This is a genomic window from Myxococcales bacterium, from assembly GCA_016720545.1.
In the GTDB taxonomy this organism is placed as follows: Bacteria; Myxococcota_A; Polyangia; order Polyangiales; family Polyangiaceae; genus JAAFHV01.
Map to the genome: position 1 here is coordinate 57,672 of JADKKK010000006.1, position 52,329 is coordinate 110,000.

The 52,329-nt window shown below is 71.1% G+C and carries 41 protein-coding genes (2 of these 41 running past the window's edge); 20 read left to right on the top strand and 21 right to left on the bottom strand.

Features of this window, described 5'->3' with window-relative positions; all coding sequences use genetic code 11:
• The 4 genes from IPQ09_14035 to IPQ09_14050 form a co-directional block, all read left to right on the top strand.
• Positions 1-194, top strand: the 3' portion of a protein-coding gene (locus IPQ09_14035; GenBank protein ID MBL0195323.1) for a hypothetical protein. It extends 1,879 nt beyond the left edge of the window; the window shows 194 of its 2,073 coding nt (coding positions 1,880-2,073); the start codon falls outside the window, past its left edge; it ends in the stop codon at positions 192-194.
• 28 nt (positions 195-222) lie between these two features.
• Positions 223-1,110: a hydrolase gene (locus IPQ09_14040; protein MBL0195324.1), complete on the top strand. Its 888-nt coding sequence runs from the start codon at positions 223-225 to the stop codon at positions 1,108-1,110.
• 60 nt (positions 1,111-1,170) lie between these two features.
• Entirely contained in the window at positions 1,171-2,052 is an 882-nt protein-coding gene (locus IPQ09_14045) for a phytanoyl-CoA dioxygenase family protein (GenBank protein MBL0195325.1), read from the top strand.
• A 65-nt stretch (positions 2,053-2,117) separates the two neighbouring features.
• On the top strand, positions 2,118-2,564 hold the full coding sequence (locus IPQ09_14050; GenBank protein ID MBL0195326.1) for an SRPBCC family protein: 447 nt from the start codon (positions 2,118-2,120) through the stop codon (positions 2,562-2,564).
• A gap of 965 nt (positions 2,565-3,529) precedes the next feature.
• Here the strand turns inward: IPQ09_14050 and IPQ09_14055 are convergent.
• From IPQ09_14055 to IPQ09_14075, 5 genes are all read right to left on the bottom strand, one after another.
• Entirely contained in the window at positions 3,530-4,495 is a 966-nt protein-coding gene (locus IPQ09_14055) for a hypothetical protein (GenBank protein ID MBL0195327.1), read from the bottom strand.
• Between the two features lie 152 nt (positions 4,496-4,647).
• On the bottom strand, positions 4,648-10,239 hold the full coding sequence (locus IPQ09_14060; GenBank protein ID MBL0195328.1) for a DNA repair ATPase: 5,592 nt from the start codon (positions 10,237-10,239) through the stop codon (positions 4,648-4,650).
• A gap of 176 nt (positions 10,240-10,415) precedes the next feature.
• Positions 10,416-12,419: a hypothetical protein gene (locus tag IPQ09_14065; GenBank protein MBL0195329.1), complete on the bottom strand. Its 2,004-nt coding sequence runs from the start codon at positions 12,417-12,419 to the stop codon at positions 10,416-10,418.
• A 141-nt stretch (positions 12,420-12,560) separates the two neighbouring features.
• A complete protein-coding gene (locus tag IPQ09_14070; protein MBL0195330.1) occupies positions 12,561-13,361 on the bottom strand; it encodes a DUF1449 family protein in 801 nt (266 codons plus the stop codon).
• On the bottom strand, positions 13,358-13,804 hold the full coding sequence (locus IPQ09_14075) for a hypothetical protein (GenBank protein MBL0195331.1): 447 nt from the start codon (positions 13,802-13,804) through the stop codon (positions 13,358-13,360). Before IPQ09_14075 ends, IPQ09_14070 begins: the two co-directional genes overlap by 4 nt.
• A 162-nt stretch (positions 13,805-13,966) precedes the next feature.
• On the opposite strand from IPQ09_14075, the gene IPQ09_14080 reads away from it, so the two are divergent.
• Positions 13,967-14,902, top strand: a complete 936-nt coding sequence (locus IPQ09_14080; protein MBL0195332.1) for a hypothetical protein — start codon at positions 13,967-13,969, stop codon at positions 14,900-14,902.
• A 71-nt stretch (positions 14,903-14,973) separates the two neighbouring features.
• Here IPQ09_14080 and IPQ09_14085 read toward each other — a convergent pair whose 3' ends face one another.
• On the bottom strand, positions 14,974-16,035 hold the full coding sequence (locus tag IPQ09_14085) for a D-alanyl-D-alanine carboxypeptidase family protein (protein ID MBL0195333.1): 1,062 nt from the start codon (positions 16,033-16,035) through the stop codon (positions 14,974-14,976).
• 203 nt (positions 16,036-16,238) lie between these two features.
• Here IPQ09_14085 and secA point away from each other — a divergent pair, with 203 nt between their 5' ends.
• The gene (secA, locus tag IPQ09_14090; GenBank protein ID MBL0195334.1) at positions 16,239-19,271 is read left to right on the top strand and encodes a preprotein translocase subunit SecA; all 3,033 of its coding nucleotides are present in this window, start codon (positions 16,239-16,241) and stop codon (positions 19,269-19,271) included.
• A 94-nt stretch (positions 19,272-19,365) separates the two neighbouring features.
• Here secA and IPQ09_14095 read toward each other — a convergent pair whose 3' ends face one another.
• Complete coding sequence (locus IPQ09_14095; protein ID MBL0195335.1) at positions 19,366-20,034, bottom strand: CBS domain-containing protein; 669 nt, start codon at positions 20,032-20,034, stop codon at positions 19,366-19,368.
• Positions 20,035-20,172: 138 nt separating this feature from the next.
• Between IPQ09_14095 and IPQ09_14100 the strand changes: the two genes are divergently transcribed.
• The 5 genes from IPQ09_14100 (at position 20,173) to IPQ09_14120 (ending at position 25,250) form a co-directional block, all read left to right on the top strand.
• Positions 20,173-20,628: a universal stress protein gene (locus tag IPQ09_14100; GenBank protein MBL0195336.1), complete on the top strand. Its 456-nt coding sequence runs from the start codon at positions 20,173-20,175 to the stop codon at positions 20,626-20,628.
• Positions 20,629-20,702: 74 nt separating this feature from the next.
• On the top strand, positions 20,703-22,310 hold the full coding sequence (locus tag IPQ09_14105) for a M15 family metallopeptidase (protein ID MBL0195337.1): 1,608 nt from the start codon (positions 20,703-20,705) through the stop codon (positions 22,308-22,310).
• Positions 22,311-22,427: 117 nt separating this feature from the next.
• Entirely contained in the window at positions 22,428-23,198 is a 771-nt protein-coding gene (locus IPQ09_14110; GenBank protein ID MBL0195338.1) for an ATP-dependent Clp protease adaptor ClpS, read from the top strand.
• A 91-nt stretch (positions 23,199-23,289) separates the two neighbouring features.
• Positions 23,290-24,462, top strand: coding sequence for an AI-2E family transporter (locus IPQ09_14115; protein MBL0195339.1), 1,173 nt, complete (start codon positions 23,290-23,292; stop codon positions 24,460-24,462).
• Between the two features lie 116 nt (positions 24,463-24,578).
• Positions 24,579-25,250 carry a DUF4347 domain-containing protein gene (locus tag IPQ09_14120; GenBank protein ID MBL0195340.1) on the top strand — a complete coding sequence of 224 codons (672 nt, stop codon included), beginning with the start codon at positions 24,579-24,581 and terminating at the stop codon, positions 25,248-25,250.
• A gap of 108 nt (positions 25,251-25,358) precedes the next feature.
• Here the strand turns inward: IPQ09_14120 and IPQ09_14125 are convergent, their stop codons facing one another.
• Together IPQ09_14125 and IPQ09_14130 are read right to left on the bottom strand one after the other, a co-directional pair.
• On the bottom strand, positions 25,359-25,508 hold the full coding sequence (locus IPQ09_14125) for a hypothetical protein (GenBank protein MBL0195341.1): 150 nt from the start codon (positions 25,506-25,508) through the stop codon (positions 25,359-25,361).
• A 121-nt stretch (positions 25,509-25,629) separates the two neighbouring features.
• Entirely contained in the window at positions 25,630-25,878 is a 249-nt protein-coding gene (locus IPQ09_14130; protein MBL0195342.1) for a hypothetical protein, read from the bottom strand.
• 171 nt (positions 25,879-26,049) lie between these two features.
• Here IPQ09_14130 and IPQ09_14135 point away from each other — a divergent pair, with 171 nt between their 5' ends.
• Positions 26,050-26,673: a thymidine kinase gene (locus tag IPQ09_14135; protein MBL0195343.1), complete on the top strand. Its 624-nt coding sequence runs from the start codon at positions 26,050-26,052 to the stop codon at positions 26,671-26,673.
• Between the two features lie 45 nt (positions 26,674-26,718).
• On the opposite strand, the gene IPQ09_14140 is transcribed toward IPQ09_14135, so the two are convergent.
• Positions 26,719-28,032 (bottom strand): penicillin-binding protein, encoded by a 1,314-nt coding sequence (locus tag IPQ09_14140; GenBank protein ID MBL0195344.1) that lies wholly within the window; start codon positions 28,030-28,032, stop codon positions 26,719-26,721.
• A gap of 101 nt (positions 28,033-28,133) precedes the next feature.
• Between IPQ09_14140 and IPQ09_14145 the strand changes: the two genes are divergently transcribed.
• Complete coding sequence (locus IPQ09_14145; protein MBL0195345.1) at positions 28,134-30,545, top strand: hypothetical protein; 2,412 nt, start codon at positions 28,134-28,136, stop codon at positions 30,543-30,545.
• A gap of 83 nt (positions 30,546-30,628) precedes the next feature.
• Entirely contained in the window at positions 30,629-31,078 is a 450-nt protein-coding gene (locus IPQ09_14150) for a VOC family protein (protein ID MBL0195346.1), read from the top strand.
• Here IPQ09_14150 and IPQ09_14155 read toward each other — a convergent pair.
• Positions 31,058-33,022 carry a DUF4105 domain-containing protein gene (locus tag IPQ09_14155; protein ID MBL0195347.1) on the bottom strand — a complete coding sequence of 655 codons (1,965 nt, stop codon included), beginning with the start codon at positions 33,020-33,022 and terminating at the stop codon, positions 31,058-31,060. The two genes, IPQ09_14150 and IPQ09_14155, sit on opposite strands and share 21 nt — an antisense overlap.
• On the bottom strand, positions 33,019-33,729 hold the full coding sequence (locus IPQ09_14160; protein MBL0195348.1) for a DUF3015 family protein: 711 nt from the start codon (positions 33,727-33,729) through the stop codon (positions 33,019-33,021). Before IPQ09_14160 ends, IPQ09_14155 begins: the two co-directional genes overlap by 4 nt.
• A gap of 290 nt (positions 33,730-34,019) precedes the next feature.
• Here IPQ09_14160 and IPQ09_14165 point away from each other — a divergent pair, with 290 nt between their 5' ends.
• From IPQ09_14165 to glgP, 3 genes are all read left to right on the top strand, one after another.
• Positions 34,020-34,580 carry a sigma-70 family RNA polymerase sigma factor gene (locus IPQ09_14165; GenBank protein MBL0195349.1) on the top strand — a complete coding sequence of 187 codons (561 nt, stop codon included), beginning with the start codon at positions 34,020-34,022 and terminating at the stop codon, positions 34,578-34,580.
• Positions 34,577-35,134, top strand: a complete 558-nt coding sequence (locus IPQ09_14170) for a hypothetical protein (protein MBL0195350.1) — start codon at positions 34,577-34,579, stop codon at positions 35,132-35,134. The genes IPQ09_14165 and IPQ09_14170 overlap by 4 nt, the downstream gene beginning before the upstream one ends.
• Before the next feature lie 135 nt (positions 35,135-35,269).
• On the top strand, positions 35,270-37,831 hold the full coding sequence (gene glgP, locus IPQ09_14175) for an alpha-glucan family phosphorylase (protein MBL0195351.1): 2,562 nt from the start codon (positions 35,270-35,272) through the stop codon (positions 37,829-37,831).
• A gap of 36 nt (positions 37,832-37,867) precedes the next feature.
• Here glgP and IPQ09_14180 read toward each other — a convergent pair whose 3' ends face one another.
• The 5 genes from IPQ09_14180 to IPQ09_14200 form a co-directional block, all read right to left on the bottom strand.
• A complete protein-coding gene (locus IPQ09_14180) occupies positions 37,868-39,319 on the bottom strand; it encodes an aspartate aminotransferase family protein (GenBank protein ID MBL0195352.1) in 1,452 nt (483 codons plus the stop codon).
• 69 nt (positions 39,320-39,388) lie between these two features.
• Positions 39,389-40,534 (bottom strand): FHA domain-containing protein, encoded by a 1,146-nt coding sequence (locus IPQ09_14185; protein MBL0195353.1) that lies wholly within the window; start codon positions 40,532-40,534, stop codon positions 39,389-39,391.
• A 22-nt stretch (positions 40,535-40,556) separates the two neighbouring features.
• Entirely contained in the window at positions 40,557-41,054 is a 498-nt protein-coding gene (locus tag IPQ09_14190) for a hypothetical protein (GenBank protein MBL0195354.1), read from the bottom strand.
• A gap of 51 nt (positions 41,055-41,105) precedes the next feature.
• Positions 41,106-42,494 (bottom strand): HAMP domain-containing protein, encoded by a 1,389-nt coding sequence (locus tag IPQ09_14195; GenBank protein ID MBL0195355.1) that lies wholly within the window; start codon positions 42,492-42,494, stop codon positions 41,106-41,108.
• Positions 42,491-43,177 (bottom strand): response regulator transcription factor, encoded by a 687-nt coding sequence (locus IPQ09_14200; GenBank protein ID MBL0195356.1) that lies wholly within the window; start codon positions 43,175-43,177, stop codon positions 42,491-42,493. Before IPQ09_14200 ends, IPQ09_14195 begins: the two co-directional genes overlap by 4 nt.
• A gap of 216 nt (positions 43,178-43,393) precedes the next feature.
• Here IPQ09_14200 and IPQ09_14205 point away from each other — a divergent pair, with 216 nt between their 5' ends.
• On the top strand, positions 43,394-44,362 hold the full coding sequence (locus IPQ09_14205; GenBank protein MBL0195357.1) for an arsenic transporter: 969 nt from the start codon (positions 43,394-43,396) through the stop codon (positions 44,360-44,362).
• A 20-nt stretch (positions 44,363-44,382) separates the two neighbouring features.
• A complete protein-coding gene (locus tag IPQ09_14210) occupies positions 44,383-45,501 on the top strand; it encodes an AAA family ATPase (protein MBL0195358.1) in 1,119 nt (372 codons plus the stop codon).
• A gap of 146 nt (positions 45,502-45,647) precedes the next feature.
• Here the strand turns inward: IPQ09_14210 and IPQ09_14215 are convergent, their stop codons facing one another.
• Positions 45,648-46,208, bottom strand: coding sequence for a hypothetical protein (locus IPQ09_14215; protein MBL0195359.1), 561 nt, complete (start codon positions 46,206-46,208; stop codon positions 45,648-45,650).
• A gap of 11 nt (positions 46,209-46,219) precedes the next feature.
• Positions 46,220-48,112 (bottom strand): aspartate--tRNA ligase, encoded by a 1,893-nt coding sequence (gene aspS / locus IPQ09_14220; protein MBL0195360.1) that lies wholly within the window; start codon positions 48,110-48,112, stop codon positions 46,220-46,222.
• Between the two features lie 163 nt (positions 48,113-48,275).
• Between aspS and IPQ09_14225 the strand changes: the two genes are divergently transcribed.
• A complete protein-coding gene (locus tag IPQ09_14225; protein MBL0195361.1) occupies positions 48,276-50,114 on the top strand; it encodes a hypothetical protein in 1,839 nt (612 codons plus the stop codon).
• Positions 50,115-50,152: 38 nt separating this feature from the next.
• On the opposite strand, the gene IPQ09_14230 is transcribed toward IPQ09_14225, so the two are convergent.
• On the bottom strand, positions 50,153-51,067 hold the full coding sequence (locus IPQ09_14230) for a hypothetical protein (GenBank protein MBL0195362.1): 915 nt from the start codon (positions 51,065-51,067) through the stop codon (positions 50,153-50,155).
• Between the two features lie 6 nt (positions 51,068-51,073).
• Positions 51,074-52,329: the 3' portion of a hypothetical protein gene (locus IPQ09_14235; GenBank protein MBL0195363.1), read on the bottom strand. Its footprint extends 250 nt past the window's final position; 1,256 of the gene's 1,506 nt are visible here — the last part of the coding sequence; its start codon lies off the right edge, out of view; the stop codon is at positions 51,074-51,076.

Here is a 52,329-nt window from a genome sequence, read left to right on the forward strand (position 1 = left end):
ACGCCGACACCTGGGTGTACTCGCGCACCACCACGGGCGACACTGTGTACGTGGCGGTGAACCGCAGCGACTCCGAGAAGACCGTCTCGGGGCTGCCCGGGGGCCAACTCGACGAGCTCGTCACCGGGGTCGGCGCAGCCGGCCCCTCGGCCACCATCCCCGCCCGCCAGACACGTGTATTTTACAAGAAGTAACCGCTTCGCCCCTTGGGTGGCGGCGGCCGTGTTGGCCTCGACGCTCGCCGCCTGCAGCGGCCCGTCGGCCCGCGCGCCCGCGCCGCCCCGCGCCCCGGTCACCGAGCTCACGTCGAGCCCCTGGGGGTTCTCGACCCAGTCCTATTGGATCGAGGGGCCCACGGGCCTCGTGGCCGTCGACACGCAGTTTCTCCCGTCGGAGGCCGAGCGGATGATCGCGACGGCGGAGCGCCAGACAGGCAAGAAGTTCGCGCTCGCCGTCGTGCTCCACGCGAACCCCGACAAGTTCAACGGCACCGCCACCTTCCAGCGCCACGGCGTGAAGGTGGTCACCTCGAAGCAGGTGAAGGACCTCCTGCCGAGCGTGCACGAGAAGCGCCTCCGCGCCTTCTACGACCGCTACGCGCCCGACTACCCGAAAGAGCTGCCCGCGCCGGAGTCGTTCGGCGCCGCCACCACCGAGCTGTCCGCGGCAGGGCTCACGCTCAAGCTCCACGTGATGGGTGCAGGGTGCAGCGAAGCCCACGTCGCCCTCGAGTGGCAAGATCCCGCGCGGCCGGCGCGGCACCTGTTCGTGGGCGATCTCGTGGGCAACGGCGTGCACTCGTGGCTCGAGATCGGCAAGACCGACCAGTGGCTCACCCGCCTCACGGAGCTTCAGCGCCTCGCGCCCGCCATCGTGCACCCGGGCCGCGGCAAGAGCGGCGGCCCCGAGCTGCTCACGGCCGAGCGTGCATACCTCCAGAAGGTCATCGCGGTGGTCGCTGAGGAGCGGCCCACGTGGCCTATCCCCGACGCCGGGCTCGAGCGCGCCAAAGCGAAGATCCTCGCGGCCTATCCCGACCACGGCTTCCCCGTGTTCCTCGACATCGGCCTCCCGGCGGAGTGGGAGCGCCAGGCCCGCCTCGCGCGCTGACAGGCCGGGCGACCCATGCCCCGCCAGAATGAAGTCGCGGAGGGGTGCTAGGACTAGGCCATGCCGTCCGCGCCTCCTCGCCTCACCACCCCCGTGCTCAGCGCCGCTCAGCGGGAGCGCTTCGAGCGCGACGGGTACCTGGTGCTCGAGGGCTTCGTGCCCGGCGTGGAGTGCGACGCGCTCCGGGCACGCGCGCACGAGCTCGTGGTTGGCTTCGATGCCGAGACGCACCGCTCGGTGTTCACCACCGACGACCAAACCCGCAAGACCGACGACTACTTCCTCGACTCCGGCGACAAGATTTCTTTCTTCTTCGAGGAGGGCGCGTTCGACGCGCGCGGGCAGCTCCGGCAGCCAAAGGAGCGCTCCATCAACAAGATTGGCCACGCGCAGCACGATCTCGATCCGGTGTTCGACCGCTTCTCGCGCACGCCGGAGCTCGAGCGCCTGGTGTTCGACGTGGGCCTCGAGGACCCTCGGCTCATGCAGTCGATGGTCATCTTCAAGCAGCCCCGCATTGGCGGCGAGGTGCGCTGCCACCAAGACTCCACGTTCCTCCACACCGAGCCCGAGTCGATGCTCGGTCTGTGGTTCGCCCTCGAGGACGCCCACCTCGGCAACGGGTGTCTGTGGGCCCTCCCGGGAGGGCACCTGGGGGGCCTCCGCGCGCGGTTCGTCCGCCACGCCGATCGAACCACGAGCTTCGAGGCGCTCCGCGCGAGCGAAGGCCCGGAGTGGCGCGACGAGGACCTCGTGCCGCTCGAGGTGAAGAAGGGCGCGGTCATCCTGCTCGACGGCCGGCTCCCGCACATGAGCCACGCGAACGTGTCCAAGGAGTCGCGCCACGCGTATACGCTCCACATCGTGGGCGGAGGCGCGCACTACCCCAACACGAACTGGCTCCAGCGCGCAGCCGACTTCCCCGCCCGCGGCTTTCGCTGAACCGCGCGCCGACACACCTCCTCGACCTCCCCTCGTTCAACCTCGTGCCCCCTGAGAGACTCCCCATGACCACTGGCACCGTTCGTTTTCACCGCGTGTTCTCGGCGCCCCCGGAGCGGGTCTACCGGGCCTTCTTGAGCGCCGCCGCGCTCGCGAAATGGCTACCGCCGCACGGCTTTACGTGCACGGTGCACCACCTTGAGGCCACCGCGGGCGGCACGTTCAAGATGTCGTTCACGAACCTCACGACCGGGAACGGCCACTCCTTCGGCGGCGAGTACCTCGAGCTTCAGCCGAGCGAGCGCATCGTCTACACCGACGTGTTCGACGATCCGAACCTGCCCGGCACCATGAAGACCACCGTCACGCTCGCGAAGGTGTCGTGCGGCACCGAGCTGTCGATCGTGCAAGAGGGCATTCCGGCGCTCATCCCCACCGAGCAGTGCGTCATGGGCTGGCAGCAGTCGCTCATCCTGCTGCAGATGCTCGTGGAGCCCGAGATCCGGGAGTAGGCCCCGCGGGGCAGTTCTCCCGTTTCTCGCGCTACACCTCGTAGAGCACGGGGTCGCGGGCGCGCAGGTAGTGGGCAGTCAGTCCGCGCTTCCCTATCCGCCGGAGTCGGGTCGGGGCTCGGCCTCCGCGAAGGCGCGCGCGCCTAGTCCCCTGGAAGCGTGATCCCTTCCAGAAGGCGCGCGGCTCGGCCTTTCGCCACAAGGGAGCGAGGGGGTGTCCCGTTTTCGGCGGCGGCGGGGGGATACTCATGTTCGAGGGTCGGCGTTCTCGCGCGGTCACACCCGAAACCACTGTCCCCTGAGCGCAAAGCGCCGCCTCCACCGCGCGGAACGACGTCCGCGTTGAGGACGGGCCCGCCGCCGCCGAAAACGGGGCACCCCATCGCTCCCCCCTCGCTCCTCGGAATGACACCGAAGACCCGACTTCTGATACGAACCACGACTCCAGGGGACGAGCAGCCCGTTGATTGACTCCCGTCGGCCCGTCGCCGCCGCATCCCGACCGCCGTCGTTGCGATCCTGCGGTGCGTGCTCACCTAGAAACGCCCACCTGGAACACGCTCCGCGCGCTCCTCGGATCGCGCCTTGGCGGGCCGGGCGCGGACGACGCCGGGCCTCGGTCCGTAAATCAACAGGCTGCTAGCTAGGAGTCGTCCCGAGCGCCCGGCGGAGGTGCATCCACGACAAGAGCCACGCCCCGCTGTCCCGCGCACGCCACGCCTCAGCCCCGCGGGCCATCACCCCGCTCGCGAACGTCGCGCCCGGCTCGTGCCCCTCTCCCACAAGGGGAGAGGGGCCACGCGAGTGGCCCCTTCAATCGGCCCCTCCCCTTGTGGGAGAGGGGCTCGTGGCGTTTCGTGGCGTTTCGTGATGGGGTGAGGGCGGCGAGCCCCCGATTCGAGTGCCGCTCGTCCTGCAGCGCTATTCCGCAGTCGGACCAAGCACGTCCGCGACCGCGGTCGCTGTCATCGCGGCGAGCAGCCAGGCGTCGAGCACCTGGGCGTCGCGCTCCGCGAGGATTCGCGCCGACAGCGACTCGGGCAGGTGAAGACCGCGGCTGCGCAGCACGAGGAGCAGCGCCTCCGCCTTGCCCTCCGCCTTGCCCTCCGCCTTGCCCTCCGCCTTGCCCTCCGCCTTGCCCTCCGCCTTGCCCTCCGCCCCTCCGCCTTGCCCTCCGCCCGCCCGGCGGCCAGCTCTGCCCGCCGGGCGCGCACCCGCTCTAGGACGCGGGTGACGAACGGATCTTCCTCTGCTTCGGGCGCCGTCTGCTGGTTCATTTCGAGTGCCTCATAGTGCGCTCTCACCGCGGGGCTGAGCGCGTCGCTGAGTGTCTTGCAGTATAGCCCCATCATGACCTCGTCTGGTAGCTGCGCCAGCGCCTCCGTCGCGTCCTCGAACGCGCGGGGGCCGCGCGCCTCGTCGTCTCGCAGCGCGTACGCCACGAGCCACTTGACCTCCGGCGCGCCGCTCCTCACGTCCAGACCCCCGAGGGCCTTCGGACCAAACACGCACGCGCCGAACGTCGACCGATGCCCGTCGATCGACACCTCGCGAGCGGCCCACGCGGCCACGCGCTCGCTCGGGCAGATCACCACCACCGGCGCGGGGCATCGGTGCCGGTACCGCGCGGCCGCCTGGTACGACGGCCACGTATAGAGCTTGCTCTCGTCAGGCTCGAGCTGCACCTCCACCACCACCGCCAACTTCACGTCGCCCTGACGGATCACCACCAGCGCGTCCGCCGTCAGCGCAGACACCAGCGTCGGCAACCCCGCGTCCTCCAGAGAGACGCGGTCTTCGCGCGCTTCACCCGCTTCGCCCGCTGCACCTGCATCCACCTGTCTCGCGCGCTCCACGTAGCCCGCAGACACGAGGAGCGCGCGCACGAGCTCGGGCGCGGCGCGCACCGCCTGAACGAGGACCTCATGCACCGTGCTCGGCATACGCCGCACCCTGCGAGTCGCGTGCCGCACGCGAACCCCGCGATCCAGCGGCGCGAGCGCCCGCCACCCCGTCCGGGACGACCACGGTGGTGGCCAGGACGCCACACGCCGCCCCGTGCTCTTGTGCCTGTCGGCTCCGACTACACCTCGTAGAGCACGGGCTGGCGGGCGCGTGCGTACTGGGCAATCAGCGCGCGCCCCTCGGGGCCCACCTCCGTGAAGGCCACGCCGTAGCCCGCGGGCCTGTCGCCGTCTTCGTCTTGCACGAAGGCCACGACGCCGGTCGCCGCGGCCGTGTGGTTGCCGGGGAAGAGCAGCTGCAGCGCCACCTCGGTGCGGAGCGCTGGCGGCTTCGCGTAGGTGCCCACGAACACGCCGCGCACGATGCCCGAGGCGTCGCACGTGAGGTTCGTGGTGTCTTGTTTGCGGAGATCGACCTCCACCGGCCGCCGCTCGATCACGCTCCTCCGCTGGAGCATCGCCTCGAGCTCGGCGAGCTTCGCGACGATGGCCTGCGAGGCGCCCGACTCTGGCCCCGAGACCCGCGCGACCGCGCTCGCCATGGCCTGCCCGAGCTGCACGATGGCCTCGAGCTCCACCACCTGCGGGTGCGGGTTCTCCAGCGTGACGCGCACGTCCTGCTTGGCGAGCTTGCCGAGCGACTCTCCGAGCCGCGCGAGGGCGTCGGCAAGTGAGGAGTCTCGCGAAGCGTCGCGAGAGCCCTTCTCGAGGCGCTCCCGCTGCTCGCGCGCCTGCTCGGCGTAGCCGCGATCGGCGGACGCGAGGACCGCCTTGTTCAGCGCGAGGAGCTGCTCTTCGACGCCACCCACCGAGCCCACCACGCGGGCCACGGGGTCGTCGCCCTCCTTGCCGCCGCGGCGCGCGCGCGCGAAGCCCTCTTTGATCTGCACCCAGCGCGCGCGCTGCTCGGGGGACATGCGACCGCGGAGCTCCGCGAGCTTCAGGAGGTTCTGCTCGGCGCCCGTCGTGAGGGTCTGCGACTCCGCCGCGTAGTGCTCGTCGACCGCGCGATCGAGCTCGTCTTCGGTCATGACCGGCGCGAGCTTCTGCGCGATCTTGTTCATGTTTCGATAGCTACCCTGGAGCTTGAAGGGCGGCTCGGTGCGGTAGGCGTCCTCCTGCGACGCGGCCGAGATGTACGTCTGGTTCACGCGGAGGAGCACGTCCTGCACGCGGGAGAGCAACCGCAGCATCGCGAGGATGTCGGCGAGCTCGGCGCCCGAGTAGCCATGCGACAGCTCGGAAGCGGGCAGCTCTTCGCCCTTTGCCATGCGGGCGAGCTTGTACAGGTCGGCAGGATCGCGGCCCGATAGCGGAGCGAGCACGGGGTGCGAGGTGAGCGCGTTCTCGAGGTAGCTCAGCTTGAAGATTTCCTCCATGCCGCTGCCTCCGAGCACCTCGCCGAGGTTGTAGGTGTCGGCGCGGTTCGCGAGCATGTCGGGGATGCGGAACCGCGCACCGCTCTCGGTATAGGGGTTCGCGGCCATCACCACGCAGAAGCGCTTGCCGCGGAAGTCGTAGGTGCGGCTCTTCCCGCGGAACACGCCCTCGACCTTTCGCTGCGCGTCGCACAGCGAGATGAACTTCTCCAAGAACACGGGCGAGGTGTGCTGCACGTCGTCGACGTACAACATGACGTTGTTGCCCATCTCGAAGCCGAGGTTGATGCGCTCGACCTCTTGCCGCGCCGTGAGGCTCTGGCACTCTGCCGGGTCGAGCGAGGTGACGTCGTGGCCGAGGGCGGGCCCGTTCACCTTCACGAACACGAGGCCGAGCACGCTCGCCACGTACTCCATGAGCGTCGTCTTGCCGTAGCCGGGCGGCGACACGAGGAAGAGGAGCCCCATGCGATCGGTGCGCTTCTGGGCGCCGAGCGCGCCGATCTGCTTGGCCAGGTTCGCCCCGACGAGGGGCAAATACACCTCGCTGATGAGTCGATTGCGCACGAACGACGAGAGCACCTTCGGCACGAGCTCGGCGAGGCGCATGCGCTCGCGCTCGCGGGCGAGCAGCTCGGTCCGACGCGTGCGAAATACACGAAATCGAGCGGCGGTCACGACCTCGAAGTGACGGAGGCGCACGAGCAGCTCGGCGAGCTCGAGCGAGAGCGCGCCGTCGCGGATCCGCTCGTGGGTGCCGAGCAGGCCCTTGATCTCGAGCGTGGTCTCGGCCGAGAGCACGTCGCGGTCGAGCGCGCCGTCGGTGAGCAGGATGGCGGCGATCTCCGGAGCGAAGGGCGCGAGCGGCGGCGCGGCCACGCCGAGGCTCGCCGCGTAGTGGAGCGCGAGCTCCGCGCGCTCTCGCGGGCGCCCGGCGAGGATCCTGAGCTCGTCGGCGAGGGCGCGGGTTTGGCCGGCGTCGTCGAGCTTTCGTCGCAGGAGCTTGTGCCCCTCGTCCGACGCGCGCGCCACAGGGAACCGCGGGATGTGGGCCCCGAGGGTCTCGACCACCACGTCCGCGGCGTCCTCGGCCTCCGAGGGTCCTGGCGTGAGACCCACCCCCTCGGCGTACGTGCGAATGCGCGGCCCGAGCTCGCTCTTCAGCGCCGAGACGCCCCGCGGATCGCCGAGCACCGTGGCGAGGCGCGCGACGCTCGCCGCGCGCCGCGTGAGCACGGTCCGCTCCTCGGTCGTCAGCTCCGCGGTGAACATGAGCGCCAGCGCCCGAGCGCGCGCGGTGAACCTGAGCGGGCCCGCCGCCTCGAACGAGGGCAGAAGCTGCGAGAGGATCTGCGCGGCGTCGACGTCGTGGACGCCGCGCTCGTAGCCTTCGTCGAGCCGGCTCGCGGCGATCTCCGAGACGACCGCGAGCAGGCGGCCCTCTCGCGCGGCCTCGCGCAGCTTGCCGAGGCTCTGCCCCTCGCGGCCCTCGATGGCGTCGTCGAGCACGCGGAACGCGAGGTACTCGCCGCGGTACACGGAGGAGGACTCCGACGCGAGCGACTGGTCCCACACCTCGCGGAGCTCGTCGAGCTCGGGCGCGTTGAGCGTGTCGTAGAAATCGGTCCCCGTGAGGTGGAGGGCGAGGCCCCCTTCCCTGGGCACGACCACGAGATCTACGGCGCTCTTGGTGACCGAGAAGGTGAAGCCGCCCAGGCGAACGCCCTCCCCGTCGGAGAGCTCGCGCTTGTCGCGGAGCTTCCGCACCGCGTCTTGCTTGGCCACCTTCAGCGCCGTGCCGAGCTCGTCGGCGCGCACGTTCTCGCCCAGCGCGGCGAGCTTGTCGGCCGCCTCGGCGACCTTGTGCACCATCGGATCGCTGGCGAAGTAGGCGAGCAGCTCCTCTTCGGTGGCGAACGTGGCGGCCTTTCGCGCGATGCCCTGGAGCATGCGCTCGCCCGCCGCGCCCGTGGCGCTCGCGCGCTTGTGCCGCTCGTCCGAGAGGGTCTGCCGACGCGAGCTGAAGGTCTCGGCCACCTCGTCGCGCTTCGACTCGATCTCGACGGCGAACTCGTCGAGCTCACCGAAGCGGCCGGCCAGCTCTTCGAGCCGCATGAGGAGCTTCCCGAGCTCCGCGTCGCACTGCTCCGGCGTCGTGCACGCGCCCACGGCGGCGCCCACGGCCTGCGCGAAGACCCCGAGCTGCACCGCGAGCTCGGCCCGACCCTCGCGCCCGTAGAGCTCCTTCTTCTTCGCGTCGAAGGAGGCGCGCACCCGGTTCTGCACGGCCAGCGCGCGCGAGAGCTGCTCGAGCACCCGCGTGCGCACGGTGGGGTCGTCGACGTCGAGGGCCGACACGGTCTCGCCGAGCAAGAGCAGCTCCGAGTGCAGCGTGTCGAGGCGCTCCTTGTGCGGGGCGAGGCCCACGCCCCGGTCCGTTTTTTCGACGCTGACGCCGAGCTGCTCGAGCCCAGCGAGCACGGGGCCCCACGCCTTCTCCGACTCGAAGAAGGTGACACACGCCGAGCGCACCTCGGCGAAGCGGGCGTCGACCCCGCCCTCGAGCGCGGCCACCGCGGCGAGGTCGATGGTGCGCAGCTCGCGGAGCACCGAGAGCCGACCGCGCTGGGTGCGGAGCGCCGAGAGGGCGCCAAGGAAGCTGTCGGCCGACGGCGTGTCCTCGGGCCGGTGCACGCGCAGCAGCTCGGCCTGCGCAGTCTTCGCGTCAGCGAGGGCCTTCTCGGCCTCCGCGCGGTAGGCCTCGACCTTGTCGAACTCCTGGAGGATCGCGTCGGCGCTCTTGCGGACGTCCTTCAGCGCGCTCTTCAGGTCGAACGCCTCTTCGTGGCCAATCCAGTAGTGGTCGTCGAGGGCGCGCGCCACGCAGCCGGCCAGCTCCTCGAAGGTGCGTCGCGTGGGCTCCTCGGCGAGCGCGAGCCGGCGCACGGCGAACGCGTCGCTGACGCCTCTCACGAGCGCGGGGTTGCCCACCTTCGCGAGGTAGGAGCTCGCCGTGGCCTTCTGGCCGTGGCGCTCGGCCTCGTCGGGGGTCATGAACGGCGTGCGCCAGAGCTGGAACGGGTGCACGCGGGTCGCCTCCGACCCTATCGCGGCGCGGAATACCGCCATGGTCCCGTCAGAGAACAGGCTGTACCCGTGGCACCGCACCGGCGCGCCGAGGTCCTTCGAGATGACGTTGTAGGGTAGGGCCAGGTAGAGGCCCTCGTCCTCCCGGTAGAAAATGTAGAGCACATCTTCCCCGTTGGGCGCCCGCACCGAGCCCTCGTAGCGCATGCCCGCCGTGTCGGGGTCGACCACCCGCGCGCCCGCGGTGGCGACGTAGTGTCCACCGGGGAAGAGAATGCCCTGGTCCTCGGGCAAGAGCAGGCACGCGCGCCCGATGGCGTCGATGCGCGCCACCGACTTATTCAGTGTATTATACACCAAATGGCGCGCACTCCCCTCGCGGTACGGGAGCACCTTGAGGAGGATGAGCGAGCCCAGCTTCGCGTAAGAAATCTCAGCGTCGTCCAGGGTCTGGTTCGGGTCGGTCACCGGCTCGCGCCACACGCCCCGGCCGTCCTTGGTGTTGTTCTCGACCTTGATGGTGAGATCCCCGCCCACGGTCTCGACGAACACCTCGTCGAGCACGTTCACGTGGGGGTGCGCGCCCATCACCTGGTGCTCGCGACCGGTGCGCGTCCAGGCAAACGCGAAGCTCGGCGGAGGCACCACGTCCTCCTCGCCGCGCGCGTCGATGTACGTCACGCGGCCTCGGCCGTCGATCCCGAAGCGGAGCACGCGCACGTCGGAGAGGCGCTCGCCGATCTGCAGGACGACGCAGAGGCGCTTGTCGGTCTTGGTGAGCTTCAGGACACGCGCTTCCTTCGCGTACCGGAAGGCGTTCGAGAAGTCGCTCACGAACGCGGGATCGGCGAGGAACGTGCCCTCGAGCGGCACGGGCTCGAGCCCCTCACCGGCGTCGGCTCCCTCGCTCCCGCGGTCGAGCTTGTAGAGCGAGAAGACGTCGGCGACCGACGGCTGGCTCTTCATGCCGAGCACGACGTTGAAGGCGAACAGCAGCATGTCTCCGACGGAGACCATGTCGCGCGGCTGGGCGGCGTTCTCGGTGCGTACGCGCGTCGACTGCTGAAGCTCGAGCTCGGACGATCCGAACAGCGCCTTGCGCGCCGCGTTCAACCGCTCCGCGCGCGCGCTGAGCTCCTCCACGTGCCCCACGAGCCGCTGCCGCACGACCTCGTAGCTGCCCGCGTCGAGCTCGCCCGTGCCTGGCTCACCAGCCGGCGCGCCACCCTTGTTGTTGTCCGCCATGGTGACCTAGGTGGCTGTTGTTCTTCGTAGAGAAACCCAATCCGAATCGAGCGGAGCTCGCCGCGGAGAGGGAGGGGCCCCGAAAACCCACGCATTTTTTTGGGGGGGGGAGAGGCGCGAGCCTCTCCCTGATGACCAGGAACGACGGAGCCTTGTGTTTGAAAAACACCAGGCTCCTAGGCGCCCGCCTGGGGGTCCTTCTTCACCATGCCGAGCAGTGCCTTCTTCGCGTCCTTGTCGCCGCGCGAGAAGCGCTCGATGAGGCCGGCGAGCTCCGGGTCGAGCGAGGCGTCGCCCGTGAAGTCTCGGGCTACCGCGCGGAGCGTGGGGCTCTCCGCGAGAGCTCCCTCGATCGACTGGCCCACGCCGATGGCCTTCACGTAGCGATCGAAGAACGCGCCGTCGCCACCGACGATGTTGAACTTGGCGTTCGCGAGCGACCGGCCGAGCACGTCGGCCTGCGCGAGCGCCTGCTCCTTGCGCGCCTTGATGCCCTCGAGCTGCACGGTGCGGTCGCGCTCGAGGGTGAGGCGGAACTCCTCGTGCTCGCGCGAGCTCGCGTCGAGCACGCGCATCGCGTCGGCCTTCTCGCGGATGCCGGTGGCTTCGGCCGTCATGCGCTCGCGCACCACGGCGGCCTCGGCCAACCCTTGGCGCTGGAAGACCTCGGCCTCGGCGGAGCGCACCGCCACCTTCGCCAGGCCCTGCTTCTCGTCGCCCTGCGCGGACGCGTTCATCTTCTCGAGGGTCACGCGGGCCTCCACGAGCCCCTGCTTCTCCATCGCGACGGCGTCGGCCTCGCGGACCCGCGCCTGGGCGAGCCCCTTCGCGGCCTCCTCGGCCTGCACGCCCTCGGCCATGCGGATCTTGGCGCGCGCCACCTTGTCGGCGGTCTCGAGATCAGCGTCGGCCACGAGCATGCGCTCCCGCGCCTTGTGCTTCGCGGCTTCTTCCTGGGCCTCCGCGGCCTTCACCAGCTTCACCAGGGTCTCCTGGGCCTGCGCCTCCGCGGCGAGCCGGACCACTTCCTTCTCGCGGGTCGCCTGCGACGTCGTGCGGAGGTCCTTGATGAGCTCCTCCTCCACCGCCACCGTCTTGTCGACGGCGATGCGCGTGCGCACCACGTCGGCGATCTCTTTCTTCTGCATCTCGAGGTCCCGATCGCGGGCGAGCACGGCGATCTGCACCTCGCGCTCGCGCCCCACGGCCTCGAGCTGGCGGGCCTTCTCCACGCGCTCGGTCTCGATCCCGATCTCGCGCTCGCGGTTCTTCTGGGCGACGGCCACGCCGCGGGCCTTCACCTCGCCCGCGACCGCGACCTCCTCCTCGGTCTTCTGGCGGAGCAGCTGCGTCTTCTTGTGCTCCTCGAGGGCGAGCCGCGCTGCCTCGTTCTCCTCGCGGGTCTTCGCGACCGAGATTTCGCGGTCCTTCTTGGCCTCCGCCTCGGCCTTGCGCTGCTCGAACCGGAACATCGCCTCGTCGGCGTTCAGGTTCTGGCTGCCCATGTCCATGCGCTCCTTCTGGCGGAGCTCGTTCGTTTGCACGTTGCGCTCCACGGTGAGCGCGGTGATCTTCCGAATACCCTCGGAGTCCATGATATTGTCGCGGTCGAGCGCCTCCAGGGGAGTCTGCTCCAGGTAGTCGATGGCTGCGTCGTCCAGGATGAAGCCGTTCAGATCTTTGCCAATCACCTTGATGATCGCGTCTTTGAACTCGTCGCGCTTCGTGTAGAGCTGCTCGAAATCGAAGTGTTTGCCGACGGTCTTCAGCGCCTCGGAGAACTTGGCGTTGAAGAGCTCATTGAGAGTGCGGCCGTCGCTCGCGCGCACGCAGCCTATCGACTGGGCGACCTTCAGCACGTCCTCGGCGGTCTTGTTCACCCGTACGAAGAAGGTGACGTTGATGTCGGCGCGAATGTTGTCGTTGCAGATCAGCCCCTCCTTCCCGCGGCGATCGATCTGGATGGTCTTCACCGAGAGGTCCATCGTCTCGGCGCGGTTCACCACCGGCAGCACGAGCTTCCCGGTGAAGGTCACCGAGGGCTCGGCGCGCGAGGTGTTGATGATGAGCGCCTTGCCCTGCTCCACCTGGCGATAGAAGCGCGCGAACAGCGCGCCCACGCCGAACAGGATGATGATGCCCGCCCCAAACAGCGCCAAAAAGGGAATGAATTCCTGCATATCTCGCGACCGTCCCCTTCGATTGTCTGCCACGCAGACCGACGCCCCGCGCGGGGCGCCGAGCGGCCTCTCGAGGTCCGTGCGACGCACGGACCTCGTGGCCGGTGGCAATCGTGGCATGTGCGCCACGGCGCGGAAAAGTTATCCGCGTTTCTTACGGCCCATCGCCTCGTCCATCGACTCGACGATGTACTCCTCGCGCTCGTCGTCCCACCCCACGATGAGCCCCTCGTCGCCGCGGCGGAGCGCGCCGCCCTCGACGCGCACCCGCAGCACGAGGTCGGCGCCCGTGTCCTTCACCACCGCCTCGCCGAAGGTCTCGGTAGCCTCGCCCGTGCGGATCGTGCACGTCTTGCCGATGAGGTCGCGCGCCGACTTCGCGTGCTTCGTGGCGAGCAGCGGCGCGAGCGGCCGCGCGGCGAGCTTGGCGAGCGGCAGCGCCATCGCGGGGGCGGCGACGAAGGTGAGCAGGCAGCGCACGAGCAGGCTCGGATCGTGGCCGGCGCGCCCGAGCGCCCAGAGCGCGACGAAGCTGGTCGCCCACGCGAAGAACGAGATGAGTGTAAATTGCACGGTCACGGGCACGTCGCGCATTCGGAACGCCGCCAGCAGCGCGTGCGGGCCGGCGCCCTGGGCCTCGGCGTGGGCCGCGTCTACGTCGAGGTCGCCGTCCACGTCGAGATCGCCGTCCACGTCGGCGTGGAGGTCGATCTCGGGCCCGCCGCCGCCTGCCGCCCCCTCGAGCGCGCCCTTGATGGCCCCGGTCGCGCCGTCACCGACGCCCTCGCCGAGCCCCTCGCCCAGCCCCTCGGCGCCGCCGTCCACGCCCTCGCCGAGGTGGACGAGGCCGCTCATCACGAACAGCCAATACACGAGCGAGATCGCCACGAGCACAGTCCACACGACGACCGGGAAGGCGAAGAGCGGCCCGAGCGCGCTCACGCCGGCTCGCGCGGAGGCGGGGCCCCCGCCTCGAGGAGCCCGGCGATGCGGTCGAGACGCTCGAGGAGGGCGGCGTGTTTGCGCTCGGCCGCCGTCTCGGCAGAGCGTCGCTCCTCCGCGGTGGGGTCGAGCGCCCGCGCGGCGAGGGCGGGCCCGAACGTCATGAGCAAGCTGCCTATTTGCTTGCCTCGCTCGGTCATCGCGAAGATGTCGCAGTACCCCACCGACAGGTTGGTGGAGACGTAGACGAGCGCGTCGTTCAGGGTGCGCACCTTCGGGTTGTGGCCGTGCTCGGCCTTGAAGAAGAGCTGCGCCCCCACGAGCACGGTCCACACGATGGCCTCGGCCGGGTCTTCGTTGGTCGAGGCGCGGAGCAGATCGGCGGCCTCGCCGAGGAGGTCGGGCCCGAGGACGCCGAGCAGGAGGGAGGACGCGCCGTTCACAGGGTCGACGGTACCTCGCGCGCTCCGCGGAAGTCCAATCTGCGGCGGACTGAAGACGACGCAAGAGCGCGCGACGGGGCGCGGCGAGCCTTGACACGCCCACGCGGGGGAGGTGTCGTGTCTCGCCCCCAGGTGGGGAGCGGAGGAACACCGAATATGCCCATGACCGAAGCCGAAGCGTTCGCCAGCCTCAAAGTCCTCGTCGCGGTCGCGCAGGCCGACGGGGAGATCCACGCCGAAGAGCGGAAGTCCCTGGAGGCGGCCCTCGAGACCATCACCCTCCCCGAGGGCACCACCGTCGAGACCCTGCTCGCCCAGAAGATCGACCCGGCGACCGAGCTCGCCGTGCTCACCTCGAAGGAGGCCCGCGACACCATCTGGAAGAGCGCCTTCGCGATGGCGAACGCCGACGGCACCTGCTCGCCCGAAGAGCAGAAGGTGCTCGACCTCATCGCGGAGAAGACCGCCGTCACCGCTGAACAGCGCAACTTCTTCGCGACCCTCGTCGCGGAGGGCAAGAACACCGTCCTGCCGAGCAACATCCAGGCGGTCACCGATCCCGAGGCGCGGGCCAAGGGCGTGCGCAAGGACATCCTCAAGTATTCGGCGATCACCGCCATCCTGGGCGCCTTCCCGCTCCCCGTGGTGGGTGAGCTCGCGGTGCTGGGCATTCAGCTCAAGATGATCCGCGACATCGGCCAATATTGGGGCCACACGGTCGACAAGAACGCGGCGAAGTCGATGCTCTACGGGCTCGGGCTGGGTACGGGCGCGCGCATGGCGGTCAACAGCCTCGCGAAGCTCGTCCCGGGCTGGGGCTCCGCGGTCGGCGCGACCACGTCGTTCGCGGCCACGTTCGCGCTCGGGAAGGTGATGGAGAAGTTCTTCGCCGAAGACGCGAAGGGCGACGTCGCGGCGCTCAAGGGCCTCTTCAAGTCCGCCGAGAAGGAGGGCAAGGCCGCCTACGCCGAGCAGAAGGACGACATCGCGAAGAAGGCGGAGGACAACAAGGCCGCGCTCGACCAGCTCTCCGCCGACCTGAAGGAGGGCAAGATCTCGCAGGAGGACTTCGACGCCCGCCTCGGCGAGCTGAAGTAGTCCTCGCGGCGGCCCGCCTCCCCGGCGTTCGCGCCGGGGAGGAATTCATGCAGAATACACAACTTTCGCGGCTAGCGCGCGCGGCGACGTCGCGCGCCGAGCGCGCCGAGCGCGAGGCCAAGGAGCGACAGGCCGGCGAACGGCGACGCGACCGGCCGGGCGGAGGAGCAACCTTGCCCGTTGTCGACCGGCTCGAGCGCGGCGGGGTTGCCCGACGCTTGGCCCGGGGCGGCCCCGCCCTCTTCGGGAATGGAGTCGGGCTCCTGCCCATCCGGGACCTCGGGCGGCTCGTTCGGCGGGAGCGGCGGCTCGACGCCCCCGTCCGTGCCCGGGGCGCCGCCGTCGGGCTTCGGAGGGGGCGCGCCGCCGTCCGGGCACGACGGGCCCAAGGCGAAGCCGCCGATGGGCGACCGCGCGAGGCGCGTCTCGGTGGCCGGGCCGTACGCGCCGTCCTCGTCGATGCGATCCGTCGGGTGGTTGCGGTTCCACAAGATTTGGAACGCCTTCACCGAGAGGCCGCGGATGTTCACCCCGCCGGCCGTGTAGTCGTAGTGCACGGGGTCGCTCGCGCCTAGCCACCGCCAGCCGTTGTTCTGGAAGCCCGCGCGCCACGCGGCGTTGTCGTTCACGTCGACCGCCACGCCCGTCTCATGGTTGCTCGCGCCCGGGCTGGCCGCGAGGCCTATCCCGCAGCGGCCGGTGCGGTACCAGCGATAGAGCAGGTACTGCTGAGGCAAGGTGCGAAGGGCCGAGTTGATGACGAGCCGCACGCCACGCGAGGCGGCCACCTTGCGCAGGGCGTCGGCCGCGGGCGCCTGGAGGTACGGGAACACCGCGCTGCCGAGGGTGGTGTTCGGCACCGTGTCGATGCGGGCCATCGTGTTCGGGCGCAGGCACTGGATCTGCGCGACGAGCTGCACGCCGAGCCCGCGCACGGACGCCGTGGTGCAGCTGTCGGTGACCGCCTTCGACACCGGATCGGCGTCGACCAGCGCGCTCGTCACCGAGCCGAGCTCGGGCTCAGGTTCGTGCCCGTGGGCGTCGTCGGCTCCGGAGGAGGCGCACGCGGAGATCGCCAGGCACGAAGCGACGGCGAGGAGCGGAACAACGGCCAGAGTTCGCGGGCGGTCCACGAGAAGAGCCTAGCGAACGAGGCCCCGCGTGCACCCGAAAATCGCCGAGCCCGCCTCCTAGCTAGACGGGCGCGACCCCGACTGAACGGGCGTGGCCTGGCTAGGCCACGCCCCACCTCGTGGCTCGCACGCCGCCGGCGAGGCCTCTGCCGCGCGCAAGCATGGTTTGCGAAAAGCGGGCCACGTGACTAGGTTGCGCCCCCATGTTCGCTTGGGCCATGAAGAAGCTCCTCGGCACCTCCCACGAGCGCGAGATCAAGAAGATCCGCCCGCTGGTCGACCAGATCAACGCGCTCGAGCCGAAGATCGGCAAGCTCTCCGACGCGGACCTCAAGGGCAAGACCGCAGAGTTCAAGCAGAAGCTCGAGAACGGCGCCACACTCGACGACATCCTCGTCGAGGCCTTCGCCGTGTGTCGCGAGGGCGGCAAGCGCGTCCTGAAGATGCGGCACTACGACGTGCAGCTCATCGGCGGCATGGTCCTCCACCGCGGCAACATCGCCGAGATGCGCACCGGCGAGGGCAAGACCCTCGTGGCCACCCTGCCCTGCTACCTAAACGCGCTCGAAGGCAAGGGCGTGCACGTCGTCACGGTGAACGACTACCTCGCCAAGCGCGACGCCGAGTGGATGGCCCGGCTCTACGGCTTCCTCGGCCTCTCCACCGGCATCGTCATCCCGTCGCAGGGCGACTGGGAGAAGCGCCACGCCTACCGGTGCGACATCACCTACGGGCAAAACAACGAGTTTGGCTTCGACTACCTGCGCGACAACATGAAGTTCTCCGCGCTCGAGTACGCCCAGCGCGAGCTCAACTTCGCCATCGTCGACGAGGTCGACAGCATCCTCATCGACGAGGCCCGCACGCCGCTCATCATCAGCGGGCAGGCCGAGGCGTCGAGCGAGAAATACCGCAGCATCAGCGACGTCATCCCGCGCCTCAAGAAAGACGAGCACTATATCGTCGACGAGAAGGGCCACTCGGTCGGCATGACCGACGAGGGCGTGGACGCCGCCCAGAAGCTGATGGGCATCAAGAACCTGTACGACCCGGTGAACCTCGAGTCGCTGCACATCATGAACCAGTGCCTCCGCGCGCACGCCCTCTACAAGCGCGACGTGAACTACCTCGTCACGGAGGACGAGAAGGTCCTCATCATCGACGAGTTCACGGGCCGCGTGCTCGCCGGCCGCCGCTGGTCGGACGGCCTGCACCAGGCCGTCGAGGCCAAGGAGAACGTGCGTATCCAAGAGGAGACGCGCACGATGGCCACCATCACCTTCCAGAACCTCTTCCGCCTCTACAAGAAGCTCGGCGGAATGACCGGCACCGCCGACACCGAGGCCGAGGAGTTCCACAAGACCTACAAGCTGAACGTCGTCATCATCCCGACGAACAAGCCTATCCTCCGGGAGGACTCGGAGGACCTCATCTACAAGACCGAGCGCGAGAAGTTCACCGCGGTCACCGCCGAGATCCTCGAGTACCACGAGCGCGGACAGCCGGTGCTCGTCGGCACCACCAGCGTCGAGAAGTCCGGCGCGATCTCCAAGATCTTGAAGAAGCAGGGCGTGCCCCACGCGGTGCTGAACGCCAAGCAGCACGAGAAGGAGGCCTTCGTGGTCGCCCAGGCGGGCCGCAAGGGCGCCATCACGGTGTCGACCAACATGGCCGGCCGCGGCACCGACATCATCCTGGGCGGCAACCCCGAGATGCTCGCGAAGCTCGAGTTCAAGGACCAAGACCGCGATCCCGAGGCCGAGCCCGAGGAGTTCCAGAAGGTCCTCGAGCGCATCGAGGCCACCTGCAAGGCGGAGGGCGACGAGGTGCGCAAGGCGGGCGGGCTCCACATCGTGGGCACCGAGCGCCACGAGTCGCGCCGCATCGACAACCAGCTCCGCGGGCGCGCGGGCCGGCAGGGCGATCCGGGCTCGTCGCGCTTCTATCTCTCGCTCGAAGACGACCTCATGCGCATCTTCGGCGGCGACCGCGTCAAGGCGCTCATGGAGCGCATGGGCATGCCGGACGACGAGCCGATCGAGCACCCCATGGTGTCGAAGTCCATTCTCGACGCGCAGGCGAAGGTCGAGGGGCGCAACTTCGACATCCGCAAGCACCTGCTCGACTACGACGACGTCATGAGCGAGCAGCGGCGCACGGTGTACACCATTCGCCAGCAGCTCCTCCTCGGCACCTACAAGCCCGAGATCGTCGACGAGGAGGGCAAGCCCACCGGCAAGGCTCGCACGATCGCGACCTTGCCGCGCATGGCCGAGGACCTCCTGCCCGCCATCGACGAGCTGTTCCTCGCGCACGCCGCGGCGCCCGAGGGCGACGCGAAGGCTGCGAAGAAGGCGGCCGACGTGACGGCGCTCCGCGACTTCGAGGCGCTCCGTAACGACGTTTACCAGGCGTTCGGCTACCGCTTCGACGCGAAGGAGGCCGACCAGAGCGACGCGCAGGCGCTCTACGCGCGCCTCAAGACCGAGCTGCCCCTGAGCCTCACCGAGCAGCGCGAGCGGCTGCTCGACCTCGTCGACGGCATCGTGAGCGCGATGGTCGAGGAGTGCTGCCCCACGAACAAGGCGGCGCCCGAGGACTGGGACTGGAAGGGCATGCGGGCCGGCTTCGTCGAGCACTTCGGCGACAAGCCCACCGACTTCGACCACCTGGGCGATCGCGCCGACATTGCCCATGCACTCTACACGCAAGCCATCGCGGTGCTGGAAGAGCGCGAGAAGGACATGGGCAGCGAGCTGTTGCTGCGCGTCTTCCGCCACTTCTACCTCGAGGAGATCGACCGCCAGTGGGTCGAGCACCTCACGAACATGGAGCACCTCCGCGACGGCATCGGCTTGCGGGGCTACGGCCAGCGCGACCCGAAGCAGGAGTACAAGAAGGAGGGCTACAACATCTTCGTCACCATGATGGCGACCACCAGCAGCAACGTGGCCACGAAGCTGTTCAAGGTGCGCGTGCAGAAGGAGACGGAGATCGAGCGGCTCGAGCGCGAGGACATGGAGCGGCACCAGCGCGCGGCCCAGTCGATGCAGCTCGCCCACGGCGGCGAGCTCTACGGCCCCGAGGACGACGCGCCCCCGCCTCCGCGCCGCCAGCCGCAGGTCACGATGCCGAAGCGCGAGGCGCCGAAGATCGAGAAGAGCGATCCGTGCCCGTGTGGCAGCGGCGAGTCGTTCCGCAAGTGCCACGGCGCCGCGCTCGAAGACGACGCCTGACGTCGGCGGCGCACTGGCCGCGTCAAGGGAGCGCCGCGTCCGCGCGCTCTCTGCGGACGCGGCGCTCGATCGGCTCGAGAGGGCGCCCGCCCGCTCAGTAGCCGATTTTCTTCGCGAACCACGCGAGCACGTCGTCGCTATCGAGCACGCCCACGAGCACGCCGTCCGCGTCGACGACGGGCAGGTGCGCGAGGCGGTCGGTCGCCATGAGGCCTATCGCGTGGGAGAGGCGCGCGTCCTCGGGCAGGCAGAGGGGCGCGCGGACCATCACGTCACCCGCGGTGCTCTGGCCGACATCGGCGACGTGGAAGCCTCGCCCAAGCTCGCGCGGCGCGGCCTGGCCCGCGTCGCCGCGCTCGGCGCGCTCGCGGAGCGCGTCGGTCTTGGAGATGAGCCCCAACACCGCGCGCTTGGCGTCGACGACCACCACGCAGCCGGCGGCGCCGTCGACGAGGCGCTGGCTGACGGTGACGAGGTCCACGTCGGCGGTCACCGCGACCACGTCGCGACGCATCACCTCGCCCACGCAGAGCCGCGCGGCGAGCTCCGCGGCGTCGACGTGCCGACCGTCCACCGGGGGCAGCTCACAGGAGACGCGGGCCGGCTCGAGGGTCACGAGGCTGGGGCAGCGCTCACAGTGGCTCGTAGTCTCGGCGCGCTCTCGGAGGGGGCAGAAGACGAACGAGCGCGTCTCGACGGCGCCGTCGCCCTCCAGCACCGTGCAGCTCCGGATGGGGAGGTGGCGGATCTCGGGCTGCTTCATGGCAGGGCCGTAGCAAGCCCCGCGCCCCGCGCCGCCGCCCCTGTTCTCGCGCGCGCTGCAGACCTATCGCGCAGAAGTTGCGCCTCGCGGCGCACGCTCTGCGGGGCGCGAAGGCGTGCGCCATGCTCTACTCCGAGCATGGAAGGCATCCGGAAAATCCTCGTCGCGGTCGACTTCGGGCCCGCGAGCGAGGCCGCGGGCAAGCGCGCGATCGCGATCGCCAAACGCTTCGGCGCCGAGCTCGTCGTCCTCCACGTCTACGAGGCTCCGGTCTACCCGTACGTTCCGCCCCCCCTGCTCGAGGTCGACACGATCGTGGCGACGCTCGAGCGGCGCGCCCACGCGGGAGTCGAGGTGGTCGCGCGGCAGCTCGCCGCGGAGCTCGGCGACGGCGCCCGGGTCACGAGCGAGCTCCGCCAGGGCTCCGCGTGGCGCAACATCCTCGACGTCGCGGCGGAGCTCGACGCCGACCTCGTGGTGATGGGCACGCACGGCCGCTCCGGGATCGAGCGCGTGCTCATCGGCAGCGTCGCCGAGAAGGTCGTACGCATGTCGCCGGTGCCCGTCCTCATCGTGCCCGTGCACGAGGCCTGAGCGGCGGCGCTCGGGCGAGCGTGGTCGCCCCTGCGGGCAACGAGAACCTCTCGAACGCTGCTATGCTCGCGCGCTTGATGCGGCGCGATGAGTTCGTGGGTGCGGTGGCTCTCCTGGCGGCCTCGGCGTGCGTGGAGAAGCCAAGGGCCGCGCCAACCCCCTCTCCCGACGCGGCCCAGACCGTCGCGCCCGCTCCGAGCCAGACGGCGAGCTCCGACGCACAGACGCGCGGCGACGCACGGACGCCCGTCGACGCCGAGGTCGACGCGGCCACGGCGGCGGCAGCCAGCTATGGCGCCTTCCGGCGGAGCCCTCGCGCCGGCTGCCTCGCGCTCGCGAAGGGCTCCGGCCCGAGATGGCTCGCGGAGGCCGATCTGCGCGGCTCCTTCGTTGACGGTGACGATCTCCTCGCGCTCGTGAACCGCTCGCCGCAGGGCGCGCTGCCGCCCGACTACGCGCCCCGCGACATGGTCGACATCGCGCGGTTCCAGCCGCGCACGCCCGCCGACTGTGACAAGTACCAGTGCATCCGCCGCGAGGCCGGCGACGGGCTGAGGCCGCTGCTCGCGGCCATGGCGCGAGAGGGATTCCCGGCGCACATCGACTCGGTCTACCGGAGCTACGCCATGCAGTGCCAGACCTTCCAGGGCTGGGTGAAGCGCAGCGAGTTCTGCGCGGCCACCGAGCAGTCGGCGCTCCCCGGCCACAGCCAGCACCAGCTCGGCACGACGATCGACCTGTTCACGCAGGCGTGGAAGGCAGGCGGCGCCACCGTGTTTCGTCAAGGGTTCGGGTGCACCAAGCCCGGGCGCTGGCTGCAGGAGCACTCCTGGGAGTTCGGGTTCGTGTTCCCCTATCCGATCCACCCCGACGACCTCCACGAGAAGGACGACTGCGTCGCCCGGAGCGATCACGTTGTGCCCATCAACCCGAAGACCGGCTATCGCTACGAGCACTGGCACCTTCGCTACATTGGCAAAGAGCACGCGGCCGCGTTCCACGCCGCGCTGCTCGCGAGCGGCCCGCGGAGCCCCTCCGCCCTCACGCTCGAGCAGTGGATCCGCGGCCGGCGCGGGCTCGTGGGCGACACCGAGCTGCCGGTGTGCGACGGGTGCAACTGCGGCGCGTGCAGCACCCTCGCGAGCGCCGAGAGCGCGTGCGGCGGGCGGGCCCTCGCGGTGGGCGAGTCGGGCGCGGCGCTCCCGGCGAGCGGCGCGCCCACGCTCGTCTCCGCGAGGCGCGCGACCGACGCCGAGGCGGGCAGGTGGGCGGGCACGGTGCTCGCGGTCGAGGTCGATGTCCCGGAGCGCACGCTCACTCAGCCCCCGTTCGTGGGCCTCCCCGGCGCGGGTCTGGTGGGCATGCCAGGCTTCGCCGACGTGGGCACCACCACGCACGCCTTCGTGCCGCTCCCGAAGACCGCGCCGCGCGACTACCCGGCGCTTCCGCGGGCCTTGCGCGTCGGCGCGCGCGCAGCGGGCGGCGGCGAGTTCGTCTACGCCGCGGGCCTCGCGGACGCGGCGGTAGGCAGCGTGTACAACCGCGCCAACCTGCTCGTGCCCGCCCCGGTAGGAAAGAAGGTTTACATGTTGCCGCTCCCCAAGCTCGACGGACCGCTCGAGGTCACGCTCCTGCTCGGCGGCGAGCCGGCGCCGGGCGCGCCCGTGCTGCGGGTGAACTGAAGCGAGCCCCGGGGGGCGGACGAAGGTCGATGGTGAGCCCGAGCCGAAGGCGAGGTCTCGGCATGAACTGAGCCGGCGCGAGGGAACGTCCCGGGGGTCGCCCACGTACCACCGACCATGCCCCTCCTCGCCCGCACCGCGCGCTGGCTCGCGCGCACCTTCCCGAGGCACGTCGCGATGCCGAGCCACGCGTTCGAGGCCTACCCGCGCTCGCCTCGCGTGGTCGTGCTCCTCACCCTCGCGCAACAGGACGCGCTGGCGTATGGGCAGCTGCACGCGACGCCCGAGCGGGTGATGCTGGCCGCCCTCGAGGACCCGGGCGTGAGCGCGCACGTCGCCGAGCGCGGCGCCGATCCGGAGCGCCTCCGGAGCGAGCTGCTCATCGCGCTCGCCTCACGCGAGGTCGCCTTGGAGGCGCGGGCCATTCCCCGGCCGGAGCGCACCCAGCACACCCTCGGCCAGGCCCTCGAGCGAATGCGCCGGCGCGGCGCGCAGACGCTCTCGCGCGGCGATCTGCTCGCAGGCCTCGCGACGACCGAGGGCGCCACCTCCCGGCTCCTCGCTGCGCTCGCGATCGCCCCGACGGAGCTCGACTCCGACGCCGAGTCGCCGCTCCCGCCCGCCGCCGACGCCGCCGCCGCGCGGGTGCGGGTGTACGTGCTGAACGACGACGTCTCGACGATGGACGACGTCATGCGCATCCTCGAGCAGGGCTTCCGGCTGCCCGTCCGCACGGCGTGCCACCGGACGCTCGCCACCCACCACCTGGGCCACGCCGAGGTCGGCGAGTACTCGCGGAGCGAGGCCACGACGCTGCTCGACGCCGCCGCGCGCCACGCGAAGGCCCGCGGCTCGGGCGTGCGCTTCTTCGTGGCCCAGGCGGCGTAGGCTCACGCGCCGCGCGCGCGCGCTCCCGCCGAGACGCCGAGCGAGGCGACTTCGGCGCTCCGTCCGCCGGGAACCCTCGTAGTCTTGCCGCATGTCCGCCTCGCCCGTCCCACCCAGGGATCGCCTGCTCGCCCTCTTTCGCGAGCCCACCCTCGCGCGGCTGCTCGCGCTCGCGTGCTTCTTCGGCGTGCTCGTGCTGTTCCGGCACCTGTGGGCCACGCTGCTCTTCTTCGTCGCGTTCGAGCGCTCCATCCGGTGGATCGAGCTCAAGGTGCGGGCGCGCACGGGCTGGCCGGCCAAGCGCGTCGTGCTCGGCATCGTGGCGGCCTACATCCTCTCGGCGGCGATCGCGGTGACCGTGTTCGTGCTTTACGGCGTGGAGCACTGGGCGTCGGTGCAGTCGGCGTCCACCGACTTTCTCGACGAGCTGAAACACCACCCGCTCTACGACAAGTACAAACACCACGTCGACAACTCCGAGGCCCTCATGGGCCACGCGAAGGAGTACGCCGGCCAGGCCCTGAAGTACGCCACCGCCGTCGGGCGCTTCTTCGTGCAGGCCATGATCGGCTTCGTGCTGGGCGTGGTCTATCGCCTCGAGGCGCAGGACCTCGACCTGTTCGAGGACAAGATCGACAGGCAGTCGGTGGCGGGCCGGGTGCTCCGCTGGTGCGAGCACGTCGCCGACGCCGTGAGCGTCACGATGCAGCTCCAGTTCGTGGTCGCCGCCTTCAACACGGTGACCACCCTCCCGGTGCTCCTGGTCCTGGGGATCCCCTACATCCCCTCGCTCATGGCGCTCATCTTCATGTCGGCGCTGGTGCCCGTGATTGGCAACTTGGTGGCCGGCACGGTGCTCTGCCTGCTGGCCTATCAGGCGAAGGGCGCGCTCGGCGTGGGCATCTTCATGGGAGTCACGTTCCTGCTCCACAAGGTGGAGTCGTATTATCTGAGCCCGCGCCTCACCGCGCAGCACGTGCGGGTGCCCGGGTTCGTGCTGATCGTGAGCCTCATCGCCTTCGAGCACGTGTTCGGATTCGTGGGCGTGTTCCTCTCGTTCCCCGCGCTCTTCGTCGCCGCCCGCATTCGCGGCGAGTTCGTGAAGGAAGATGCGGCCGCGGGCGGCGTCCAGCCCACCGACGCCGCCGTCGACGAAGCCCACGAGGCGAACGCGAAGCCGGCCGCCCACGCGAAGGCGAGCACGAAGTCCCCCGACGAGGCGAGCGCGAGGCACGCCGCCGAGAAGGAGTCCGAGGGCGCGTAACCGGGCGCACCGGGGCTCATCGTCCCGAGGGCAACGCTCGGGATGGTACGCCCGCGGTCGACGGCGGGCGCCGCGCCTGACCTTGACGGGCGCCGCGCCGTCCCCACGCTGAGCCCATGACCTCCATCACCGCCGCTGGGGCGGACGCCGCGACGCGCGGGCTCCGCTTGCTCGTATACGACGCCACCTGCGCGGGCGCGGGCTGGGCGCCTGGGCTCTCCACGGCGTGGCGCGCAGGCGCGGCCCTCTACCGCCGCCTCGGGCGGATCGACGCCGCGCGCGGCGTCGCCTCGTGGGCGGAGGCGCTCGAGTTCCTTGGGTCGCACGAGCCCGACGCGGCGATCGAGGAGGTGCAGTTCTGGGGGCACGGGCGGTTCGGGCGCGTGTTCGTCGGCAAGGAGCCCCTGGGCGTGGGCGAGCTCGGGGCCGCCGCCTATGCGGACGCCCTGGACACCCTCGCGACGCGCCTCGCGCGGTCCCGCGCGCCGCTCGTCTGGCTCCGCACGTGCGAGGCCTTCGGCGGGCCGAGCGGCCACACCTTCGCCCGCGCCCTCTCACGTCGCTTGGGCTGTCGCGTGGCCGGGCACACGCACGTCATCGGCGTGGTGCAGAGCGGCCTCGTCTCGCTCGCGCCAGGCGGGGAGCCGCGGTGGCCCACGTCGATGGGCCTCGGTCCCCTCGGGGAGGACGGCCCTGGGCTCGCGTCTTCGCCGCTCGAGCCCAACACTGTGCACTTTCTCACCGGACGCCTGCCGACGGCGCTGCAGGGCCCGCCCCCGGAGACGTAGGACCCCGACCCGCGCACTCGCTCCAAGGCGCACACGTAGAGAAGCCCGGGCTCTGCTCAGTGCAGGGCTCGGGCTTCGCGCGTGGGGCGAACGCGCCCCTTCGGCCTCTCAGGCCTTGGCCTTCTTGGAGGCCTTCTTCGGCGCAGACGAGGTCTTCTTGACCTCCGGGGCGCGCAGGCGAGCCATGCGCTCCTTCTTCTTGGTCTGGGCCTTGCGGCGCTTCATCTTCTGCGAGTTTCGGCGATCGAACTTACCCATCGAGCACTTCCTATTTCATGGTGGCGAAGACCCGCGGGGGAACGCCGTGAGGGGCGCGGATCATGTCTTTTTGTGGGCCGATGTCAAGCGCGAACGCTCGGCGCGAGCCCGTGAGCCGCGCTCAGCCGGTGTTCTCGGCGACGGCGTCCTCACGGTTTCGCACCTCGAGGCGATAGCGGCTGTTGACCGTCTCGATGTAGAAGACCTCGCGCCCGGCCATGCGCAGCACGCGCTTGACAGGCGTCGTGACGTATTCGTGCATGCCGTCGGGGAACTCGATGACGACGACCGACCCCTTGCGTGGGGCCCTCACGAGACGGCCAGCGACCGCCCGCGATCCCTTCCCCAGCTTGCGGAGCACGACTTCCACCCTGTCAGGATAGCATCGAGTCCCCCGCCGTCTACCGGATGAAGGCCTTCTTTTCGGCCTGCACAAGAGGCCAGGTGGGCTCATCGCCCACCACGCGGGAGGCCGCCCGAGAGCGAAATGTTTCCGCCGGGGCTTCATGACGGGGTGCGCACGGGCTAAGGCGAACGCTCGATGGACCGCAAGCGCCTCGCCGAACACCTCTCCTCGCGCTCCGACGGCCCCGCCGACGTCTCCGAGCTCCGCGGCTGCATCGAGGTCGTCTGCGGCTCGATGTTCAGCGGAAAGACAGAGGAGCTGCTCCGCCGCGTCAAGCGCGCCCGCCTCGCGAGGCTCCGGGTGCAGCTCTTCAAGCCGCGCGTCGACAACCGGTACGACGAGGTGCGCGTGGTGAGCCACGAGGGCCTCACGGCCGACGCGACCGCGGTCGCCACGCCGGATGAGCTCGGCGCGCTCGTGCTCCCCACCACGCACGTCGTGGGCATCGACGAGGTGCAGTTCTTCGACCCCGGCATCCTCGAGCTCGCGCAGCGTCTGGCCGACCGCGGCGTGCGGGTCATCTGCGCTGGGCTCGACCAAGACTACCGCGGCGAGCCGTTCGGCAGCATGCCAGCGCTGATGGCCATCGCCGAATACGTCACCAAGCTCCACGCTGTGTGCACGCGGTGTGGCGGCGAGGCGAGCCGCTCGCAGCGCGTGGTCGCGAACGAGGGGCAGCTCTTCGTGGGCGGGGCGGCGGCGTACGAGGCGCGGTGCAGGAAGTGCTTCGTGCCGATGGCGGTCGAGCCCTCCCGCTGAAGGCCGTCAGGCGAAGGCGCTTCGGCGCGCGCTACTCGGCGCGCGCTACTTGGCTTTCCGCCGCGCGACCGAGGGCGTGTGCACGTCGGGGAACGTGACCTGGGGCGTGTTCTCGAGGGCGAAGTAGCCGCGCAACATCTCGCGCGCGACCACGTTGGCCTTCACGCGCCACACCGGGCCATTGACGACGAGCACCGCCACGGCGACCTGCTTCTGGCCGGGCCGGGGGTGGCTCGGCGCGAAGCCCGTGAACCACGTGTAGTACCGCTGCTTCTCGCCGTCGGTGAGCGTCCCGGTCTTGCCGGCGACGGGCACGCCTGGCAAGTGCGCGTGGCCCTTCGTGTCGTGGAACGCCTTGTACGACGTTCCCTCGGCGACGGTGCGGTCCATCATCTGCGTGACGGCGGCAGCTACGGCCGGTGTCACGACGCGTCTGCCTGCCACCGGGGCCGGTGCAGTATACACGCTCTTGCCGGTGGCGTCCGTGACCTCGGCGACGATGCGCGGGCGGATGGGCTCGCCGCCGCGGGCCATCGTGGCCGAGAGCCACACCGCGTGCATCGGCGAGAGCGTGGAGTTCCAGAAGCCCGCCGAAGTCCGCGCGAAGGCGAGGGTCTCGGTGGGGACGGTGAGGGTGCTCGCCTGCACGGGCACGTCGAACGCGAGCGGCTCGCCGAACCCGAGCGCGCGGGCCGTGGTGTCGAGCGACTCGGGCTTGAGGTGCCGCACGGCGAGCCGCGCGAACACGGTGTTGAGGCTCCGCCCCATGGCGCCCGCGAGCGTGGCGCACCACTTGTCGCGGGCCGGGTCGGAGACGAGATCGTGCGCGAGGATGCGCTGCTCGCCGCCCGAATAGCACTCCTTGTGATCGGGGCTGACGCCGGCGCTGTCGACGAGGGCGGTCCCCGTGACGATCTTGAAGAGGCTGGCCGCCGGAGCCGTCGCTTCGACGGCGAGATCCCTCGCGTGCGTGCCCTCGACGTGGCTGGCGTACGCGAGGACGTTGCCGGTGGCGACGTCCATCAGGACCACGACGCCCTCGGGGAGGTGCTGCGCGCTCATGTAGGAGGCCGCGAGGTGCTGGAGCCGGGGTTCGAGGGTGAGCTTCGCCGTGCGGCGCTCGGAGAGGAGCGAAATCGCGGAGCTCTTGTCGACCGAGATCCGCGAGAGGTCGAGCCCCGCGAGCGAGGGCGGAGTCGGCGCGGTGCGCTGGCGGAGGGCGATCGCCTCGGCGTCATCGACGATCGCGGCGGGCGCGGCCGCGGGGGACGCTTGCTTCGGCGAAGGGCGCTTGACGCCGACGATCACGAGTCCGAGTGCCACCACGGGCACGGCCATCCCCAGCCACCGCTTTCGCATGCCGTCGTTTGGCACGGGGGGCGCGGAGCGGGCAAAAAAGGTGGCGAGTCCGGCCGACGACGCACGCACGCTCGGGGCAGATTCGTGGTGAACTCCCGGGGGTGACGCGACCTAGGCGACGACGACGGACGACGCACGCGACCCGGATCACGCTCGTGGCCGCGCTCGCGTGGCTCATGGGAGAGGGCGCCGCGCGCGCCGCCGATTTGGAGCTGCCGGCGCAGGGGGGGCTCCCGGGGCTCACCGTGACCGTGAGCCGCGCCGACGGCCTCGTGCGGTTCGGGAGGCCGGGCGCCCAACCCGTGAGCGTGGCCATCGAGGGCGCCAGCGCTCCCGATGCCCGACCGGTGGGGCCGGCGAGCGTGAGAGCCGTGCCCCTCGGCCTCGGGCGCAGCGTCGCGCACGTGGTCGTGCCCCTGGCCCACGGCTCGTGGGAGGCCATCCTCGCGCCGTCACTGGACGCCCCGGTGTTCGCGGGGCGCACGGGCTATTTCCGAGGCAATGAAGGCGAGCGCGAGGGCACGCGGATCGACCTCCTCGCCCGACCCGACGGCGCGCAGACGGTGCTCGTCTCGGAGATTCACGAGGACGCGTCGCTGTGCGGCGACGAGGCGACCCCGCTCCGGCCGCGAGGCCTCGATCCTAAGACCTTGACCCTTCGCGGGGCGACCTACCAGCGCTTGTCCGCGACCGCGAGGGCAGGCTCCCGGCACCTGGTGGCCACGGTGCTCGCGAGCCCCGCGACGCCGCCGGTCGCGGCGGCGCTGACGCTCGGGGGCGAGAGCGGCGCGGCTGGGCTCGGCCGGCACCTGCTCGACGGCCGCCCGGACACGGCGTGGTTCGAGGACCGCCCGGGGGCCGGTCAGGGAGAGTTCGTGACGCTTCGCACGACGCGCGAGCTCGGCCTCGATCGGATCGTGCTCACGCTCGGCGCCGACCTGGTCGCTCCGCGCACGCTCTACCTGGTGACGCCCGGCGAGGTGCGTGATCTGGTCGTCCCAGAAGAGGCGGCCGCGCGCGCGGGCGCGGAGGTCGAGGTGCGCCTGGCGACTCCGCTTCACACCGACTGTCTCTCGATCGTCCTTGGCGACGCCTACTCGGGCGGGATCGCCGCGCCGCGGGTCGGGCTCGCCGGGGTGGCCGCGTACGCGACGCTCGAGGCGCGTCCCATCGACGATATCGTCAATGATCTCAAAGGAGAAGGCGCGAGCGAGGCGACCGCATTCCTGAAGCGCGCGGGGCGACCGGGCCTCGCGGCGCTGGAGCGGGCGTACGCCTCTCTCGACGGCGCGGCGCGCGCGCGCGCGGTGGAGGTCGCCACCGCCGCCGAATCGTGCGACGCCGCCGCGAGCCTCCTGCTGAGTGGGGTCGTCGACGCGGACCGAGAGGCGTCGCGCAAGGCCCGCGGACGACTCGAGCGGTGTGGCAAGGGCGCCGCCGGTGCCCTCTCCGCAGCGCTCTCGCGGCCGGAGCCCAAGCTGCGCGCGGCGGCGGCCGAGCTGCTCGGCCTGGTCGCGCCGCGAGAGGCGCTCGCGCCTCTCGCGGCGGCGCTCGGCGCGGGAGACGCCACGGAGCGCTCGGCCGTGCGCGCGGCCGTGAAGCGGGCCGCGCGCGCGGCCGAGCCCGAGGCGCTCGCGAGGCTCACCGAGGGCGCGGCCACCTCGCCGCGCGCGCGCGTCGAGCTGCTCCGCGCCCTCTCGGCGCGCCTCGGCGACCTGCCGGCCGCCGAGGCGCGCCTCACCGCGGCGCTCACGGGCGCCGACATGCCCGCGCGCTTCGTGCTGGTGGAGCCGGCCCGCGCCCTCGCGCTGACCTCGCGCCCCGCGACGCTCGGCGCGCTGCTCGACGATCCCGACGCGCACGTGCGCGCGCGCGCGGCCGAGGCCTCGTCGGGCGTCGACGCGCTCACCGCGCGCCTCGACGCCCACATCGCGGATCCCGAGCCGCGGGTGCGCGAGGCCGCGCTGCTCGCGCTCGGGGCGGCGAAGGCCGCGCCCGAGCAGGCAGCGAGCCTCGCGCTCGCGAAGGACGAGTGGACCTTCGTGCGGGTCGCGGCGGCAGCGGCGCTCGGGGCGGGCGGCCCGCGCGTCGCGGGGTCGGCGAACGACGCGCTGGGGCGGGCGCTCGCGGACCCCGCGACCGTCGTGAAGCAAGCGGCGCTCGCGGCGCTCGGCGCGCGGCGCGCGACGAGCTCCGCGGGCGCCATCGCGCGCATCGCCCGTGACGCGGAGGTCGGGCTCGACCTCCGCGTCACGGCGACGCGCGCCCTGGGCGCCGTGTGCGCGACGACCGAGCTCGACTTCCTCACCCGCGCCGCGGCGCGCGTGGCGTCGCCCGCCGACGAGGCCGATCTCCGGATCGGCCTCGCGGCGCTCGACGCGCTCGGGCGCATTCACCCCGCCGACCTCGGGGCTCGCCTCGCGCCCCTCCGCGACAAAAACGCACGCCCCCCCGTGCGCAACGCGGCGAACCGCGCGCTCGCCGACGCGGGCACCTGCGCGCCGACGAAGTAGGTCGCTCCCCCGGCACCTCGCGTACGCTCGGACCTCCCGGGCCGGGCCCGAGACCGGCCGGACGCGCGAGAGGAGCCACGAGAATGCCCACGACCACGACGACCCCGCCCCTCGAACCGCTCGCGTGGAGCCACGCCGGGCTGCGCGTCGCCGACCGCGGACGATCGGTCGCGTTCTACAGGCTCTTCGGCTTCGACGAGGTCGCGTGGCACGAGGGCCCGAAGGTCGCCATCTTGCGCAGCGCCGCGGGCCTCGAGCTGAACCTCATCGTGAACGCGACCGCCGACTCCGGCGGGCAGAACGTGCTCATGGATCTCGACCCAGTCAAACATGCAGGTTACACGCATATGGCCCTCCGCGTCGCCTCGGTGGCGGCCGCGATGAGCGCGCTCGCCGAGGCCGGAGTCGCCGTGTCGGAGGGGCCAGTGCGCCTCGGGCAGAACCTCCTCGCCGTCTTCGTGCGCGATCCGGACCGCAACGTGCTCGAGCTCGACGAGGTGCTCGAAGGCACGCTAGAAATAGATAAGACTTGATATCCCAAGGTCGGCGGCCACGAGCTGGCGCCGCGCGAACACCCCGAGGGCGACCGAGCGCGAGAGCGACAGCCTCGCCTCGAAGACGGCAGCGGCGGTCGCGGGCGAAGGCGCCCCAGGGAGCCACGCGAGGCGCGCCTCTCCGAGCAGCGCCGCGCGGCGGCCGAGGCCCACGCGCGCGCCGGCCGTGGGCCCGAGCCCGACGCGAAAGCCTCGCCGATCGAGGCCCACGAGCCCGTCCGCCGCGTCGAAGGCGGCGTCCGCGCGCGCATAGAGCACCGTGTGCGCCTCGGGCTGGAGGGCGACGCCCACGCCCCCGTCGACTCGCGCTACGAGGCAGGTCGCGCACCCGTCATCGCGCGCGCGCTCGCCGCCGACGAAGAACCGATACGACAGCCCTCGCTCCGCCGCGGTCCACGGTGCGAGCTTCTCGAAGCGCACCACCGTGAGCGACTCGAGCTCAAGGCTGCGCGGGCTGCGCGCGCGAGGATACGCGCGCGCCGTGACCGCGAGGGCCTCGACGCTCGCGAGCGCCGGGAGACCGTCGGAGCGGTCGAGCGTGTCGTGGAGCGTGAGGCGCGCGCGGGCCTCGAGGAACGCGCCGCCGCCGGACGCGTAGCCCGCGCCGATGGCCACGCGGCGCGCGTCGTGCCCCAGGTGCGGCGCGGCGAGAGGAGGCGGCGCGACGTGGAGCTCCGGGCTGTCGCCCGGCACCGCCGCGCGGGCCAGCGCGAGGTGGAGCTTCTGCCTCCTCGCGGGGGTGTCGGCGTCCGGCGCCTCGAGCAGCTCCTTGTGGTCGAGGTCGAGCAGGTCGAGGGCCGCGTCGAGCACGTCGCGACGTGCGGCCTCCGGCAGCGCCGCGAGCTCCGCGTCGTCATGTTCACCCGCCGCGAGGCGCCTCGCGAGCGCTCGGTGCGCGGGCGCGAGCGCGCCGAGCCTCGCGAGCGCGACGGTGCGAAGCGAGGGCCGGTACCGCACCCGGGAGACGAGGCCCGGCGCCTCCCACACGGCCCGCAGCGCGTCGGTGGGGAGCGCGGGGCTGCCGAGCCGCGCGAGGAGCCCAGCGGAGGGCCGCACGACGTCGAGGAGCGCGATGACGTGGTACGCACAGTTCTCGGAGAGGTAGAAGTAGTCGAAGCTCGTTCCGCTGAGCTCCCAGAGGTGCTCGAGGAAGGCGCGCTTCTCGTCGATGGTGAGATCGAGCTCGTACTCCCACAGGTCGCGCGACTCGTAGTCTTGGTACTCGCGAACCTTCGCCGCGTACGGGAGGGCCTTGAAGGTGCCGGGGAACTGGCCGAAGAGGCCCTTCAGCGCGTAGGTCACGGCGTTCTCGGTGCCGACGTCGGCCGAGTAGTCGACGCCGATGTCGGCTAGCGGGTGGCGGGGCGCGTCGGGACGGAGCAGGCCGCGATCGTCTCGCTCGATACGGAGCAGCACGTGACCGAACGCCGACGCTGGGCTGTCGACGTGGTGGGAGCTGAAGACGAAGACGACGCGGTGGGGGCGGAGCCGCGCGAAGAGGTCGTCGCGCGCGGCGCACCGGGGCGACGGCAGCCCGCGCAGAGCGAGCACCTCCGCGAGGAAGCGTGCCCTCGCCGGAAACATGCACAGTGCATGCTTGTCGCCCCGCGCTGGCTCGGCGTAGAGGGCGGCCAGCGTCGCGAACAGCTCAGCCTCCGGATCGAACCGACCGCGCGGCGAGAGGTAGAAGGCCGCGCCGTCGGGCTCCGACTCCCACCCGTTCGTCGCGGTCGGGCGCGCGAGCACGAGGCGCCGCCACTCGGTGGTCTCGCCGAGCCGCCCGCGCCGCGCATCGCGCTCGGCCTCTGCGAGGGCGGCGGGGCGCGGGTCGACGTCGGCGCGCGCGTCGGCGGGCGCGAGGCCTGCCGACACGGAGGCGGAGAGAGACAACGCTGCCGCCGCCGCGCGGGCGACCGCCCTCACTCGGGGAGGTTCTCGCACGCGAGCTGCGCGTCCGCCCGGAGGAGGGCCCGGACCGAGCGGGCGATGCGCTCGGCGTGGCCTCCGGAGGTGGCGAAGATGGGGCCGTACTGGGCCTTCAGCGCGCGGCCCACGGTGACGGGATCGGCGCAGCCCGCGATGGCCGTGAGGGTGGCGATGGTCTCGCCGGAGCCGCGCGCCGCGTCCTTCATGAACGCCTCGCGGTTCAGGCGCACGAAGTTCTCGATGGTCTCGTGGTCGTCGATGGAGTCGCAGTTGATCGTGCCGCTCGTGAGCGCGAAGGTCTGCATGCCGAGGGTGTTCGTGGAGGCGGCGGTGACCTGCGCGAGCCCCGGCTTCGTGCCGAAGATCACCGAGCCGAGGCCGCAGCCCGCGGCGCCGTAGCGCGGCTTGGGCCGGCGGCGCGCCCGCACCATGGGGACCTCCGCGGTGTCGAGCGACGGCGTCTTCGCGCGGGGCGTAGAGACCGGTACGGGGAGCGCGCCGGCGTCGGGGGCGCTCGCTTGCGTATGCGTCGCGGTGGCGGGCGCGCCCGCCTCGGGCGCCACCGCGGGTGGCGACGACGACGAGGCTGGCGCGGCCGGCGCGACGGGCGCGACCGGCGGCGGGCCATCGGCGGACGCCGAGCCGACCGCCAGCGTAACGGCGAGCGACAGCCCGGAGGCCAGTGCGAGGAGGGTCCGCTTCATGCCGCGGTGCGCGAGGTTACGGGGCCGGTCGCCCCACGGTCAACGAGCACGCACCAAGACAGCGATCGAGACACGGCGGAACTTTGCGCCCGGGCCGCTGTCGTGGAGACGTGTCCCTTCGCCGGCCCCTCCCCGACGGCGACGTCGCCGCGCTCCCGCCGCTCTCCGCGGGGCCGTCGAGATCCGAGAGAGTCTCCCCTCCGGAGCCGGAGCCGTGGGGTCGTGGTAGCGTGAGCGCGGAGCCCGTGGCCTTACCGGAAGACGTCGAAGCGAAGCTCATCGAGCGCATCATGCTGCGCGACGAGCACGCGTTCACGGAGCTCATGCGCGCCTACCAGGCGCGCATCTTCGGGCTCATCTTGCGCATGCTCGGCAACCACGCCGAGGCCGAAGAGGTCGCCCAAGAGGTCTTCATCCAGGTCTTCAAGTCGATCGGCAGCTTCCGCGGCGACTCGAAGTTCACGACCTGGATCTACCGAATCGCGATCAACCACTGCAAGAACCGGGTGAAGTACCTGCGGGTTCGCCACTCGAAGCAGCAAGACGAGCTCGAGGCGGTCGCGGAGCGCATGCCGCTCGGCGAGGGGCGCGGCTCCAACACCGGGCACATCGCCCGCCCCGACGAGGCGCTCGCGGGCAAGCAGATCGAGCGCATCGTGCAGCAGGCCATCTCCGAGATCGATCCCGGCTTCCGCGAGTGCCTCATTTTGCGAGACGTCGAGGAGCTGAGCTACGAGGAGATCGAGGCCATCACCGGCCTCCCGACCGGCACCGTGAAGAGCCGAATCTTCCGGGCGCGCACCCAGCTACGAGGACTCGTCGAAGCCAAGCTCGGAGAGAAGATCGGATGACGGACAGCGACAAGAGCGCCCCCAGCGCACTCCCTCTCGACGCGACCGACGCGACCGACGCGACCGACGCGACCGACGCGACCGACGCGACCGACGCGACCGACGCGACCGACGCGACCGACGCGACCGACGCGACCGACGCGACCGACGCGACCGACGCGACCGACGCGACCGACGCGACCGACGCGACCGGCGCGACCGACGCGACCGACGCGACCGACGCGACCGACGCGACCGACGCGACCGACGCGACCAACACGACCAACGACGACCCGCCGGAGGGCGCGGAAGAAGGCGTGCAGGACGACGCCGTCGGCGACGAGGCGATGGCCAAGCTCCTGAAGCGGTCGCTCGCCACGCCCGAGGTCCCCGTGCCCGACCTCGTATCGGGAGTGCAGCGGAAGCTGCGGAGGCGCTCGCGAGGGAAGTTCTACGCCGACGGTTGGAGCACGGCGCGCTCGCGCGTGAACTACGTGCTCGTCTCGGTCGCGATGTTGCTCGTGCTCGTGATCGCCTACCTCGTGCTCGGCCCTACCGGCATCACCGTGCGCTGAGCGACGCCACCGCGCGCGCCCGGCCCTCCTTTTCGCACGCTACAAGATATTGTTTTTATTGACCTTGCCATAGTAACTCATACGTGAGTTACGTTTTACTCGCGTTCCGCCCGCCGCGGCCCTACCCTCCGGTGCATGCCCTCGATCCGGCGCTTCACGGTCATCCCCCGCCTCCCCACGAACCTCGAGCCGCTGCGGACCATCGCCCACAACCTGTGGTGGACCTGGACGCCCTCGGCGCGCGCGCTCTTCCTCCGCATCGACGAGGCGCTCTTCGAGTCGGTCCACGCGAACCCGATCGAGCTCTTGTCGCGAGCGCCGCAGGCCCGCCTCGAGGAGCTCTCGCGGGACGACGCGTTCCTCGCGCACCTCGACGCCGTGGCGCAGGGCCTCGACAGGTACATGACCCGCGAGAGCTGGTTCCAGAAGGCCTTCCCCGACGCGAGCGGCGCCACCATCGCGTACTTCTCGATGGAGTACGGCCTCCACGAGTCGCTGCCGATCTACTCCGGCGGCCTCGGGGTCCTCGCCGGGGACCACCTGAAGACGGCGAGCGACCTCGGCGTGCCGCTCGTGGGCGTGGGGCTGGCCTACGCGGAGGGGTACTTCCGCCAGGTGCTGAACTCGGACGGCTGGCAGACCGAGCGATACCCGATCAACGACTGGTCGCGGCTGCCCGTCCAGCCCGTGCTCGGCCCTACGGGGACGCGCCTCGTGCTCGACGTGCAGTACCCCGAGCGGATCGTGAAGGCGCAGGTGTGGCGCGTGCAGGTCGGGCGCGTGCCGCTCTTCCTGCTCGACGCGAACCTCGAAGAGAACGCCCCAATCGATCGCAGCGTGACCGGGCCTCTCTACGGCGGCGATCAGGAGTTCCGGGTCCGCCAGGAGATCATGCTCGGGATCGGCGGCGTCCACGCGCTCGAGGCCATGGGCCTCACCGCGACCGTGTGCCACATGAACGAGGGTCACTCCGCGTTCCTCACGCTCGAGCGCGTGCGGCGCACGATGGAGCGCGAGGGCGTCTCCTTCGCCGTGGCGAACGAGGCGTGCTGCGCTGGCCACGTCTTCACCACGCACACGCCGGTCCCCGCAGGGAACGACGCCTTCGCACCGGCGCTCGTCACGCGGTACCTCGAGCCCTACCGCGCGGCGCTCGCGCTGACCGAGGGTGAGCTGCTCACGCTCGGGCGGGCCGATCCGCTCGACCCCACGTCGCCGTTCTCGATGCCCGTGTTCGCCATCCACAACGCGGACCACCGCAACGGCGTGAGCGCGCTCCACGGCGAGGTCTCGCGCCGCATGTGGAAGGATCTCTGGCCGGAGCTTCCCGAGCACGAGGTCCCGATCCTCTCCGTCACCAACGGTGTGCACACGCCCTCGTGGATCTCGCGCGAGATGGCCGCGCTCTTCACGCGGTACCTCGGGCCGCGCTGGGTCGACGCGCTCGCGGAGCCCGAGTTCTGGGCGCGCGTGCGAGCCATCCCCGACGCGGAGCTCTGGGAGACCCACGAGGCGCGGCGCTACCGGCTCATCCAGCTGTGTCGCCAGTGGCTCTGCGCCGCCGCCGAGAAGCGCGGCGCCTCTCCCGCCGCGCAGGCCGAGCTCGAGGAGGTGCTCGACCCGCGCGCGCTCACGATCGGCTTCGCGCGACGCTTCGCGACCTACAAGCGCGCCGCGCTGCTCTTCCGAGACATCGAGCGCGTCAAGCGCCTGCTGTGCGATCCCGAGCGCCCGGTGCAGCTCGTGTTCGCGGGCAAGGCCCACCCCCAAGACAAGGGCGGCAAGGAGCTCATTCGGTCGATCGTGCAGCATGCACAGAACCCCGAGCTCCGCGGGCGGGTGGTCTTCGTCGAGGACTACGACATGCGCATCGCGCGCGCCCTCGTCGCCGGCGTCGACGTGTGGCTCAACAACCCCCGCCGTCCTCACGAGGCGAGCGGCACGAGCGGCATGAAGGCCGCCGCGAACGGCGCGCTGAACCTGAGCATCCTCGACGGCTGGTGGGCGGAGGCCTACGAGGAGCACGGGCGCGAGGTCGGCTGGGCCATCGGCCACGGCGAGGAGTTCGACGACGACGACGGCGACGACCGCGAGGCGGAGATTCTGTACGACCTGCTCGAGCGCGAGGTGGTGCCGCTCTTCTACGATCGCGAGGCCCAGAGCCGCCTGCCGCGCGAGTGGATCCGCCGCATGAAGCAGTCGATCGCGTGCCTCGTGCCCTCGTTCAACACGGCGCGCATGGTGCGCGAGTACACCGAGCGCTTCTACGTGCCCGCGATCGCCTCGTCGCGGCGCCTGCGCGAGGGCGCGCTCGCCGGCGCGCGCGAGCTCGTAGCCTGGAAGCAGCGCGTGCGAGCCGGGTGGGAGGGCGTCGCGGTCCTCGACGTGGCGCTCCGCACGCCGACGGAGCTGCGCGTGGGCGAGCCCGCTCGGGTGGAGGTGCTCGTCGCGCTCGGCGACCTCACCCCTGGCGACGTGGTGGTCGAGCTTTACCATGGGCCGACCGAGGGCGGGCACGACCTGCCCCGCGGCGCGACGGTCCGGATGGCGCACCTCGAGAGCGTAGGTAGGGAGCACCGCTACGTGGGCGAGGTACCCACCATCGAGAGCGGCGCGTACGGCGTGTCGGCGCGGATAGCGCCCGCGAGCCCGAGGCCCACGCGCGCCTTCCCCACCGCGCTCTTGCGCTGGGCGTGACGCGCCGGGCGACGCACGAGACGCGAGACGCGAGCGTCAGCGCCGGCCGAGGCGGGCCTTCACTGTGTCGAGCAGCTCGAGCGCCTTGGGCGCGTATTCGTTGATGGCCTTCATGACGGGCCCCTCGGAGGTGGCGGCCCCGAGGTCGACGTCGCCATCGCGTGCACTATACATGTTTTCCATCACCTTCTCGACGGCCTTGCGGACCATCCCTCGGAAGGGGATCTTCGCCATCATCCCGTACATCGCGGCGTTGCCGCGGCTCTTGCGCGACGGATCGGCGCGCACCTCGGCCACCGCGTCGGCGACCGCGGCCACATACGCGTCGATGATGTCGGCGTGGCGCGACATGAGGGTGCAGTGGATCGAGCTCGGGCGCTGCTGGCGATCGACCGACCAGCCGCGATCTTCGAGGGCGTCGGCCACCGCGTAGATGTCGAGGCTCTGGTCGAGCGAGATGTACGTCACGATGGTCGACTGCGGCCGCCCGAGCACCGCGAGGCCGGGGATGGCCTCGAGGCCCGCGATGAGCTTCTTCTTGGCCTCGAGGGTGCGCGCGGCGTGGCGGAGGTAGCCGTCCTCGCCGAGGCCCTGGAGCGCAGCCCACGCCGCCGCGATGGTGCCGCCGGGGCGAGTGCCGGGCATGCTGGGCGACGCGTAGATGCCGCCAGGCCAGTCGGTCGTCACGAAGAACTGGTGCTTCAGATAGCTCATGTCGCGGTAGACGACGACGCTCGCGCCCTTCGCCGCATACCCGTACTTGTGGAGATCGGCGGAGATCGACGTGACCCCGTCGACGCGGAAATCCCAAGGCGGGATGGGCTCGCCGAGCTTCTCGAGCCACGGGAGCACGAACCCGCCGATGCACGCGTCGACGTGCATGGGGATGTCGTGCGAGCGCGCGATCGCCGCGAGCTCGCCGATGGGATCGATCACGCCGTGGGGGTACTGCGGCGCCGAGCCCACGATGAGCACCGTGTTGCGGTTCACCATGCGGCGCACCGCCGCGACGTCGACCGTGAAGTCGTCGGCGAGCGGGGCGTGGCGCAGCTTCAGGCCGAAGTAGTGCGCGGCCTTGTCGAACGCCACGTGCGCGCTCTCGGGGACGAGCAGCTCTGGGCTCCGAGCCCAGGGCGCGTGCCTCTTCGCCCGCTCGCGGGCCGCCTTCACGGCGAGGAGGATCGACTCGGTCCCGCCGGACGTCATGGTGCCCACGGTCTCGGGGCCGCCGGAGAGCATGTTGGCGCTCATGCGGACGACCTCGGCCTCCATCCTCCGGAGGCTCTTGAAGGCCATGGGGTTCAGGCCATTCTCGGAGAAATAGAGGTTGTGCGCGCGCTTCAGCAGCTCGGCGTGCGCCGGCCCTGCGTCGTAGACGAGGCTGAACACCTTGCCGTCGCGCCAGCGCGCGTCGTCCCTGCGGAACGCCTCGAGGTCGGAGAGGATGGCCTCGGCCTCGCGGCCTTCCCGGGGGATATGCGCGGACATGCGCGAGACGGTACCACGCGCGCGCCGGCTTCGGCGCGTGACGCGGACGAATAAAACGGATGTAATGGTCTACGCGGCGGTGATCTCGACGCGGAGGAGCTTCCGACCGATGAACACGTAGTCGCCGTGCTCGAGCTCCTGCTCGTTCTTCACGCGCACGAACGTGCCGTTTCGGCTCGACGGATCGCTCAGGGTGTAGCGCCCGTTGCTCTCCTCGATCTTGCAGTGGTTGCCGCTCATGTAGAGATCGACGGGGAAGTTCAGCTCGCCCCCCTCACGGCCGATCTGCAGGCTGTGCGTGCGCGCGCACACCGTGGCGCCGGCGGCGCCGCCGTGGAGGATCTGGGTGACCCGGAAGTGGATGCCGTGCTTCGGCGACGAGTAGAAATAGGTGCCGTCGGGCGCGGGGCCGTCGGTCTCGACGGGCGGCCCCTCGAGGCGGAACACCTGCTCGCCGGCGAGGAACAGATCGCCAGGCACGAGCTCCACCGAGCCGCGCACGCGGATGTACACGCCGTTGAGCGAGCCCTCGTCGCGCACCACGAGCTTGCCGTCGCGATAGAAGAAGTTCGCGTGCTTGGGCGAGACGAACGGGTCGTCGGCGAACACGAGCTCGCCGCGCCGACCGACCGAGTGGCTCTCCGCGTTCAGGTGGTAGCTGAGGCCCTCGACCCCCTCGCCACGAATGAGGATGAGCTTCGCGCGGCCCGGCGTCTGGAGCTGACCGAAGAACTGCGTGCGGGCGCCCATGATTTCGGGTGGCACCGCCGCGCCGCAGCGGCCGCAGAACTTGTGCCCCATGGGCACAGGGGTCGAGCAGGAGCGACACACGAAGTTCTTTGCTTGGTCCATGAGTTCCTCGAGGGAGAGCTTTGGAGACGATGCGTCTTCGGCCAGCAGGTCCGCGCGGCCGTAGTGGTGGGTCTGGCTGGCGGCCGCGGGCGTGAGAAACCGGACAGGGTCACCGCGACGTAGCTTGAGGGGCTCCTCGAACAACCGCGCGCCGCGATCGGTCGGCGGGTCTTCCTCGCCGCGGGCGTCGGGGATGGCGGCCTCGAGGGGCGTCAGCGTGCGCTCGGTCATCGGCGGGTCGCCATCGCCGCGCGTCTTGGGCTGGCCGACCGCCAGCGGGTTGCCGCACTGCGGACAGCCACGCACTCCCAAGAGGGAGAACGTGTCGCACTGGCCACATGTGACGCCGAGCTCGGAGGACATCTTCAGGGGAGGCTAGCAAACTTCACTCAAGGAGGGTGAGCCGCCGCTCAGGGTCGAGCGGGCCCTTCTCCCCCCACAGTCTGAGCACGACGCGGCGGCAGGTGGCGTCCGAATTCGTGACGGGCGCCGGGAGGCCGGCGTGCGCCTCCACCGCCGGAGGGACCACCTTGGCGGGCCTGGCCGCGCCGACCCGCGCGCGTTTTCCCTGGCTCTTTCGCGGCGTTACGATCGTCGCGGGCTTCGGCAGATCGTCCCGGTCGGTGGCACCCGAGGGCTCGACGGGCACGCGGACGGCGTACGGCGCGGCGCCGGTCGCCCCGCCACCGCACCGCGCCAGGTTCCCAGGCGCGACCTTGGACTCGCGCAGCACGAGCACGACGTCCCCCGGCGCGAGCGGCGCGACGGTCGGATCACCAAGCTCGGTGACCGACCAGACGTCGAAGACGGTGGCGCGCAGCACGAGACCAGCGATGAGGAGCGAGGCGACGAACCACCCGAAGCCCCTGACGAGCGCCCGCATGGGTCGCAAGCTAGGAAGCGACGCCGCGTCGGGCCAACTTCGGCGCGCCCGTCACGCGCGGAGCGGCAGCGCGAGGCCCACGACGGCGCCGTCCACCGCGCCCTGCGCGTCGACGTGGTTCTCGGCGAAGGCGCGGCCTCCGTGCGCCTCGGCGATGCGGAGCACGAGCGCGAGGCCGAGCCCCGAGCCGCCGGCCTTGCCGGGCGTGCGCGCCTTGTCGCCCTTCACGAACGGCTCGAACACGCGAGGCAAGAGCTCGGTCGCGATGCCCGGGCCGCGGTCGCGCACGAGGAGGCGCACCTCGGCGGCGTCGCGCTCGACGGCCACCGTGATGGGCGCGCTCGCGTCGTGCCCATGCAGCGCGGCGTTGTTCACGAGGTTGGAGAGCGCGCGCCCGAGGAGCGCTTGGTCGCACGCGAGGGTGAGCTCCGAGGCCTCCGCGCCTGCGGCGTCGAGCGCGCCGGCGTCGAGCTCGAGCGGAGGGAGATCCGGGCGCGACAGCGCCGCGAGCCGCCCGCGGAGCCACGGCAGGAGCGCCACCCGCTCGAGGCGCACGTCGGAGAGCCCGGCGCGCGCGGCGGCGAGCAGATCGCCCAAGATGAGGTCGACCTCGGAGAGCTCGCGATCGATGCCCTTCAGGAGCTCGCGCGTCTCGCGCGCGTACGGGCTCACGCTCACGTCCCCGGCGACGAGCTCGAGGCCTACGCGCGCCCGCCCGAGCGGTGACCGGAGCTCGTGGCTGATGGCGCCGAGCAGCTCGCGCTGATCGCGTACGACGCGCTCGATGCGCTCGGCCATCTCGTCGAACGTGTAGGCCACCTCGCGGACCTCGTCGGCGATGTGCTCGCTGGAGCGGGCCTCGGGGTCGAGCCCCGTGCGGGCGGAGAGCTCGCCGTTGCCGAAGCGCTCCGCCGCCTGGGCGACCTGCTCGAGAGGGCGGGAGATCCGCTTGGCCACCTTCCTGGCGACCGCGCTCAGCACGAGGCCACCCGCGAGGAGCCCGAGCACGAGCCGGAGCGGCCCGGGCGCGCCCGTCGACGAGCGCAGCGCGAGCGCGCCGACGATCTCGCCCTCGCGCACGATGGGCACGTAGGCGACGCCGTCGTCGAAGACCATGCCGGCCGGACCGCGGTGCCGACGCGAGCGCCGGGGCAGCACCTGGGGATCACGCTCCAGCTTGAAGTCGAGCCCGGTCGCGTCGCGCAGCTCGCGGACGTAGCGGTCACAGGCGGCCGTGTCCCCCCACTCCTTCGCGAGCCGGAGCTGCACGCGCCTCGCCACGACCTGCGTGGCGCCCTCGCCTTCGGGCCGCGTGAGCCCGAGGGTGATCGAGCTCACGGCGAAGGCGAGCACGATGGCGGCGAGAAACCAGAGCAGCAGGCGGGTCTTGAGGCGAGCGCTCCAGCCCCGACGGCGCGGACCGCAGCGCCCCGGCCTCAACTCGGCCTCACGAGGAGGTAGCCGATGCCGCGCACCGTGCGAATGAGGCGCGGATCTCTCGGATCTTTCTCGAGTTTTTGTCGCAGATGGCTGACGTGGACGTCGAGCGAGCGATCGACCGCGGGGTCGTAGGTGCCCCCCTTCAGCTGGGTGGCGAGCTCCTCGCGGGCGATGGTCTCGCCGGCGCGCCGAGCGAGCGCGGTGAGCAGGCGGAGCTCGAACGACGTGAGCTGCACGGGCTTGCCGGCGAGGAACACCTCGTGGCCGTGGACGTCGATCACGAGGTCGCCGAGCTCGAGGCGGTCGCGGCCGGTCTCGGGCTTCTTCGTGCGTCGCACCACCGCGCGCACCCTGGCCATCAGCTCCCGCGGGTTGAACGGCTTCGGGACGTAGTCGTCGGCGCCCAGCTCGAGGCCCCCGATGCGATCGTTGTCGTCGCCGCGCGCGGTGAGCATCACCACGGGCACCTCCGAGCGCTCGCGCAGGCGACGGCAGACCTCGAAGCCGTCCATCCCTGGGAGCATCACGTCGAGGAGCACGGCGTCGTAGCTGCCCTCGAGGGCCCGCGCGAGGCCGAGCTCGCCGGTCGGCACGTGGGCGAGCTCCGCCTCGTTCTTCGCGAAGTACTCGCCGAGGAGCCGCGCCAGATCTTGATCGTCGTCCACGAGGAGGAGCCGCAACATCGGCTCGGGACGATAGCCGGGTTCAACGCGGGTCGCGAGGCTCACCCCCGAAGCGTGGCCCCGGCGCGGGGCCTCGTCCGCCGGGTCGCGCGCAAAGATTCGTAAACCCGCGGGAGCCCGCGCCCACGCGCGCTTGCGCTTGCGCCCACGCCCGCGCCCCACGCCCCCGCGAATTCGCGACGCCGTGCCCCCGGTGAGGGTGGTAGCCTCGCTCCGTTGGACGCGATCGAAGACAAACGGATCCTCCTGCTCACCGGCAAGGGCGGCGTGGGCCGATCCATCGTGACGGCCGCCCTCGCGCACATCGCCCAGCGTCGCGGGCGGCGTGTGCTGGTCGCCGAGCTGGGGGACGATCCCGACGACTACTCGCCGCTCGCCCGGTATTTCGGGCGCGACAGGCTCCCTGTCGATCCGGAGGAGCTCGCCCCGGGGATCCGGGGCGTCGTCCTCCTCGCGCGGACGGGGCAAGACCTCTTCCTGCGGCAGGTGCTCCGCTCGTCGACCCTGTCGCGCGCGGCGCTCGGCTCCGACCCCATCCGCCGGCTCCTCTCGGCGGGGCCCTCGTTCCGCGAGATGGGCATCTTCTTCCAGCTCCTCGCGCTCCTGCGCCTGCCCCACCGTGACGGCGGACACGAGCACGAGGTCGTGGTCGTCGACATGCCCGCCACCGGTCACGCGCTCTCGCTCACGGGGCTCCCGGACCTCCTCCTCCGGCTGGTCCCGGGCGGCCCCATCGCGGACGCCCTCCGCGAGGGCAAGGGCTACTTGAACGATCCGGCCCAGTCGGCCGCGTGGGTGGTCACCCTCCCGGAGACCCTGCCGGTGAGCGAGTGTCTCGAGCTGCTCGCGGGGCTGCGGCGCACTGAGATGCCCATCGGCGGCGTGTTCCTCAATCGCTTCCCGGTCGACGCGTACACACCCGAGGAGCGCGCCGCGCTCGCGCCGATCCTCGCCCAGCACGACGTCCTCGGCGCCGAGACGTTCAACCGCCCGGGGCTCGCGCACCGCGAGACCACGCGGCTCCGCGCGAGCACCGACGCCCCGATCTACGTGCTGCCCGAGGTGCCACACGCGCACGTCGTGGCCGCGCTCACCGAGGCCGCCGAGCGCGCCTGGCTGCTCCCGCGGCCAGCCTCCTCGGCGTCGCCCGCGCCGGCTGCGACGCCTGCGAATGGCACCCCGTGAGCGCCCCCATGCCTGCCCCCATGCCCGCTGTTCCAAGGGTTTCAGAGATCCTGCGCACCCACCAGGTCATCGTGTGCTGCGGCGCCGGAGGCGTCGGAAAGACCACGACGGCGGCGGCCCTCTCGCTCGCCGCGGCCCGCGCGGGCCGGCGCGTGCTGGTGCTCACCATCGACCCGTCGAAGCGCCTCGCCGAGACCCTCGGGGTCGAGCGCAACCCGCCCGATCCCGTGGCGCTCCCCGTGGACCGCGCGCGCACCGCGGGCATCGTGGCGCCAGGCTCCCTCGACGCGTGGATGCTCGACCACAAGCTGGTCGCCGACTCCTCGGTGCGCCGCCTCACCAAGTCGCCCGAAGAAGCCGAGAAGGTGCTCGACAACCGCATTTACAAGCAGGTGAGCACCATGGTCGCGGGCATGCACGAGTACACCGCGATGGAAGCGCTCTACCGCCTGGTGAACGAGGGCAGGTACGATCTCGTCGTGCTCGACACGCCTCCGTCACGCCACGCCCTCGACTTCCTCGAGGCCCCGAAGCGCCTCTCGCGCTTGGTCGACTCGAAGGCCATCGCCGCGTTCCTGCCGAGCTCCGACGGCTTCGTCGCGCGGGCCGCCTCCAAGGTGATCCACAAGGTCCTGAGCGCCGTGTTCGGCGAGGAGTTCGCCACGGAGTTCACCGCCTTCCTCTCCACGTTCTCCGCGCTGTTCCAGGTGCTGAACGTGGAGGTGAACACCATGCGCGACTTCCTCAGCGGGCCGAACGTCGCCTTCCTCCTCGTCACGTCGCCAGCGCCGACCACGCTCACCGAGGCGCACTACTTCCAGGACAAGGCCCGCGAGCTTTCCCTGCCCTTCCGCGGCTTCGTGCTGAACCGCAGCCGCGCGCTGAACGGGCGAAAGGCCATGCCCGACAGCTCCCTCGGCGGCCCCAGCCCGAGCCCCGCGCTTCAGCGCGCGATCTCGAAGCTGCAGGCCGCCGCGGCGATCGAGCTCGAGCTCGCGGGGCGCGATCTGGCCCTCCTGAAGGATCTCGAGGTGCGCGCCGGCGAGGGGGCGACGGCGATCGCCCTGCCCGATCTGCCCGCGGGCGCGGACGACATGGCCACTCTCGTCGCGGTGGCCGACGTGCTCGACGCGAGCTGACGCGCGGCCGAGACGAGCTCAGTCGAGGGCCGCGTCCACGCTGGCGTCGACCGCCGAGTCGAGGACGCTCGCGTCCGGAACGTTCATAAGCGACACCTCGCCTTCGGCTCGGGGTCGCCATCGACCTTCGTTCACCCTTTCGGGGCTCACTCCCGGTTCCCGTCGGCCACGTTCGCGTCCGGAACGTTCGCGTCCGGAACGTTCGCGTCCGGAACGTTCGCGTCCGGAACGTTCGCGTCCGGAACGTTCGCGTCCGGAACGTTCGCGTCCGGCGCGCTCGCCTCGGCCGCGGCGTCCGGGGGGCCTCCCTCGGGTACACAGCCGTCGCGACGAGCCCCGGCGACGAGCGCCGGGGCGCAGAGCGGGTCGGTGCCGGTGGCGTCAAACGCGGGCGGGTACGGCGGACAGGTGAACGCGATGTAGGCCGTGCGTGGTCCGTTCGCGGGTGTCCGCACGAGGCAGATCGCCGGGCACTCTCGCGGCTCGGTGGGTCCCTCGACCACGTCGAGCGCGGTGGGGCGCTCGAGGCAGCCGTTCGCGGGGTCGAAGCGCTGCCCCTGGTACGTGTAGATGGGATCACCGCCGCACGCGACGAAGGCGCCGGAGAGGGCTCCCGCGAGGAGCGTCGCCACGGCGACTCCCGCCGCGAGCGCGGGCCCGCGGCGGGTCGGGCGCGCCAGCTTCCCGGGGCGACCGTCGACGCGCACGACGCCCCGCACTACGACTCGCGCGCCGGGGGCTCGACCGTGCGCACGCGGAGCTCCGCGAGCTGCTCGGGCAGCACGTGGTTCGGGGCGTCGGTCATGAGGTCGGTGCCCTTCTGTGTCTTGGGGAAGGGGATGACGTCGCGGAGGCTCTCGGCGCCCGAGAGCAGCATCGCGAGCCGGTCCATGCCGACGGCCACGCCGCCGTGCGGGGGCGCGCCGTACTTGAGCGCGTCGAGCAGGAAGCCGAACTTCTGCCGCGCCTCGTCGCCGCCGATGCCGAGCGCCGCGAACACCTTCGCCTGCACCTCGGGGTCGTGGAGACGAATCGAGCCGCCGCCGATCTCGAAGCCGTTCAGCACGAGATCGTAGCGGTAGCAGAGCACCTTGCCCGGATCGGTGTCGAGCAAGGCCACGCAGTCGTCGTGGGGTCGGGTGAAGGCGTGGTGCGCCGCCGCCCAGGTCTTCTTCTCGTCGTCGTACTCGAAGAGCGGCGGGTTCACGACCCACAGGAAGTTGAACGTCCCGCCGTGGCCGTACTCGGGGATGAGCCCAAGCTTCTTTCCGAGGTGGATACGCAGATTGGCCATCACCGTGTGGACGACGGACTCCTTCCCAAACTGGAAGAAGAGAAGATCGCCCTCTCTCGCGCCTGTCTGGGCGTTCACGGCGAGACGCAGCTCTTCGCCGATCATCTTGGCGAGCGGCGACTGCGTCCAGGCGCCCGTCCCGTCGACCTTGGCGCGGGCGAGGCCACGCGCGCCCATGCCCTTCACGAAGTCCTCGAGCTTGTCGAGCTCGGCGCGCGACAGCTTGCCCGCGTGCTCGGCGGGGATGCGCATGGCCTTCACGATCTCGGCCGGGAGATCGCGGCGGTACTGTCCGCTCGTGAATTTGTCGGCGATGTCCTTCCAGAAGGGCACGCCGCCGCCGGACTTCTCGATCACGAGGCTCGTGATGTCGGTGTGCTCGAGGCCGAAGCGAAGATCGGGCTTGTCGTTGCCGTACTTCTCCATCGACTCGGCGAAGGGCAGCTCCGGGAAGCGCCCGCCGGGGTACCGCTGGGTGAGATCGATGCCGAGCACGGTCTGCCAGATCGTGCACACGAGCCCTTCCATCGTGCGGAAGATGTCGTCTTGCGAGACGAAGCTCATCTCGACGTCGATCTGGGTGAACTCGGGCTGCCGATCGAGGCGCAGGTCCTCGTCGCGGAAGCACTTCACGATCTGGAAGTACCGATCGAACCCAGCCACCATGTAGAGCTGCTTGAAGAGCTGAGGGCTCTCCGCCAAGGCGTAGAACTTGCCGGCGTGCAGGCGGCTCGGCACGAGGAAATTGCGCGCGCCGCCCGGGGTGTACTTCACCATGAAGGGCGTCTCGAGCTCGAGGAAGCCCTTGTCGTCGAAGTAGCGCCGCACGGTCTGGTTGATGCGGTGCCGCACGCGGAGGGTCTTCTGCAGGGGCGCGCGTCGCAGGTCCAGATAGCGGTACTGGAGGCGCTTCTCCTCGCCCGTGTCGATGCTGTCCGCGATCTCGAACGGCGGGGTCTCAGACTTGTTGAACACGCCGAGCTCGATGACGTGGATCTCCACCTCACCCGTGACCATCTTGGGGTTCACGTTCTTGCCGCGGCTGACGACCACGCCGCGCACCCCGATGACCCACTCGCTACGGAGCGCCTGAGCGCGATCGTAGGCGTCCTTCGGGGCGTCGCCGTGGCCGGAGAGGTTCGGATCGAAGACGAGCTGCGTGATGCCCTCGCGATCGCGAAGGTCCACGAAGACGCACCCGCCGTGATCGCGGTAGCTCGCCACCCAGCCGAAGAGGACGACCTCCTGGCCGACGTCTGCGCCGCGCAGGGCGGCGTTGTGGTGAGTGCGCTTGAGCTCGTCGATGAACCTTGCCACGGAGTGACCTCGCGTTCGGGGAGAGTTTGACCTGCCGGCGGTGAGCCGGCGGGCGCCCCTTCCTAGCACCTGTGCGGGGCGCGCGGGGACCTGCCGACGGGGGAGCGCAGGGTGCGGTTCGCCGCGATCTCGCCTCACTCTGCAGCTTTGGTAAGGTCCGCCCGTGACCGAAGGCCCGCCGTCGAACCCAGGCCCCTCCGAGAGCCCGCGCGCGCGGGGGCTCTTCGGGCTCGCGAGCTTCGCCGGCCCCCTGCTGGTCGCGGTCTTCGGGGCACGAACGGTGCCCGATCCCGCGTTCGACGAGGGCGCGCTGCGCGTCCTCGGCTTGTCGTTTACGGGGGTATTTCGCGCGCTCGACGTGTGGGTGGCCGCTCCCCTCCTGGCGCTGCCGCTCGGCACCCGAGCCCTCCGCGCGAGCCTCGCGTGCGCGCTCGTGACGGGCGCGGCGGGGCTGCTCGTATACACCCTCGCCGCGCCGCTCCTCGTCGACCCCCGCCCCGCGCGCGCGCCGGTGGCGGGCCCGCCTCGTCTCGCGTTCGCGGTGGCAGCCCTCGCGGCCATCACTGCGCTCTGCACGCCGCCCTGGCAGCTCGAGGGATCCGCGGTGGGCGGCACGGTCACGGGCGCCTGCCTCGTGCTGGTCGCCGCGTGGCTCACCCTGCGGCCCCGCACGCCCGCCCCGTGGAAATTTCTGGTCGCAGGGGCCGCGGTCGCGTGGGAGCCGCTCACCGGGGCCATCGCCGTCGGGGTGCTGCTGGTGCCGCTCACCTCGCGTGACACGCGAGCTTCCCTCCGCGCGGGCGTGGCGTGTAGCGCGAGGCAGCTCGCGGAGCGGGCGCTCGCCTTCGCCCTCGGACTCCTCCCGCTCGCCCTGGGGCTTGCCGTGAAGGCGGGCCCCGAGCGCCTCGGCACGGCCGCGCACCTCGGCGAGCACGCGCTGGGCGAGGGCGGCGTCGATCCACGGGCCATCCCGTGGAAGCTCCTCGCCCGGGACGAGCTCGGCTGGTTGTTCGTGTGCGCCGCCGTCCTCGGGGCCGCGCTCGGCCTGCGCCGCCGCGAGACGCGCCTGCGCGCGGCGGTCTTGCTCGCCGTCACCCTGGGGTACCCGCTCACGTACAGCCTCGGGGTACCCCACGGTCCCATCCGCTTCGGCGCGCCGCTGCTCGCGGCGATCGCGGCGACGGGCGCCCTCGCCAGCGTGGGCCTCTACGAGCTCGTCACGCGGCTCCGCGCCGCGAAGGTGCCCTTCGCGCCCGCGAGCGCGGCGCTGCTGGTGGTCCTCGAGTGGACCCTCCCGGTGCGCGCGGCGGACGACGCCCTCCTCCGCCGCGCCGCCCTCTCCCGGCACGCGCCCTACGCGTTCGCGACCGGCGCACTAGGCCAGGCGCCGCCCACCTCGGTCGTGCTCCTCTCGGACGCGCGCGTGCTCACGCGGCTCCAAGCGGCCCGCGCCTCCGGCCTGCTCCGCGACGACCTGACGCTCTTCCCCACGTTCGACTTGAAGGGGCCGCTCGCGCGCGCGGCGGTCAACCGCGAGCCCAAGCTCGCCGGGCTCTACCGGGATCTCGCCCTCGGGACGCTGCCCGAAGAGTGGTCGCTGAGCTCGCTCGCCAGCCATCGCCCGCTGCTGCTCTCGTACGAGCCCAAGTGGAAGCCCACGCTCGCGAAGCACCTCATCCCCGACGGCCTCTTCTGCCGCTTCGAGCCCGAGCCCCAGGGCGTGAGCGATCGTCGCACCTCGATGGATAAATCCTCTAAACGAAAGGCTCTTCTGGCACAGGAGGTCACGGGCGCCGGCCGCGACGCGCGCCTCGGGCAGCTCATGGCCCACCTGCTCCGCGGCCGAGCGATCGCGATGGGCGCCACGGGGGAGCGCGACAGCCTGTCGAAGGCCCTCGACGAGCTCCGCCCCTACTCGCCGGACGACGACGTGGCCTCGAAGCTCGTCCGACGCATGGTCACCACACGCGGCCCATTCCCGGTCGACGATCTTGTGCCTTGAGGGCCCGGCGAAGGGGCGCTTCGCCGACCTTCGGACAGCTACGGGGGCTCCACGACCCTGGTGCTCACGAGCGAGACGACCGTCACGGTCCCCGCGACGAGCGGGTACTTGCCCGTGTTCACGGGCACGAACAGCTGCGGGGGTGCGAGCTTGCACCCGCCGTTGGTGCCGGCGAACTCGACCGGCTCCGGACCAGGGTTCACCCCCGAGACGAAGACGAACCCCTGCGGGTTCGGCGGGGTCTCGGCCAGCTCGGGGTCGACCTCGAAGCTGCCGTTGGTGTAGCGAAGCCGCGCCTCGGGGTGTCCGACCACGACCGGCCGGTGGCCACCGACGAGGCACGGCGCGTTCTCTCGGATATCGAGCACGAAGTGAACCTTCGAGGCGTCGTAGACCCCCTTGAACGCGTCCGGGATCGGGCTCCCGTTCACCTGGGGATCGGCGACCGCCCCCTTCGGAATGAGAGCGATGAGGAGGTCGCCCCGCATGTCGGGGTAGGGATACACCCAGAGCTCGCTCGCGCTCGGGTAGTAGTTTTCCGTCGGCGCGAGGGGCGTGACCAGGAAGTAGAACTCTTTCCCGTCCGTGGGACGCAGACGCACGAGCTCGGTGTCGACGCGGGTCGGGGGTAGCGCACCCTGGCACGCGTCCACGAGCTGCACGTTGGCGGTCGGGGGGCCGGACTGGAGACCGCGGTAGAGACCGTCTCGCCGAACCTCGAGGTCGACCTTGCCCTTCTTCCCGCAGGGTCCGTTATCGACGGGTTCCGGCGGCTCCACGGGCGCCGCCTCGACCGGGTCGGCGTCAGGCGGTCCCGCATCGTGCAGTCCCGTCTCGTCCGCCGCGTCGCTCGGGGCGGGAGGGAGGTCACGGTTGGGGTAGACGAAGCAAGCTCCCAACGTGGCGGCGACGAACAGCGGGAGGACCGGGGAGTTGGAGAAATAGCGACGCATGGTGGCTCACGGAGCGGGGACGATCTTCCACATGTCCGGCATCATCTGGTTCTCGGGGGGCAGGCCGTTCTTGCCCCGGAGCTCCTCGGGGAGCAACGCGTTCCCGACACCCCAGAAGAGCGCTCCCTTGTACGCCCACGCCGTCGCGGAGTGCCGCCCCTCGAAGTTCTTCGGCGTGACGAGCTCGTACCAGTTGCTGCCGTCCGACGTGTAGAAGACGTCCGACAGGTTGCCCGAGCCCCCGAGCAGCTCCTCTTGACGGGCCCCCCCGAGCACCCAGAGGCGGTCGTCGTAGGTCGCCACGTTGACGAAGTAGCGGGGCGCGAATGGCGTGTGCTCCAGATCGCGACGCCACCTCACGCCGTCAGCGCTGCTCCAGACGTCGTCGAAGGACACGCGCTTCGGTCGGTTGGGGTCCTCGTAGAGTCCGCCCGAGACGAGCCACATGCGTCCCTTGAAGACCGGCTCGCCGTGGATCATCGCGCGTGGCGCCCAGAGGGGTCCCTCGGTGTGGACGCGTGTCCACGTGGCGCCGTCGAGCGAGCTCCACACGTCGGGGTAGGCGACGGTGAACTCGGTGAGCAGCGTCTGCCCGCTGACGATCCACAGTTTGTCCTGGAAGCTGAACGTCTGCTGGAGCACGCGCGTGCCGAACTTGGTGTTCGCGGCCACGCGCTGCCACTTCGCGCCGTCGGTGCTGCTCCACACGTCGCGCATCGAGGAGAGGTGCAGCGGGTCGCTCCCGACGATGAACATCTTGCCGCCGAGGCTCGTGCATCCCATCGTGTGGCGCCCGGACCAGTCGGACGCGTCGTCGTACGTGCCGGGATCAATGAACGTGTTGGGCTTGACCCGCGTCCAGTTCGCGCCGTCCTCGCTCCGCCAGACGTCGTTGGTGACGATCGCCGGGAACTCAGCGGGATAGCCGGGGTTCCACCCGCCCAACAACCACATGGCGCCGTTGTGCACCACCCCACACGCGCCGTCGCGAGGCGGCACATTGACCTGCTCCGACACCCGCGTGAACGAGTAGCTCTTGCGCTGCGAGGGGGCGAGCTCAATCGGCGCGCTGTCGGCGTTCTGACCACGCAAGCTCAGTCGAACGCGGATGTGGGTGCCGCCCGTGGCGGGGACGTTGAGGCGAGCGCGCTTGGCGCTCCCGTCGACCATGACGCGGCCCGTCGCCTCGTCGCTCACCTCGATCTGCTTCCAGGTCACCGCGTCGTCGAGGCTGTAATAAAGGTCGGGCACCGCCGTGACCT

Bases quoted from the DNA above. Each gene is read 5' to 3' on its own strand.
- IPQ09_14135 (MBL0195343.1), top strand. From the start codon at position 26,050: ATGGACCGCAAGCGCCTCGCCGAACACCTCTCCTCGCGCTCCGACGGC.
- IPQ09_14045 (MBL0195325.1), top strand. From the start codon at position 1,171: ATGCCGTCCGCGCCTCCTCGCCTCACCACCCCCGTGCTCAGCGCCGCT.
- IPQ09_14210 (MBL0195358.1), top strand. From the start codon at position 44,383: ATGCCCGCTGTTCCAAGGGTTTCAGAGATCCTGCGCACCCACCAGGTC.
- IPQ09_14150 (MBL0195346.1), top strand. From the start codon at position 30,629: ATGCCCACGACCACGACGACCCCGCCCCTCGAACCGCTCGCGTGGAGC.
- IPQ09_14095 (MBL0195335.1), bottom strand. From the start codon at position 20,034: ATGAAGCAGCCCGAGATCCGCCACCTCCCCATCCGGAGCTGCACGGTG.
- IPQ09_14065 (MBL0195329.1), bottom strand. From the start codon at position 12,419: ATGCAGGAATTCATTCCCTTTTTGGCGCTGTTTGGGGCGGGCATCATC.
- IPQ09_14185 (MBL0195353.1), bottom strand. From the start codon at position 40,534: ATGTCCTCCGAGCTCGGCGTCACATGTGGCCAGTGCGACACGTTCTCC.
- IPQ09_14140 (MBL0195344.1), bottom strand. From the start codon at position 28,032: ATGCGAAAGCGGTGGCTGGGGATGGCCGTGCCCGTGGTGGCACTCGGA.
- IPQ09_14125 (MBL0195341.1), bottom strand. From the start codon at position 25,508: ATGGGTAAGTTCGATCGCCGAAACTCGCAGAAGATGAAGCGCCGCAAG.
- IPQ09_14050 (MBL0195326.1), top strand. From the start codon at position 2,118: ATGACCACTGGCACCGTTCGTTTTCACCGCGTGTTCTCGGCGCCCCCG.
- IPQ09_14200 (MBL0195356.1), bottom strand. From the start codon at position 43,177: ATGTTGCGGCTCCTCCTCGTGGACGACGATCAAGATCTGGCGCGGCTC.
- IPQ09_14115 (MBL0195339.1), top strand. From the start codon at position 23,290: ATGTCCGCCTCGCCCGTCCCACCCAGGGATCGCCTGCTCGCCCTCTTT.
- IPQ09_14120 (MBL0195340.1), top strand. From the start codon at position 24,579: ATGACCTCCATCACCGCCGCTGGGGCGGACGCCGCGACGCGCGGGCTC.
- IPQ09_14180 (MBL0195352.1), bottom strand. From the start codon at position 39,319: ATGTCCGCGCATATCCCCCGGGAAGGCCGCGAGGCCGAGGCCATCCTC.
- IPQ09_14190 (MBL0195354.1), bottom strand. From the start codon at position 41,054: ATGCGGGCGCTCGTCAGGGGCTTCGGGTGGTTCGTCGCCTCGCTCCTC.
- glgP (MBL0195351.1), top strand. From the start codon at position 35,270: ATGCCCTCGATCCGGCGCTTCACGGTCATCCCCCGCCTCCCCACGAAC.
- IPQ09_14165 (MBL0195349.1), top strand. From the start codon at position 34,020: ATGCTGCGCGACGAGCACGCGTTCACGGAGCTCATGCGCGCCTACCAG.
- IPQ09_14110 (MBL0195338.1), top strand. From the start codon at position 22,428: ATGCCCCTCCTCGCCCGCACCGCGCGCTGGCTCGCGCGCACCTTCCCG.
- IPQ09_14160 (MBL0195348.1), bottom strand. From the start codon at position 33,729: ATGAAGCGGACCCTCCTCGCACTGGCCTCCGGGCTGTCGCTCGCCGTT.
- IPQ09_14170 (MBL0195350.1), top strand. From the start codon at position 34,577: ATGACGGACAGCGACAAGAGCGCCCCCAGCGCACTCCCTCTCGACGCG.
- IPQ09_14080 (MBL0195332.1), top strand. From the start codon at position 13,967: ATGACCGAAGCCGAAGCGTTCGCCAGCCTCAAAGTCCTCGTCGCGGTC.
- IPQ09_14060 (MBL0195328.1), bottom strand. From the start codon at position 10,239: ATGGCGGACAACAACAAGGGTGGCGCGCCGGCTGGTGAGCCAGGCACG.
- IPQ09_14230 (MBL0195362.1), bottom strand. From the start codon at position 51,067: ATGCGTCGCTATTTCTCCAACTCCCCGGTCCTCCCGCTGTTCGTCGCC.
- secA (MBL0195334.1), top strand. From the start codon at position 16,239: ATGTTCGCTTGGGCCATGAAGAAGCTCCTCGGCACCTCCCACGAGCGC.
- IPQ09_14100 (MBL0195336.1), top strand. From the start codon at position 20,173: ATGGAAGGCATCCGGAAAATCCTCGTCGCGGTCGACTTCGGGCCCGCG.